This is a genomic window from Pantoea sp. CFSAN033090, from assembly GCF_001264395.1.
Classification (GTDB): Bacteria; Pseudomonadota; Gammaproteobacteria; order Enterobacterales; family Enterobacteriaceae; genus Pantoea; species Pantoea agglomerans.
Genome location: NZ_LGYX01000016.1, coordinates 1 through 57,671, shown reverse-complemented (window position 1 = coordinate 57,671; position 57,671 = coordinate 1). Strand labels below are relative to the sequence as shown.

54 protein-coding genes, 1 other RNA gene and 1 other annotated feature (1 of these 56 running past the window's edge) are annotated in these 57,671 nt (G+C 55.8%); of the genes, 22 read left to right on the top strand and 33 right to left on the bottom strand.

Going from position 1 to position 57,671, the window contains the following annotated elements; all coding sequences use genetic code 11:
* Window positions 1-1,160 carry the start of an FAD-binding and (Fe-S)-binding domain-containing protein gene (locus AFL22_RS15155; RefSeq protein ID WP_052271701.1) on the bottom strand. It extends 1,894 nt beyond the left edge of the window, so only the first 1,160 of its 3,054 coding nucleotides appear in the window; its start codon is at window positions 1,158-1,160; the stop codon falls past the left edge of the window.
* Window positions 1,161-1,368: 208 nt separating this feature from the next.
* Here AFL22_RS15155 and ydiK point away from each other — a divergent pair, with 208 nt between their 5' ends.
* Window positions 1,369-2,484, top strand: a complete 1,116-nt coding sequence (ydiK, locus tag AFL22_RS15150) for an AI-2E family transporter YdiK (protein ID WP_029519031.1) — start codon at window positions 1,369-1,371, stop codon at window positions 2,482-2,484.
* Window positions 2,485-2,776: 292 nt separating this feature from the next.
* An RNA gene (gene rprA, locus AFL22_RS23500) (antisense sRNA RprA) lies at window positions 2,777-2,884 on the top strand.
* Between the two features lie 69 nt (window positions 2,885-2,953).
* Here rprA and ppsA read toward each other — a convergent pair.
* Window positions 2,954-5,338 (bottom strand): phosphoenolpyruvate synthase, encoded by a 2,385-nt coding sequence (gene ppsA / locus AFL22_RS15145; RefSeq protein WP_052271700.1) that lies wholly within the window; start codon window positions 5,336-5,338, stop codon window positions 2,954-2,956.
* 437 nt (window positions 5,339-5,775) lie between these two features.
* Here ppsA and AFL22_RS15140 point away from each other — a divergent pair, with 437 nt between their 5' ends.
* Window positions 5,776-6,603, top strand: coding sequence for a pyruvate, water dikinase regulatory protein (locus AFL22_RS15140; RefSeq protein WP_010245652.1), 828 nt, complete (start codon window positions 5,776-5,778; stop codon window positions 6,601-6,603).
* 151 nt (window positions 6,604-6,754) lie between these two features.
* Window positions 6,755-7,801, top strand: coding sequence for a 3-deoxy-7-phosphoheptulonate synthase (locus tag AFL22_RS15135; protein ID WP_010670032.1), 1,047 nt, complete (start codon window positions 6,755-6,757; stop codon window positions 7,799-7,801).
* Between the two features lie 7 nt (window positions 7,802-7,808).
* Here AFL22_RS15135 and AFL22_RS15130 read toward each other — a convergent pair whose 3' ends face one another.
* From AFL22_RS15130 to AFL22_RS15065, 15 genes are all read right to left on the bottom strand, one after another.
* Window positions 7,809-9,260 (bottom strand): protein adenylyltransferase SelO, encoded by a 1,452-nt coding sequence (locus AFL22_RS15130; protein WP_010245658.1) that lies wholly within the window; start codon window positions 9,258-9,260, stop codon window positions 7,809-7,811.
* A gap of 80 nt (window positions 9,261-9,340) precedes the next feature.
* Complete coding sequence (locus tag AFL22_RS15125; RefSeq protein ID WP_010670031.1) at window positions 9,341-10,087, bottom strand: EAL domain-containing protein; 747 nt, start codon at window positions 10,085-10,087, stop codon at window positions 9,341-9,343.
* A 295-nt stretch (window positions 10,088-10,382) separates the two neighbouring features.
* Window positions 10,383-10,841 (bottom strand): NlpC/P60 family protein, encoded by a 459-nt coding sequence (locus AFL22_RS15120; protein WP_010245666.1) that lies wholly within the window; start codon window positions 10,839-10,841, stop codon window positions 10,383-10,385.
* Window positions 10,842-10,909: 68 nt separating this feature from the next.
* Complete coding sequence (gene btuD, locus AFL22_RS15115; RefSeq protein WP_052271699.1) at window positions 10,910-11,659, bottom strand: vitamin B12 ABC transporter ATP-binding protein BtuD; 750 nt, start codon at window positions 11,657-11,659, stop codon at window positions 10,910-10,912.
* Window positions 11,660-12,205 carry a glutathione peroxidase gene (locus AFL22_RS15110; RefSeq protein ID WP_010670029.1) on the bottom strand — a complete coding sequence of 182 codons (546 nt, stop codon included), beginning with the start codon at window positions 12,203-12,205 and terminating at the stop codon, window positions 11,660-11,662.
* A 50-nt stretch (window positions 12,206-12,255) separates the two neighbouring features.
* Entirely contained in the window at window positions 12,256-13,239 is a 984-nt protein-coding gene (gene btuC / locus AFL22_RS15105; protein WP_033771623.1) for a vitamin B12 ABC transporter permease BtuC, read from the bottom strand.
* A gap of 179 nt (window positions 13,240-13,418) precedes the next feature.
* A complete protein-coding gene (gene ihfA, locus AFL22_RS15100; RefSeq protein WP_003853259.1) occupies window positions 13,419-13,721 on the bottom strand; it encodes an integration host factor subunit alpha in 303 nt (100 codons plus the stop codon).
* 4 nt (window positions 13,722-13,725) lie between these two features.
* Window positions 13,726-16,113, bottom strand: coding sequence for a phenylalanine--tRNA ligase subunit beta (pheT, locus tag AFL22_RS15095; protein ID WP_052271698.1), 2,388 nt, complete (start codon window positions 16,111-16,113; stop codon window positions 13,726-13,728).
* 14 nt (window positions 16,114-16,127) lie between these two features.
* Window positions 16,128-17,111 (bottom strand): phenylalanine--tRNA ligase subunit alpha, encoded by a 984-nt coding sequence (gene pheS / locus AFL22_RS15090; protein ID WP_010245680.1) that lies wholly within the window; start codon window positions 17,109-17,111, stop codon window positions 16,128-16,130.
* A gap of 71 nt (window positions 17,112-17,182) precedes the next feature.
* Window positions 17,183-17,308 (bottom strand) — a sequence feature (Phe leader region).
* Window positions 17,259-17,303: a pheST operon leader peptide PheM gene (gene pheM / locus AFL22_RS24055; RefSeq protein ID WP_106120997.1), complete on the bottom strand. Its 45-nt coding sequence runs from the start codon at window positions 17,301-17,303 to the stop codon at window positions 17,259-17,261. Its footprint overlaps the feature before it by 45 nt.
* 117 nt (window positions 17,309-17,425) lie before the next feature.
* The gene (gene rplT, locus AFL22_RS15085) at window positions 17,426-17,782 is read right to left on the bottom strand and encodes a 50S ribosomal protein L20 (RefSeq protein ID WP_003853267.1); all 357 of its coding nucleotides are present in this window, start codon (window positions 17,780-17,782) and stop codon (window positions 17,426-17,428) included.
* A gap of 42 nt (window positions 17,783-17,824) precedes the next feature.
* Entirely contained in the window at window positions 17,825-18,022 is a 198-nt protein-coding gene (rpmI, locus tag AFL22_RS15080) for a 50S ribosomal protein L35 (RefSeq protein ID WP_010245683.1), read from the bottom strand.
* A 99-nt stretch (window positions 18,023-18,121) separates the two neighbouring features.
* Window positions 18,122-18,673 carry a translation initiation factor IF-3 gene (gene infC, locus AFL22_RS15075; protein ID WP_029519030.1) on the bottom strand — a complete coding sequence of 184 codons (552 nt, stop codon included), beginning with the start codon at window positions 18,671-18,673 and terminating at the stop codon, window positions 18,122-18,124.
* A gap of 3 nt (window positions 18,674-18,676) precedes the next feature.
* Complete coding sequence (gene thrS / locus AFL22_RS15070; protein WP_010245687.1) at window positions 18,677-20,605, bottom strand: threonine--tRNA ligase; 1,929 nt, start codon at window positions 20,603-20,605, stop codon at window positions 18,677-18,679.
* Window positions 20,606-20,851: 246 nt separating this feature from the next.
* Window positions 20,852-21,613 carry a DUF481 domain-containing protein gene (locus AFL22_RS15065; protein ID WP_010245689.1) on the bottom strand — a complete coding sequence of 254 codons (762 nt, stop codon included), beginning with the start codon at window positions 21,611-21,613 and terminating at the stop codon, window positions 20,852-20,854.
* Window positions 21,614-21,963: 350 nt separating this feature from the next.
* Between AFL22_RS15065 and ghoS the strand changes: the two genes are divergently transcribed.
* Both ghoS and AFL22_RS15055 read left to right on the top strand, forming a co-directional pair.
* Window positions 21,964-22,281, top strand: a complete 318-nt coding sequence (gene ghoS / locus AFL22_RS15060) for a type V toxin-antitoxin system endoribonuclease antitoxin GhoS (RefSeq protein ID WP_010245691.1) — start codon at window positions 21,964-21,966, stop codon at window positions 22,279-22,281.
* A 78-nt stretch (window positions 22,282-22,359) separates the two neighbouring features.
* Entirely contained in the window at window positions 22,360-23,253 is an 894-nt protein-coding gene (locus AFL22_RS15055; RefSeq protein ID WP_033757473.1) for a fructosamine kinase family protein, read from the top strand.
* Window positions 23,254-23,265: 12 nt separating this feature from the next.
* Here the strand turns inward: AFL22_RS15055 and AFL22_RS15050 are convergent, their stop codons facing one another.
* Window positions 23,266-23,802, bottom strand: coding sequence for a YniB family protein (locus AFL22_RS15050; protein ID WP_010245694.1), 537 nt, complete (start codon window positions 23,800-23,802; stop codon window positions 23,266-23,268).
* Between the two features lie 146 nt (window positions 23,803-23,948).
* Here AFL22_RS15050 and hxpB point away from each other — a divergent pair, with 146 nt between their 5' ends.
* From hxpB to AFL22_RS15020, 6 genes are all read left to right on the top strand, one after another.
* Window positions 23,949-24,617, top strand: coding sequence for a hexitol phosphatase HxpB (hxpB, locus tag AFL22_RS15045; protein ID WP_010670023.1), 669 nt, complete (start codon window positions 23,949-23,951; stop codon window positions 24,615-24,617).
* 173 nt (window positions 24,618-24,790) lie between these two features.
* Window positions 24,791-25,627 (top strand): 5-dehydro-4-deoxy-D-glucuronate isomerase, encoded by an 837-nt coding sequence (gene kduI, locus AFL22_RS15040; protein ID WP_010670022.1) that lies wholly within the window; start codon window positions 24,791-24,793, stop codon window positions 25,625-25,627.
* A gap of 16 nt (window positions 25,628-25,643) precedes the next feature.
* Entirely contained in the window at window positions 25,644-26,405 is a 762-nt protein-coding gene (kduD, locus tag AFL22_RS15035) for a 2-dehydro-3-deoxy-D-gluconate 5-dehydrogenase KduD (RefSeq protein WP_010245706.1), read from the top strand.
* 140 nt (window positions 26,406-26,545) lie between these two features.
* Window positions 26,546-27,136 carry a metal-dependent hydrolase gene (locus AFL22_RS15030; protein WP_010245708.1) on the top strand — a complete coding sequence of 197 codons (591 nt, stop codon included), beginning with the start codon at window positions 26,546-26,548 and terminating at the stop codon, window positions 27,134-27,136.
* A gap of 151 nt (window positions 27,137-27,287) precedes the next feature.
* Entirely contained in the window at window positions 27,288-28,679 is a 1,392-nt protein-coding gene (locus AFL22_RS15025; protein ID WP_010245712.1) for an L-cystine transporter, read from the top strand.
* 188 nt (window positions 28,680-28,867) lie between these two features.
* Entirely contained in the window at window positions 28,868-29,260 is a 393-nt protein-coding gene (locus AFL22_RS15020; protein ID WP_052271697.1) for a DUF6515 family protein, read from the top strand.
* 66 nt (window positions 29,261-29,326) lie between these two features.
* Here AFL22_RS15020 and osmE read toward each other — a convergent pair whose 3' ends face one another.
* Window positions 29,327-29,662 carry an osmotically-inducible lipoprotein OsmE gene (gene osmE / locus AFL22_RS15015; RefSeq protein WP_010245718.1) on the bottom strand — a complete coding sequence of 112 codons (336 nt, stop codon included), beginning with the start codon at window positions 29,660-29,662 and terminating at the stop codon, window positions 29,327-29,329.
* A 302-nt stretch (window positions 29,663-29,964) separates the two neighbouring features.
* On the opposite strand from osmE, the gene AFL22_RS15010 reads away from it, so the two are divergent.
* The 4 genes from AFL22_RS15010 to cho all read left to right on the top strand — a co-directional run bounded on the left by AFL22_RS15010 (window position 29,965) and on the right by cho (window position 33,989).
* Window positions 29,965-31,167: a multidrug effflux MFS transporter gene (locus AFL22_RS15010; protein WP_033757466.1), complete on the top strand. Its 1,203-nt coding sequence runs from the start codon at window positions 29,965-29,967 to the stop codon at window positions 31,165-31,167.
* Window positions 31,168-31,285: 118 nt separating this feature from the next.
* Window positions 31,286-32,110, top strand: coding sequence for an ammonia-dependent NAD(+) synthetase (gene nadE / locus AFL22_RS15005; protein ID WP_052271696.1), 825 nt, complete (start codon window positions 31,286-31,288; stop codon window positions 32,108-32,110).
* A gap of 60 nt (window positions 32,111-32,170) precedes the next feature.
* On the top strand, window positions 32,171-33,061 hold the full coding sequence (gene yddG, locus AFL22_RS15000) for an aromatic amino acid DMT transporter YddG (protein ID WP_052271695.1): 891 nt from the start codon (window positions 32,171-32,173) through the stop codon (window positions 33,059-33,061).
* A gap of 67 nt (window positions 33,062-33,128) precedes the next feature.
* The gene (gene cho / locus AFL22_RS14995) at window positions 33,129-33,989 is read left to right on the top strand and encodes an excinuclease Cho (protein WP_010245728.1); all 861 of its coding nucleotides are present in this window, start codon (window positions 33,129-33,131) and stop codon (window positions 33,987-33,989) included.
* Window positions 33,990-34,062: 73 nt separating this feature from the next.
* On the opposite strand, the gene spy is transcribed toward cho, so the two are convergent.
* From spy to AFL22_RS14965, 6 genes are all read right to left on the bottom strand, one after another.
* A complete protein-coding gene (spy, locus tag AFL22_RS14990; protein WP_010245731.1) occupies window positions 34,063-34,557 on the bottom strand; it encodes an ATP-independent periplasmic protein-refolding chaperone Spy in 495 nt (164 codons plus the stop codon).
* A gap of 308 nt (window positions 34,558-34,865) precedes the next feature.
* Window positions 34,866-35,861: a succinylglutamate desuccinylase gene (gene astE, locus AFL22_RS14985; protein WP_052271694.1), complete on the bottom strand. Its 996-nt coding sequence runs from the start codon at window positions 35,859-35,861 to the stop codon at window positions 34,866-34,868.
* 50 nt (window positions 35,862-35,911) lie between these two features.
* Window positions 35,912-37,240 carry an N-succinylarginine dihydrolase gene (gene astB / locus AFL22_RS14980; RefSeq protein ID WP_052271693.1) on the bottom strand — a complete coding sequence of 443 codons (1,329 nt, stop codon included), beginning with the start codon at window positions 37,238-37,240 and terminating at the stop codon, window positions 35,912-35,914.
* Complete coding sequence (gene astD / locus AFL22_RS14975) at window positions 37,237-38,706, bottom strand: succinylglutamate-semialdehyde dehydrogenase (protein WP_052271692.1); 1,470 nt, start codon at window positions 38,704-38,706, stop codon at window positions 37,237-37,239. Before astD ends, astB begins: the two co-directional genes overlap by 4 nt.
* Entirely contained in the window at window positions 38,703-39,734 is a 1,032-nt protein-coding gene (gene astA / locus AFL22_RS14970; RefSeq protein ID WP_033757454.1) for an arginine N-succinyltransferase, read from the bottom strand. Before astA ends, astD begins: the two co-directional genes overlap by 4 nt.
* A complete protein-coding gene (locus AFL22_RS14965; protein WP_010245746.1) occupies window positions 39,731-40,951 on the bottom strand; it encodes an aspartate aminotransferase family protein in 1,221 nt (406 codons plus the stop codon). The genes astA and AFL22_RS14965 overlap by 4 nt, the downstream gene beginning before the upstream one ends.
* A 927-nt stretch (window positions 40,952-41,878) precedes the next feature.
* Between AFL22_RS14965 and AFL22_RS14960 the strand changes: the two genes are divergently transcribed.
* On the top strand, window positions 41,879-42,952 hold the full coding sequence (locus tag AFL22_RS14960) for a porin (protein WP_022625766.1): 1,074 nt from the start codon (window positions 41,879-41,881) through the stop codon (window positions 42,950-42,952).
* Window positions 42,953-43,028: 76 nt separating this feature from the next.
* Here AFL22_RS14960 and AFL22_RS14955 read toward each other — a convergent pair whose 3' ends face one another.
* On the bottom strand, window positions 43,029-44,585 hold the full coding sequence (locus AFL22_RS14955) for a bifunctional diguanylate cyclase/phosphodiesterase (RefSeq protein WP_052271691.1): 1,557 nt from the start codon (window positions 44,583-44,585) through the stop codon (window positions 43,029-43,031).
* Window positions 44,586-45,137: 552 nt separating this feature from the next.
* Between AFL22_RS14955 and AFL22_RS14950 the strand changes: the two genes are divergently transcribed.
* From AFL22_RS14950 to AFL22_RS14940, 3 genes are all read left to right on the top strand, one after another.
* Entirely contained in the window at window positions 45,138-46,682 is a 1,545-nt protein-coding gene (locus tag AFL22_RS14950) for a methyl-accepting chemotaxis protein (RefSeq protein WP_010245756.1), read from the top strand.
* A 333-nt stretch (window positions 46,683-47,015) separates the two neighbouring features.
* Window positions 47,016-47,498, top strand: coding sequence for a MarR family transcriptional regulator (locus AFL22_RS14945; protein ID WP_050679955.1), 483 nt, complete (start codon window positions 47,016-47,018; stop codon window positions 47,496-47,498).
* 102 nt (window positions 47,499-47,600) lie between these two features.
* Window positions 47,601-47,801, top strand: a complete 201-nt coding sequence (locus AFL22_RS14940) for a hypothetical protein (RefSeq protein ID WP_194709459.1) — start codon at window positions 47,601-47,603, stop codon at window positions 47,799-47,801.
* Window positions 47,802-48,072: 271 nt separating this feature from the next.
* On the opposite strand, the gene AFL22_RS14935 is transcribed toward AFL22_RS14940, so the two are convergent.
* The 7 genes from AFL22_RS14935 to AFL22_RS14900 form a co-directional block, all read right to left on the bottom strand.
* The gene (locus tag AFL22_RS14935; RefSeq protein WP_171820329.1) at window positions 48,073-49,506 is read right to left on the bottom strand and encodes a YchO/YchP family invasin; all 1,434 of its coding nucleotides are present in this window, start codon (window positions 49,504-49,506) and stop codon (window positions 48,073-48,075) included.
* A 173-nt stretch (window positions 49,507-49,679) separates the two neighbouring features.
* Window positions 49,680-50,477, bottom strand: a complete 798-nt coding sequence (locus tag AFL22_RS14930) for an SDR family oxidoreductase (protein WP_052271690.1) — start codon at window positions 50,475-50,477, stop codon at window positions 49,680-49,682.
* Between the two features lie 11 nt (window positions 50,478-50,488).
* Window positions 50,489-51,556: an ABC transporter permease gene (locus AFL22_RS14925; RefSeq protein WP_033771599.1), complete on the bottom strand. Its 1,068-nt coding sequence runs from the start codon at window positions 51,554-51,556 to the stop codon at window positions 50,489-50,491.
* Window positions 51,557-51,783: 227 nt separating this feature from the next.
* The gene (locus AFL22_RS14915) at window positions 51,784-53,316 is read right to left on the bottom strand and encodes a sugar ABC transporter ATP-binding protein (RefSeq protein WP_052271689.1); all 1,533 of its coding nucleotides are present in this window, start codon (window positions 53,314-53,316) and stop codon (window positions 51,784-51,786) included.
* Window positions 53,317-53,326: 10 nt separating this feature from the next.
* On the bottom strand, window positions 53,327-53,938 hold the full coding sequence (locus tag AFL22_RS14910) for a DUF2291 domain-containing protein (protein ID WP_010245779.1): 612 nt from the start codon (window positions 53,936-53,938) through the stop codon (window positions 53,327-53,329).
* Between the two features lie 45 nt (window positions 53,939-53,983).
* Window positions 53,984-54,919 (bottom strand): D-ribose ABC transporter substrate-binding protein, encoded by a 936-nt coding sequence (locus tag AFL22_RS14905; RefSeq protein ID WP_010670004.1) that lies wholly within the window; start codon window positions 54,917-54,919, stop codon window positions 53,984-53,986.
* A gap of 55 nt (window positions 54,920-54,974) precedes the next feature.
* The gene (locus tag AFL22_RS14900) at window positions 54,975-55,772 is read right to left on the bottom strand and encodes a GolD/DthD family dehydrogenase (protein WP_052271688.1); all 798 of its coding nucleotides are present in this window, start codon (window positions 55,770-55,772) and stop codon (window positions 54,975-54,977) included.
* Window positions 55,773-56,124: 352 nt separating this feature from the next.
* Between AFL22_RS14900 and AFL22_RS14895 the strand changes: the two genes are divergently transcribed.
* Both AFL22_RS14895 and AFL22_RS14890 read left to right on the top strand, forming a co-directional pair.
* Entirely contained in the window at window positions 56,125-56,937 is an 813-nt protein-coding gene (locus AFL22_RS14895) for a DeoR/GlpR family DNA-binding transcription regulator (RefSeq protein WP_010245789.1), read from the top strand.
* 109 nt (window positions 56,938-57,046) lie between these two features.
* Window positions 57,047-57,400, top strand: coding sequence for a DUF6404 family protein (locus AFL22_RS14890; RefSeq protein ID WP_031292988.1), 354 nt, complete (start codon window positions 57,047-57,049; stop codon window positions 57,398-57,400).
* The last annotated feature ends 271 nt before the right edge of the window (window positions 57,401-57,671 follow it).

Sequence of the window (57,671 nt, the reverse complement as noted above, 5' to 3'; positions counted from 1 at the left end):
TGATAGCCAATCACGCCGCCCTGCTGCTGCGCCATCAGTGCGTCAAGGCGGCCACAAAGCTGTTCAATCTGCTGATCGATCAGTGCGGCGTTGTCGCCGGCAAACTCAACAATATTCAGGCCCAGCATCTCTTTGTCGGGTACATCGGCGATCAATTCGCGCACTGAGTGCCAGACAATGTCTTCGCGCGCCAGGTTCAGCACCTTAGAGTCAACGGTCTCTACCGAGAGCGCCTGCGCTTCCACCATAAAAGGCGCATTGCGCAGGGCGGAGTCAAAGGAGTCATATTTGATATTCACCAGTCGGCGCACTTTAGGCAGCGGCGTGATATCAAGCCGCGCTTCCGTGACAAAGGCCAGCGTGCCCTCTGCGCCGCACAGCAGGCGCGTCAGGTCAAAGGTTTGCATATCGTCGCTGAAGACATGGCGCAGGTCATATCCGGTCAGGAACCGATTCAGCTTTGGAAACTTTTCCAGAATCAGCGCACGATGCTCGCGGCAGCGCGTCAGCACCTGCTGATAGAGCCGGCCTTCGGGCGTCGCCGTCTGCGCCAGGGTTTCAGCCAGCGCGGTGGCCATTGGACGCGTATCAAGGATATCGCCGCCCAGCAGCACGGCGCGCAGGCCCAGCACATGGTCCGAGGTTTTGCCATAGACCAGAGAGCCCTGGCCGGACGCATCGGTATTAATCATGCCGCCCAGCGTGGCACGGTTACTGGTGGATAACTCCGGCGAGAAGAAAAAGCCGAATGGCTTCAGCCAGGCGTTAAGCTGATCTTTGATCACCCCCGCTTCAACCCGCACCCAGCCCTCATCGGTATTGATCTCGAGGATGCGGTTCATGTAGCGCGACATATCCACCACAATCCCCTGATTCAGCGACTGACCGTTGGTGCCGGTACCGCCGCCGCGCGGGGTAAATACCAGACTGGCAAAGCGCGCTTCTCCGGCCACGCGGGCGAGCAGCGCAACATCCGCAGTCGAGCGCGGAAAGAGCGCCGCGTCGGGCAGCAATTGATAGATGCTGTTATCGGTGGAGAGTGAGAGACGGTCGGCATAGCTGGTTGCCATGTCACCGGTAAAACCCTGCTCTTTCAACGACTCAAGGAACGTCAGCACCAGTTGAACGAGGCCCGGTGCCTGCGAAATCTGTGGGATCATGATTGTCTGACCGAAGGTGTTGTAAACGTTTGCGTTTATAGATTAGCGATTTCTCGTTTTATCATATTTTTCCTGCGCCTGCCCTTTTTTCAGAAAAGGCAAAAACCTTTCTCCGCAACTCTGTTTAAACCTCAGCAAATAGATCATGATAAAAACCGGCATCCGAATGCCTGAAAATGAAGGATTAAGACGAGGTTATGAGTCAATGATGAAAAGCCAGTACCGGGATATGGATTTACCGCAAATACTCTTCACCCTGATGTTCATTCTGCTGCTGATTGTCGCCTGTTTATGGGTCGTGCAGCCGTTTATTCTGGGCTTTGCCTGGGCCAGCATGGTGGTGATTGCCACCTGGCCATTGATGCTGAAATTCCAGCGACTGTTATGGGGACGCCGTTCCCTGGCGGTGATCGTGATGACACTGCTGCTGCTGCTGCTGTTTATTATCCCTATCGCCCTGCTGGTCAGCAGCCTGATTGATAACAGCGCGCCGGTGATTGCCTGGGTTACCCAGGGGCATATGATGCCGCGACTGTTATGGCTCAACGATGTACCTATGGTCGGCAAGAAGCTTTATGTCAGTTATGACACGCTGGTGGCGAGCGGCGGTGCCGGCGTCATGGCGAAAATACAGCCCTATATCGGCCGTACCACCGGCTTTTTTGTCGCGCAGGCCGGTCATTTCGGACGCTTTATGATCCATCTGGGCGTGATGTTACTGTTCAGCGTGCTGCTTTACTGGCGTGGCGAACAGGCTGCCCAGGGCATTCGTCACTTTGCTTTCCGCATGGCGGGACGGCGCGGTGATGCCGCCGTACTGCTGGCGGCGCAGTCCATTCGTGCCGTGGCGCTTGGCGTAGTAGTGACGGCGCTGGTGCAGGGCGTGCTGGGCGGTATCGGTCTGGCGATCTCCGGCATTCCTTACGCCACGCTGTTGACGGTACTGATGATCCTCTGCTGTCTGGTACAGCTCGGCCCGCTACTGGTGCTGGTTCCCGCCATTATCTACCTCTACTGGAGCGGAGATACGACATGGGGAACGGTGCTGCTGGTCTGGAGCTGTGTGGTCGGCACGATGGATAACGTGCTGCGCCCGATGCTGATCCGTATGGGTGCCGATCTGCCGATGATCCTGATTCTTTCTGGTGTTATTGGTGGACTGTTTGCGTTCGGGATGATTGGTCTGTTTATCGGGCCGGTGGTTCTGGCGGTCTCCTACCGTCTGGTTTCCGTCTGGGTTCATGAAGCGCCTGCCCCGGATAGTGACCAACTGGCCGTGGCTGATGCCCTGGCGGATCACGATGATACCCCGCCTGCTGTATGATGAGATGCAATAACCCGCTGCGCCGCTAGCCCCCATAAGCATTGATTAGTGCGGTTAATGATGATTAACCGCACCCCTTCTCTCAGATCAGATAAATTCTGTTTTCCATTAGCGATTTTTAAGAAAAAAGCCACCTTTGGCCTGAAAGTGACCTTTTCGGGCCAAAAAAGATTACTTTCTGCACTGTTTCTTAAGCCAAATGGCGAAGTAAAGGTCACAAAAGATTATTGGCTTTAAACTAATAAGAGGATTCTTAAAGACGACAGCCAGCCGTATGAATAACATGTTTCCTATGTTCGAAATCAACCTGATGATTTTCAGACAATCTCATTCCCCTGAGTAGAGTAAAGAATTGCTGTGTGTAGTCTTTGCCCATCCCCTGTGATGGGCTTTTTTTTTGCCTGAATCTGACCAGATATAAACAGAAAAGGCCCGCATAGCGGGCCCTGAAGAGTGCTAACAACCCGTATCAGGCTGTTTTATTTAACTGCGCCAGACTCACCCAGGTCTCCACCACCGTGTCCGGGTTCAGTGACAGACTGTCGATGCCCTCTTCCATCAGCCATGCGGCGAAATCCTGATGGTCTGACGGTCCCTGCCCGCAGATTCCGACATATTTCCCCTTCTGCTTCGCGGCCCTTATGGCCATTGAAAGCAGCATCTTCACGGCCTCGTTACGCTCGTCAAACAGCGCGGAGACGACGCCAGAGTCGCGGTCCAGCCCCAGCGTCAGCTGAGTCATGTCGTTTGAGCCAATAGAGAAGCCATCGAAGTGCTCCAGGAACTGATCCGCCAGCAGGGCATTTGACGGGATCTCGCACATCATAATGATCTTCAGCCCGTTCTCGCCGCGCTTCAGTCCCTGACGCCCCAGCTCTTCCACCACAGCCTTCGCCTGCTCAACGGTGCGCACAAACGGAACCATAATCTCGACGTTTGTCAGGCCCATCTCGTTGCGAACACGTTTCACCGCTTCGCACTCCAGTGCAAAGCAGTCCCGGAAGCTGTCAGCGACATAGCGACCCGCACCCCGGAATCCCAGCATCGGGTTTTCCTCTTCCGGCTCGTAGCGTTCTCCACCCACCAGGTTGGCATATTCATTGGTTTTAAAGTCAGAAAGTCGGACAATTACGCGTTTCGGCGCAAAAGCGGCGCCAAGCGTGGCAATTCCTTCAGTCAGGCGAGCGATGTAAAACTCCACCGGATCATCAAATCCTTTCATCATTTTACGGATCTGCTGCTGCAGCTCCGGCGTCTGTTGGTCAAACTCCAGCAGCGCTTTAGGGTGGACGCCGATCATGCGGTTAATGATAAATTCCAGCCGCGCCAGGCCCACGCCTTCGTTAGGCAGACAGGCGAAATCAAAGGCGCGATCGGGGTTGCCCACGTTCATCATGATCTTCAGCGGCAGTTCAGGCAGTGAATCGACCTGCGAACTGGTGACGTCGAAGTCGAGCAGTTGATCGTAGACGTAGCCGGTATCACCTTCGGCACATGAGACAGTGACGTTATGCCCCTCTTTCAGCCGGTCGGTGGCGTCACCACAGCCCACCACTGCCGGAATGCCCAGCTCACGCGCGATGATCGCCGCATGACAGGTCCGTCCGCCACGGTTAGTCACAATCGCTGACGCCTTTTTCATGATCGGTTCCCAGTCCGGGTCGGTCATGTCGGTCACCAGCACATCGCCTTTTTCAATGCGATTCATTTCGCTGATATCGTGGATGACCTTCACCACGCCTGCGCCAATACGATGACCGATAGCACGACCTTCCACGACGACGCTGCCCTGCCCCTGCAGCGTGTAACGCTCCATTACCTGACCATTTGAGCGTACGGTTTCAGGGCGCGCCTGAACAATAAACAGTTTGCCGGTGTGCCCATCTTTGGCCCACTCAATATCCATCGGGCGCTGATAGTGCTGTTCAATCAGCACCGCCTGCTTCGCCAGCGCCTGCACTTCCTCATCGCTCAGGCAGAAACGGTCGCGTTCGGCCTCAGGCACATCTTCGATCCGCACCTGCTCGCCATGCGCCTGGGAACCGGCATAGACCATGCGAACCTTTTTCGAGCCCATATTGCGGCGCACAATCGACGGACGATCGGCTGCCAGGGTTGGCTTGTGCACATAGAACTCATCCGGGTTAACGGCACCCTGCACCACCATTTCCCCCAGCCCCAGTGCGGCGGTGATAAAGACCACCTGATCAAAGCCGGACTCGGTATCAATGGTGAACATCACACCCGAGGCGGCCAGGTCTGAACGCACCATGCGCTGTATTCCCGCTGAGAGCGCAACACCACGATGGTCATAGCCCTGATGCACACGGTAGGAGATAGCGCGGTCATTAAACAGCGAGGCGAAGACATGCTTTACCGCCACCATGACGGCGTCGATGCCCTGTACATTCAGGAAGGTTTCCTGCTGGCCGGCAAAAGAGGCATCAGGCATATCTTCTGCGGTTGCAGAGGAGCGCACGGCAAACGACGCGGCATCATCATCAGCAGAAAGCTGCTTATAGGCGTCCAGAATGGCGGCCTCCAGCTCGGGCAGGAACGGTGTCTCCACGACCCACTGACGAATCTGCTTACCCGCTTTTGCCAGTGCATCAACGTCATCAATATCGGTCTCATCCAGCAGCGCATAAATACGCTGATTCAGCCCGCTTTGATCGAGGAACAGGTTAAAGGCGTAGGATGTGGTCGCGAAACCGTTGGGCACGGAAACGCCCAGCGACGACAGATTAGTAATCATTTCACCCAGAGAGGCATTTTTGCCCCCCACCCGGTCAACATCATGCATGCCAAGCTGGTTATACCAGAGCACGAGTGGCTGTTCGCCTTTACTGGACATTGAGCTTATCCTTTATCAATTATCAATGAATGGACACAGGGAGTAATCTGTCTTCAGCCTGGCATATCACCCTCTCAATAACGATCTGTTGAATCGTTAAAGCAGAATTTCAGCCACAGTTTCGGAATTGTGAGCGCATTATTTTGCTGTTGCGCAAAGTCGCCTTTTTTCTCTAAATGATTGATGCCACAGGAAATGGCAGATTTTCAGCCACTTAAGCATTCAGTTTTGTTGCGCAACAACTGCGTGGCTATTTGCGGCTTAACGACGGATTAAAAAGAATGCTGGCTCAACGAGCCACCCTTTCATTTTTAGTATCGTGATGAAACGACAGACAAATAATCCGGACAGACATTCCAGAAATTAAAATCAGAGATGATTTATTTAATCGCATGGCCCATGCTGAATGCTCACTCTTGTCTGAGGCTGATTTCGTTATGACAACTGACAGAAGCGTTTTTTATATCTCCGATGGTACGGCCATTACGGCTGAGGTGCTGGGTCATGCGGTGCTGTCGCAGTTTCCGGTCAATATCACCAGCCTGACGCTGCCGTTTGTGGAAAATGTTCAGCGGGCGCTGGCGGTAAAAGCCCAGATTAACGCGCTCTATCAGCAGAGCGGTGTCCGGCCGCTGGTCTTTTTCTCCATCGTGACGCCGGAAGTGCGCGACATCATCGTACAGAGTGACGGCTTTTGTCAGGATATCGTCCAGGCGCTGGTCGCCCCGCTTCAGCAGGAGCTGGGTTTATCGCCCGCGCCGGTGGCACACCGTACCCATGGACTGGATGCCAGTAACCTGGGTAAATATGACGCACGTATCGCGGCCATCGATTACACCCTGGCGCATGATGACGGCATCTCGCTGCGCGGGCTGGAAGATGCGCAGGTGATTCTGTTAGGCGTCTCGCGCTGTGGCAAAACCCCCACCAGCCTCTATCTGGCAATGCAGTTTGGTATTCGCGCCGCCAACTATCCATTCATTGCCGACGATATGGATAACCTTAAACTCCCGCCCGCGCTGCGCGCGCATCAGAATAAACTGTTCGGGCTGACCATCGATCCGGAACGGCTGGCTGCGATACGTCAGGAGCGAGCGGAAAATACCCGTTACGCCTCGATGCGTCAGTGCCGGCTGGAGGTGGGCGAAGTGGAAGCGCTGTTTCGCACTCATCAGATCCGCTATCTCAACAGCACCAACTACTCCGTGGAGGAGATTGCGACCAAAATTCTCGACATTATGGGCCTGACTCGCCGCATGTACTGATGGGTAACCGGCGCTGAACTGTAAAGCGGCGCTGCCGTCGCTTTTGATTTCATTATTAAATTCCGGGTTGAATTCGCAGACTAATGGTTTATTGTGACCACCATCACTTCCCGGTATTTCACCGCTGCGAAGAACCGTTTTCGAGAAACCCATGAACAAAACCGACGAACTGCGTACCGCACGCATTGGTAGTCTGATTACCCCCGCCAGCCTGGCGGCTGAGCATCCTGTCTCTCCGGCAATTGCCGACAATGTCACCGCTGCCCGTAAACGTATTGCCCGTATTCTGACTGGTGAAGATCCCCGCCTGCTGGTGGTGATTGGCCCCTGCTCGCTGCACGACCCGAAAGCGGCACTGGAATATGCTGAGCGTCTGAACGCGTTACGCCGCCGCTATGAAGATCGGCTGGAGATTGTGATGCGCGCCTACTTTGAAAAGCCGCGCACCGTAGTGGGCTGGAAAGGCTTAATCTCCGATCCGGATCTGGATGGGAGCTACGATGTGAACCGCGGCATAGGCATCGCCCGCCAGCTGCTGATTGATATCAACGCGCTGGGCCTGCCTACCGCCACGGAATTCCTGGATATGGTGATCGGCCAGTTTATTGCCGATCTGATTAGCTGGGGCGCGATTGGCGCACGCACCACCGAAAGCCAGATCCACCGCGAAATGGCATCGGCCCTCTCCTGCCCGGTCGGCTTTAAAAACGGCACCGATGGTAACGTACAGATTGCCGTGGATGCGATTCGCGCCGCGCGCGCCAGCCACATGTTCCTTTCGCCCGATAAGCTGGGCCAGATGACTATCTATCAGACCAGCGGCAACCCGCATGGTCATGTGATCCTGCGTGGCGGCAAACAGCCTAACTATCATGCCAGTGATGTCGCCGCCGCAGCCGAAAGTCTGTCGGCGTTTAATCTGCCACAGCAGCTGGTGATCGACTTCAGTCACGGTAACTGCCTGAAGCAGCATCGTCGTCAGATGGATGTCGCGGCAGAGGTGGCAGAACAGATTAAAGCGGGATCGCAGGCCGTTGCCGGTGTGATGATTGAAAGCTTCCTGGAAGAGGGCAATCAGAAAGTCGTCAGCGGCGAACCGCTGGTCTACGGCAAGTCGATTACCGATCCCTGCCTCGGCTGGCAGGAGAGCGAAAAGGTACTCGCCCTGCTGGCCGAGGCGGTTTCTCACCGCCTCTGAGTCTGCGTCAGCTGGAGCAGCTCACTTCCAGGGTTTTGCCCCAGTCTGGCGGCCGCTGACGATATTCAGCGGCTGTCTGATCGCTAAAGGGTTGCTGTAACGCCTGATGCAGACGTGCCAGCGCCCCCTGCTCTCCCCGCTCCGCCTCTTCAATCGCCTGCTGCGCCAGATAGTTGCGCAGAATCACCGCCGGATTGGCCGCCTTCATCACGGCCTGACGTTCTGCATCGCTGACCTGCTCATCCATCAGACGGCTGCGGTAGCGCTGATACCAGCTATCAAACGCCTCACGATCAATAAACTCATCCCGCAGCGGTGAACGGCTGTCAGCCTGTTGCGTCTCACTAAGCAGGCGGAACGTCAGGGTGTAATCGCTATGCTCCTGCGTCATCAGTGCCAGCAGATCGGTCAGAATCTCATTATCGCTGCTCTGCTGCGTCAGCAGACCGAGTTTCGCCCGCATCCGTTCGCCCCAGACCCGCATCAGTTCAGGTTCATAGGCGCTCAGTGCCGTCCGCAACTGCTCGGTGGTCAGCAGACCCGACAGCGCATGTGCCAGCCGGTTAAGATTCCACATGCCGATCATTGGCTGATTTTCAAAGCTGTAGCGCCCCTGATAGTCGCTGTGATTACAGATGAAGTCAGGCTGATAATCATCCAGAAAACCAAAGGGGCCATAGTCGATGGTCAGACCCAGAATCGACATGTTGTCCGTGTTCATCACTCCATGAGCAAAGCCCACGCTCTGCCACAGCGCAATCAGACGCGCAGTGCGTAACACAATATCGGTAAACCACTGTTGATAGCGGTCTGCTTCAGCGTCCAGATGCGGCCAGTGATGGCGAATGGCGTAGTCGGCCAGTTGCTGCACTTTCTCCTGCTGCTGGCTGTAAAAGAAATGCTCGAAATGACCGAAACGCAGATGACTCGGTGAAATGCGCATCAGCATCGCGCCACGCTCTGTTGTTTCGCGGTAGACCGGCTCATCACCTATCGACAGGGTCAGCGCACGCGTGGTGGGAATGCCCAGATGATGCAGCGCTTCCGAGGCGAGAAACTCACGCACGCTGGAACGGATCACGGCACGGCCATCGCCCATGCGGGAATAAGGCGTCAGGCCTGCGCCCTTGAGATGCCAGTCCAGCTTGCTGCCATCCTCCAGACGCTGCTCACCCAGCAGAATGCCGCGCCCGTCGCCAAGCTGGCCCGCCCAGACGCCAAACTGATGGCCGCTGTAGACCTGCGCCAGCGGCTGCATGCCGGGCAGCAGTGCGGCACCGTGCCAGACGGCATGCCCCTTATCGGCAAAGAGCGCGCTATCCAGCCCCATTGAGGCTGCAAGCGGTGCGTTATGATACAGCAGGCGTCCGCCTGCAAGTGGCGTGGGGTTCAGCGCGGTGTAACACCCGGTAAGTTCACGGAACCAGGTGTTGTCAAAAGAGGCCTTGCCTGAGGACATTGTTTCTCCCATGCGATGCTCAGCGTTACTTAAGGTTAGTCCTCTAGTGTAACGCTGATAGCGGGGATTAACAGGAAGTATCAGCCGGGATGCTGCGCGGATGGCACACGATCGTCGGCGCAGATCAGCGAACGCAGCGCGTCAGATTTTACCACCGGGAAGAGCGCACCCTGAAACTCAGCACCGCTCAGCTGGCTGACTTTATCCAGCAGCACGTCGTCATCAATGCCACAAATAATGAGCCGGTCACAATGGGCGCGGAAATTATCGATAATGCTCTGAATAAATGGCACGAATGAAGCGCGCTTTGCCAGCGAATGAATAAACTCTTTGTCCAGGCAGATACAGCTGAATAAATTATCGTAGACTGCATTAGAGGGGGTCTTACCCGCGCCGAAATGAGAAATCGCTAAATTAAACTCAGCATGCAGGCTTGCCAGCAGGGGATTATTTTTTCCCAGTTTTAGTTGCGGAAACGTTTCAGTGATATTCAACAGAATGAATGGCAACTGCTTTATTTTGCGCATCACTAATTCGCTGGCCAGCAGCGTCCGGGCCATGCCTTCATCAATACGTATAAATGCTGACACGGAATGCGCTTCAAAAAAGCCGCGATTCTGCTCCAGCAATCCAATCTGACTTTGCAGCAGGCGCAGCTGCTGCGACTCATCGAGCTGCGGCAGCAACAGATCCTGCGGCAGGGTGATGGGGGCACTTTCATGCACAAACTGCGTGACCAGCTCGACAGCGGTCAGTCGCCCATTAACATCACAGACAGGATAAAACCAGATTTCCGACTGATAGTCGGCCGAAAGATGAATTTTCATTTTAATGCCAGAATATGCGGCGATGGGGATATCGTATAGTAATGGTCAGGCGCAGGCAATAGTGCCAAATCATTGAAGAGACGAACTTCTTTACTCTTCCATTGCCGTTTGGCAGCAGGCGATCACCCTTAAGCCAAATAGTAGCGATGAAACAGCGGTTATTAGTGGAATTAAATAAGCGTTTATTATGTTTATTAAAACCCACGCTCAATAACTGTCATTTAAAATAAACCTTTTACTCTCTGTTTTAACTCTATTTAAAATTGGACTTAAGTCTGATTCCCCGGACCTGCGTTTAAATACGACGCGCCTGCCAGAACACTTTTCGCCAGTAAACATTGTCGAGCGAGGAGCGGATGACGCCCTGGCTGGTTGAGGCATGAATAAAGGCGTTATCGGTGTCATAAATGCCCACATGCAGGCCATTCTCCCCGCGACCGGTTTTGAAGAAGACCAGATCGCCTGGCAGCAGCTCGTCTTTGCTGATTCGGGTGCCGATATCGCTTTGAGCTGAGGTGGTGCGCGGCAGTTGCAGCGCAAATTTATCGCGGAAAGTCAGATAGACAAAGCCGGAGCAGTCAACCCCGTTACGACTCATGCCGCCATAGCGATAAGGCGTACCACGCCAGTTACCGAGCTGATCGTTCAGTTCCGCAATCACGGTGATCGAATCGGAAAGACGGCCATTAATCGGCGGAGCGTGATGACTGCATCCCGTCAGCAGCAGAACTAAAATCAGCAAACCCAGGCGCATCGCCAAATGTCCTTATCAGAAGTTGCAACCGGCTTAATGTAGCGGTAAAGCCCGCCGGGTAGCAAGTGTCAGGGCAATACGGTCAGCAGCGTGCGTCCTTCAAGTTCAAGCTGCCGGAAAGCAATCTGGTAGATCGGTGTCAGGCGCTGCGGCGTCAGAACCTCAGCCGGTTCACCCTGCGCAATCAACGCTCCCTGATCCATCAGCCAGACCCGATCCGCCTGTTGCAGGCTGTGGTTGAGGTCGTGACTGCTGGCGATAACGCTGATGCCCGCCGCGCACAGGTCGGCAATCAGATCGTCCACCGCTTTTTGCTGGGCGATATCCAGCGCGGTCATGGGTTCATCAAGGATCAGCAGCCGCCCGTGTGGATTGATGTTGGGATCAACCTGCACACAGACCGCCGCCAGCCTGACGCGCTGCCATTCACCACCGGAGAGCCGGGTCAGTGAACGCGATAACTTATCCTGCAGCTGAAGCCGTTTCAGCAGCGTGCTGAGGCGATCGTCTGTCTGCCCCCCCGCCTGTTTCAGATGCAGACGCAAATAGTGCCAGACCGGCATCTGACTCAGCGGTGCCTGCTGCTGAGGCAGCCAGCCGCGAACCCGGGCCATCGCTGCGCCATTCCAGTCACTCAGCGGCTGTTCGTCCAGCAGCACCGTGCCGGAGGCGGGTTGCAGTCCCGCAATCACACTGAGTAAGGTGCTTTTGCCTGCACCGTTCGGACCTGCCACGTGCAGCAGCTGACCGGCGGCAAGCTCACCGGTCAGTGGCAGCAGCCGTCCGGGGACGGCGGCCTGTTGCAGGCGCAACAGCATCTATTTTGCCAGCGCCTGCTTAATGGTTTCCAGAATGATCGGATCTTCCGGCGTCATGTCAGGTGCAAAACGCTGGATCACGCTGCCGTCACGGCCAATAAGGAATTTTTCGAAGTTCCACAGGATGTCGCCCTGCTCTTTCGGCGCGCGTCCTTTGCTCTCCATACGCTCGTAAAAGCCGCTGCCTTCCGGGCGCACCGCGTCAGGTCGGGCCGCAATCAGCTGGGCATAGAGCGGATGGCGGCCTGCGCCATTCACCTCGGTTTTGGCAAACATCGGGAACGTAACGCCATACGTGGTGCTGCAGAAGGTTTTAATCTCCTCACTGCTGCCCGGCTCCTGCTCCAGAAACTGGTTGCAGGGAAAACCGAGTACGCTGAAGCCCTGATCCTGCCAGGCTTTCTGCAGGTTCTCCAGCTCTTCATATTGCGGCGTCAGACCACATTTCGAGGCAACATTGACCACCAGCAGTACCTTGCCCTGCCATTGTGACAGAGTGGTTTTTTCCCCATCGAGCGTAACCAGTTCAGTTTGATAAATGTTCATGCTGTTTCCTGTTGTGGATGCTGTTGTGGATGCAGAGTCGCCAGCCGAAGCTAGCGTGAAGATTTCACCAGTAAAATAATAAACAGCGGCGCGCCCAGTGTCGCCGTCACGACGCCTATTGGTAATTCTGCCGACGTCAGCGCCAGACGTGCCACAATATCGGCTGCCAGTAAGACACCTGCGCCAGCCAGCGCCGATGCCGGCAGCAGATAACGGTGATCGCTGATGCCGCTCATACGCAGCAGATGCGGGATCACCAGTCCGATAAAGCCAATAGCACCGGCCATCGCGACGCTGATGCCGACCAGCCAGCCCATGGCCAGCACCAGCAGGTTACGCCAGTAGAAGAGAGACAGTCCGAGCTGGCGGGCGGATGTCTCGCCCAGCGCCAGCAGATTAAGAATCTGCCCGGTCGCTCCCAGGGCCAGCATCACCGGCAGCAGCGCCAGCATCATCCAGCCATAGCGCCAGTCAATCCCGCTGAATCCCCCCATCATCCAGTACATCAACTGGCGCAGATCGAGGCTGGTACTGAAGTAGACCGCCCAGGTCATGATGGCACTACAGATAATCCCCAGCGCTACGCCGGTAAGCAATAGCCGGGTGACCGAGAGCTGACGATGGGCAAAATGCAGCAGGATGAGCGTAATTATCAGTGCACCGGCCATCGCCGCCAGCCCAAGGCTCCACAGCGAACCGCTGCCCAGCAGCACGCCGAGCACCAGGCCAATACCGGCACCGTTCGAGACGCCGAGCAGGCCGGGCTCCGCCAGCGGATTTGTAAACAGCGCCTGCATCACGACACCGCATACCGCCAGCGACGCTCCAACCAGCACCACCGCCAGACTGCGGGGCAGCCGCAACTGCCAGACAAAGAGCCTGCCGCTTTCCGTGAACCAGTCTGAGGGCGCGATCCAGCTGTCACCGGCACACAGGCTGAGACAGAGCAGTGCAGAGAGCATAAGTGCTAACACAATAAGCCATTTCTGGCCGCGCTGGTCGGCCTGGCGCGCGAGCTGGTCGAGCAGAGACATAAGCGGGATTAGCTGAGAAAACAGAGATTTGATTGTAGAGGGATTGCAGAAAAAAGAAAGGCAGATGAGGCGGTTTGCTCTTTGCCGTCAGGGAGATTAACGGGCGCGGGAAGCGGGATTTCTGCGTACTGAAACCATGAAAAAAGGCCGCTTGCGCGGCCTTTTTGAAACGCTGAAATTCAGTCAGTCTCTTTGGGTGTAGCGTTCTCTACGCGGCTTTTCAGCTTCTGTCCTGGGCGGAACGTTACTACGCGACGCGCAGTAATCGGAATATCTTCACCCGTTTTCGGGTTTCTGCCAGGACGCTGGTTTTTGTCACGCAGGTCAAAATTACCAAACCCAGACAGTTTTACCTGTTCTCCATTCTCCAAAGCGCGACGTACCTCTTCGAAAAACAGCTCTACTAACTCTTTGGCATCGCGTTTGCTCAGCCCGAGTTTCTCAAACAGGTACTCTGACATCTCAGCTTTTGTAAGCGCCATAGGTTCAATCCCTCAAGGTTGCCTGGAATCGCTCTTTTAATGCCGCAACGCATTTGCCAACGGTCGCGGCAATCTCCTCTTCTTCGAGTGTCCGGCTGGTATCCTGCAAAATCAGGCTGATTGCGAGGCTCTTGTAGCCCTCAGAAACGCCCTTACCGCGGTACACGTCAAACAAGTTTACGCCAACTACCTGATTTACGCCAACTTTCTTACACTCCGCGATGATATCTGCTGCGGGGACGTTTTCAGCCACCACAACGGCAATATCACGACGGTTCGCCGGGAAGCGAGAAATCTCGCGCGCGTCAGGCAGGACGCGGTCTGCGACCTTATTCCAAAGCAGTTCAAAGACTAAGGTGCGGCCATTGAGATCAAGCTTACGTTCCAGCTCAGGATGAACCACGCCGATAAATCCGATATGTTCATCATGCAAATAAATCGCCGCGCTCTGTCCTGGATGCAACGCCGGATTCGCTTCAGCACGGAAGCTGATGTCATCCAGTTTGCCGGTTAAATCGAGCAGCGATTCTAAATCGCCTTTCAAATCATAGAAGTCAACTGTCTGGCGCGCCAGATCCCAGTGCTCTTCAACGCGGTTACCGCTGATGACGCCAGCCAGCATAAGATCCTGACGGATGCCTAAATCTGCCTGGGTATCCGGCACAAAGCGTAAGCCGCTCTCAAACAGGCGCACGCGGCTCTGCTGACGGTTCTGGTTGTAGACTACCGCGCTGAGCAGGCCGGTCCAGAGTGAGAGACGCATGGTCGACATATCGCTGGAGATTGGGCTCGGCAGCAACAGCGCCTCTTCACCCGGGTGCAGCAGCTGCTGAATTTTCGGATCGACGAAACTATAGGTAATCGCTTCCTGATAGCCCTTGTCCACCAGCAGGTTTTTCGCGCGCTTCAGCGACAGATTCGCTTCGCGATGCTGAGTCATCACCAGACCCGCCTGTACCGGCACATCCGGAATGTTGTTGTAGCCGTAAATACGGGCCACTTCTTCAACCAGATCTTCTTCAATCGCCATATCGAAGCGCCAGCTCGGGGCGACGGCCTGCCACTGCCCTTCACCCACGGTCACTTCACAGCCGAGGCGCGTCAGAATGTCAGTCACCTGCACATCTGCGATCACGTGGCCAATCAGACGGTCCAGCTTTTCACGACGCAGCGTGATCGTCGCTGGCACAGGCAGGGCTGCCTGATGAGTCTGATCGATGATCGGGCCCGCTTCACCGCCGCAGATTGACAGCAGCAGCTGGGTAGCACGCTCCAGTGCGGTGTGTTGCAGCGCCGGGTCAACACCACGCTCGTAGCGATGTGACGCGTCGGTATGCAGACCATGACGACGGGCGCGGCCGGTAATAGAGAGCGGATCAAAGTAAGCGCACTCGAACAGGATATTCTGCGTTTCGCCGTTCACGCCCGAATGTTCGCCACCAAAGATACCAGCCATCGCCAGCGCTTTCTGATGATCGGCGATCACTAAGGTATCACTCTGCAGGCTGGCTTCAGTGCCATCCAGCAGCGTCAGCTTTTCGCCCTCTTTCGCCATACGCACCACGATACCACCGTCGATGCGGTCGAGATCGAAGGCGTGCATCGGCTGACCCAGCTCCAGCAGAACGTAGTTAGTGATATCCACCACCGGATCGATAGAACGAATACCACAACGACGCAGCTTCTCTTTCATCCACAATGGCGTTGACGCCTTTACGTTAATCCCTTTTACTACACGGCCCAGATAGCGTGGACAGGCTTCTGTCGCGTCAACCTGAATCGGGAAAGTGTCGTTCAGCGTCGCAGCGACCGGCTGCATCTCCGGCACGTTCAGTGGCAAACCGTTGAGGACGGCGACATCACGGGCGATACCGATCAGACCCAGACAGTCAGCGCGGTTAGGCGTGACGCTGATTTCGATGGTGTTGTCATCAAGCTGCAGGTAGGTGCGGATGTCAGTGCCAATCGGCGCATCGGCTGGCAGTTCGATGATGCCGTTGTGGTCGTCGGAAATCCCCAGCTCGGAGAAAGAGCAGAGCATGCCTTCAGACGGCTCGCCACGCAGTTTAGCCGCTTTGATTTTGAAATCGCCTGGCAGCACGGCACCGACGGTGGCGACCGCGACTTTCAGTCCCTGACGGCAGTTCGGCGCGCCACAGACGATATCCAGCAGGCGATCGCCGCCCACATTGATTTTGGTCACACGCAGCTTGTCTGCATTCGGGTGCTGGCCGCACTCCACCACTTCCCCGACCACGACGCCGTGGAACGCACCGGCAACCGGATCAACGCCGTCAACTTCCAGACCGGCCATAGTGATTTGTTCAGACAGCGCAGCGCTGTCCAGGGCTGGATTTACCCATTCGCGTAACCAGAGTTCACTGAATTTCATTGGATATCCTGCCCTTACTTAAATTGTTTGAGGAAACGTAAATCATTTTCAAAGAAGGCACGCAGATCGGTCACGCCGTAGCGCAACATGGTCAGACGCTCCATGCCCATACCAAAGGCGAAACCGGAGTAGACTTCCGGATCGATGCCGACATTACGCAGCACGTTAGGGTGAACCATGCCGCAACCCAGCACTTCCAGCCACTTGCCGTTTTTACCCATGACGTCTACTTCTGCTGATGGCTCAGTAAACGGGAAATAGGAAGGACGGAAACGAATCTGCAGATCTTCTTCGAAGAAGTTGTTCAGGAAATCGTGCAGCGTGCCTTTCAGGTTGGTAAAGCTGATATTTTTATCCACAATCAGCCCTTCCATCTGATGGAACATCGGGGTATGGGTCTGATCGTAATCGTTACGGTAGACGCGGCCCGGCGCAATAATGCGAATCGGCGGCTGCTGAGCCTTCATGGTACGGATCTGCACGCCGGACGTCTGGGTACGCAGCAGGCGCGTGGCGTCAAACCAGAAGGTGTCGTGATCAGCACGGGCCGGGTGATGGGCAGGAATATTCAGCGCATCGAAGTTATGATAATCATCTTCAATTTCTGGCCCGGTTACGACGCCAAAGCCTAACTCACCAAAGAAGGTCTCAATGCGATCCATGGTGCGGGTCACCGGATGCAGGCCGCCATTCTCAATGCGACGACCTGGCAGAGAGACATCAATAGTCTCTTCAGCCAGACGGGCATTCAGCACCGCAGCTTCCAGGGCATCTTTGCGCGCATTCAGACGCTCGGTGACCTGCTGCTTCGCTTCATTGATTACCGCACCCGCTGCCGGGCGCTCTTCGGCTGGCAGCTCGCGTAACGTAGTCATCTGCAGTGTCAGATGTCCTTTCTTACCCAGGTATTCGACGCGCACCGCGTCAAGGGCGGCGATATCCGTCGCCCCGTCGATGGCCGCCGTGGCGCTGGCCACCAGTTCTGCGAGTTGGGACATAGTTTCCTCTTTTTCCAGTCAGGCTGGTCAGTTCTCGTTGGGACCTGCCGGTCCAATATGCTAGCGCCAGAAACAAAAAAGCCTCCACGAGGGAGGCTTTTAGCGCGATTTTTCGTTTCTTTTCTTATGCGCAAAAGCCCCTGGATGTCAGGCGCTAAAGTAAAAAAAGAAACGGAAAATAGCAGCGTTCATGCTTGCGGTTACCTTGTCATGCGATACAGGGGGTCTATTGAAATGCTCAGCGCCGGAAATGTCAATCTTTTGCGTAAGTTACAGGCAATAAAAAAGGGAGCAAGCTCCCTTTTCAATCTGACTTACGCCAGGGCTGATTTCGCTTTTTCGACCAGTGCAGAGAAGGCCACTTTATCGAATACCGCGATGTCGGCCAGGATCTTACGGTCAATCTCAATGGCTGCTTTTTTCAGACCATTGATGAAACGGCTGTAAGACATGCCGTTCTGACGAGCCGCTGCGTTGATACGCGCGATCCACAGCTGACGGAACTGACGCTTACGTTGACGACGGTCACGGTAAGCATACTGACCAGCTTTGATAACAGCCTGGAAGGCAACGCGGTAAACACGTGAACGTGCACCGTAATAGCCTTTAGCTTGTTTTAAGATTTTTTTGTGACGTGCGCGAGCAACTACACCACGTTTTACACGAGCCATTTAGCTCTCCTGTTTAATATTCTGATTTAATGAAAAAATTACTTATGCGTACGGCAGGCAGGCAATTACCAGACCCAGATCGCCTTTTGACACCATGCCTTTAGGGCGCAGGTGACGTTTACGCTTAGTAGATTTTTTGGTCAGAATATGACGCAGGTTTGCGTGTTTACGCTTGAAGCCGCCAGAAGCGGTCTTGCGGAAGCGCTTAGCCGCACCACGTACAGTTTTAATCTTTGGCATTTTAAAAATATCCACTTCGCATTGTTAATAACATGACCCAGACAGGCGAACAGTTAACCGCACAGCGCGAACGCTGCGCGGTTAGTGTTACTTGAAAGCCTACTGTTTCTTCTTAGGAGCGAGCACCATGATCATCTGGCGGCCTTCGATCTTCGAAGGGAAGGATTCGACAATGGCCAAATCCAGATCTTCACACAGGTCTTTACGGACGCGGTTAAGCACTTCCATACCGATCTGCTGGTGCGCCATCTCACGACCGCGGAAACGCAGCGTGATTTTGGCTTTATCGCCTTCTTCCAGAAAGCGAATCAGGTTGCGTAGTTTGACCTGATAGTCGCCATCATCGGTTCCAGGACGGAATTTGATTTCCTTAACCTGAATAACTTTTTGCTTCTTCTTCTGTTCCTTAGAAGATTTGCTTTTTTCATAGAGGAACTTGCCGTAATCCATGATGCGGCAGACCGGCGGTTCGGCATTCGGGCTGATTTCGACTAAGTCGCCGCCCGCTTCCTCGGCTTTTTCCAAAGCTTCGCGTAATGTGACAATGCCAATCGGCTCGCCATCCATGCCTGTTAAGCGCACTTCAGTTGCGCGGATTTCACTGTTGATTTTGTTCGGACGCGTCGGTAGTACTCGTTTTCCGCCTTTAATACTTTATTCCTCCAATTGTTGAAGATTTCGGCTGCGAATCTCTTGTTGAAGTTTCTCAACAAACACATCGACATCCATCGACCCAAGGTCTTTACCACGGCGGGTGCGAACGGCAACTTTGCCAGATTCCACCTCTTTATCACCGCAGACCAACATATAAGGGACGCGACGTAATGTGTGCTCGCGGATTTTAAAGCCTATCTTCTCATTTCTCAAGTCTGCCTTCACACGAATGCCAGCATTCTGCAGCTTACGCGTCAAAGACTCAACATATTCTGCTTGTCCGTCGGTAATATTCATTACCACGACTTGCAGCGGTGCCAGCCAGGTTGGGAAGAAACCGGCGAATTCTTCGGTCAGAATACCGATGAAACGCTCCATTGACCCCAGAATCGCACGGTGAATCATCACTGGCGTCTGACGATCATTGTTTTCACCCACGTAGGTTGCTTCAAGGCGTTTTGGCAGGGAGAAGTCTAGCTGAACTGTTCCGCACTGCCAGGCGCGATCAAGACAATCGTACAAAGTAAACTCAATTTTAGGACCGTAGAACGCGCCTTCGCCTGGCTGGAACTCAAACTCAATATTGTTTTCGTTCAGCGCCGCAGCCAGATCTTCCTCGGCACGATCCCACATCTCATCCGTACCGATGCGCTTCTCAGGACGGGTGGATAACTTCACCACAATCTTTTCAAAACCGAAGGTGCTGTACATGTCATAAACCATGCGGATACAGCTGTTCACTTCGTCACGCACCTGCTCTTCAGTACAGAAGACGTGTGCATCATCCTGGGTAAAGCCACGAACACGCATCAGGCCGTGCAGTGCGCCTGAGGGTTCATTACGGTGACAGCTGCCGAACTCTGCCATACGCAGCGGCAGGTCACGGTAGGATTTCAGACCCTGATTAAAGATCTGAACATGCCCAGGACAGTTCATCGGTTTGATGCAATATTCACGGTTCTCAGATGAGGTGGTGAACATTGCTTCTTTATAGTTTTCCCAGTGCCCGGTTTTTTCCCACAGGACGCGATCCATCATGAATGGACCTTTAACTTCCTGGTACTGGTACTCTTTTAACTTGCTGCGGACAAACACTTCCAGCTCGCGGAAGATGGTCCAGCCGTCATTATGCCAGAAGACCATGCCTGGTGCTTCTTCCTGCATGTGGTAGAGATCCAGCTGCTTACCAATCTTACGATGGTCACGCTTCGCCGCCTCTTCCAGACGCTGCAGATAGGCTGCCAGCTGCTTTTTGTCTGCCCATGCGGTGCCATAAATACGCTGCAGCATTTTGTTGTTGCTGTCGCCGCGCCAGTAGGCACCGGAGATCTTCTGCAGTTTAAAATGATGGCAGAACCGCATGTTCGGCACGTGCGGACCGCGGCACATGTCGACATATTCTTCGTGATGATACAGGCCAGGCTTATCGTCATGGCTGATGTTTTCATCAAGAATGGTGGTCTTGTAAATTTCGCCGCGCGCCGCAAAGACGTCGCGAGCTTCCTGCCAGCTGACCTTCTTCTTCACCACATCGTAGTTGGTTTCAGCCAACTGATGCATGCGTTTTTCCAGCAGGTCGATATCTTCCTGGGTCAGGGTACGATCGATGTCGACATCATAATAGAAGCCGTTATCAATGACCGGGCCAATCGCCATTTTGGTATCCGGCCACAGCTGTTTAATCGCATGCCCTAACAGGTGCGCACAGGAGTGACGGATGATTTCCAGACCCGCTTCATCTTTAGCGGTAATGATCGCTACGGCGGCATCTTCAGTGATGGGATCAACAGCATCAACCAGTTCACCGTTAACACGGCCAGCGATACAGGCTTTCGCCAGACCAGGACCGATGTCCAGCGCAATATCCATCACACTGACAGGGCGGTCAAACACGCGCTGGCTGCCATCAGGAAGCGTAATTACAGGCATTTCATATCCTTATTTGCAGTGGTAAGCCACACGAAAGCCTACATGCAACGTAATGTAAAATTAGTGACCCGGCGTGATATCAGACCCACATTGTCGGAATGTCGCCAGGATTTCAGTGCGGGGCCGATGATAGCAGTTTTCCCCGGCGAGAAAAACCCATGCCTTTTTCGCTAAGCCCTGGAGAAATCAAAAAAAAGCGGCCTGACACACTGTCAGGCCGCTGTGAATGCTGCTGCAAAAATGCGCTTACATAGCGTAAGAGAGCATGATTGAGGTTTTGGTATCGGTGCGATCAGGCGCAGATTCCGCCGGATTGTTGTTCCAGCTGACGTTGTAAGCCAGCTTCAGCGCGAAGTGGCTGTTGATCGCCACCTGCAGGCCGGTTTCGGAGTTCACCGTGGTGTCTTCTCCGAAGCTGCTCAGCACTGACACGCCCTGAATAAATTTAGTGGTGTCGGTCAGCTGCCACTGATAGCTGACTGCGCCATAGCCCAGCGCTTTGGTCTGATGACCACCCGCGTGATAATCGTCATAACGTACACCCGGACCCAATTCCGCACGCAGCGAGTGCACCGGTCCATTCAGAATCTGACGACCGTAACCGGCTGTCAGCACGTCGCGTGAATCGTAACCATTGAAACGATCGCTTAACCAGCTCGCCTGTCCAAACAGGTAGTCATACGAGTTGAGGTTGTAACGTGAACGACCACCGATGTTGTAAGTTTCAGAAGAGCGCTCATCGTTTGACGAGGTGTTGGCTGCGTTACCCCACAAGCTGTAAGCCATAGATGACTGATACCAGGTCATATTGGTCTGAGCCGTCATTGATGAACTGGTGGTGTTACCGGTTTGCGCCAGATATCCCGCAGCAGCAGAACCTTCAAACGGCTTTTTAGCTGTTGAAGGGTCATCCATTGACGTAAATACGGCGTTATCGGCCATTGCCTGGTGACAAAAAGCTCCGGCGGAGAGCAAAAGAACAGCAGACAGCTTGTTATAGGCTTTCATTAAATGTGATCCGTGCGACTGTTTAAAAAACGGAGAGTCTGAAGCGTTTTGCCGGGCATTCAATGCAATTTACGGTAAGTTTTGTAAAAAATTATTAACTTACACAAAATGCCTGGAATCGCCCTGACAACCCCTGTTAATTGGGACTCATCTTATTAACGTCGCGCATTATAGTGCTGCCCAAACGAAAAGCCAGACGCAACGGCAGAAGATTTTTACGTTATGCTGCTGGCTCCTGACACGAATTTACGCTACGCATCACGTCACACACGCAGCATCTCCTTCATAATTCGCCTGATTTTTCACCATGGTCTACGCTCAGTTCAGTTTCCCTTCCCCGGAGGTGCCTCATGAGCAACACCTTAACCCGCTATATCGTGACCTTTCACTATCAGGAGTCGGGCTTAAGTGACATCCTGGAGCTGACCAGCGCAATGACCGCCGCAGGTTTCACGACCACGATGACAGATGACGACGGCCATCCGCATGAACTCGGTACGAACAGCTATGGCATCGTCAGCACGCTGGAGGCTGAGGATCTGCGGCAGCAGGTCACTGCGGCCGGTGAAAGCGCGCTGGGTCAGGAACCCGAGGTGACCGTCACGACCTTCGAAGAGTATCTGCGCGATGCTGCCGATCATCGCCCTGCCACCTCAGCGCCAGAATAAAGGGTGCAATTGCGCGGTTTTTGGTGAATATTTACGCAATACAATCGAACTTACGCAGCGAATAACGAGGATAGCCCAATGTGGTCAGCCATTAGTCGTCTGTTAAGCGAGCAGTTAGGCAACGCCGAAATCACTCAACGTCACGCCCTCGCGGGGGGTGATATCCATCCCACCTGGCAGATCCGCTACGGTGATCACGACGTCTTCGTCAAAAGTAACAGCCGCGATATGCTGTCGCTCTTTACCTGGGAAGCAGACCAGCTGGATTTGCTGGCGCGCACCGGCACGGTTCGGGTGCCTAAAGTCTATGGTGTGGGTCATCATCGCGAGGAGAGCTTTCTGCTGCTGGAATATATCAGGCCACAGCCGCTTGATGAGCAGAGTGCATATCAGCTCGGTCAGCAACTGGCGCATCTGCATCAGTGGAGCGAGCAGACGCAGTTCGGCCTCGATTTCGACAATAACATCACCACGACGCCCCAACCCAATAGCTGGCTGCGACGCTGGTCGGTTTTTTTTGCTGAACAGCGCATTGGCTGGCAGCTGCAGCTGGCGGCAGAAAAGGGAATTCAGTACGGGGATACAGAGCTGATCGTTGCCTGCGTGCAGCGGGTGCTCGCGTCACATCATCCGCAGCCGTCGCTGCTGCATGGCGATCTCTGGCCGGCTAACTGCGCCAGCAGTGAGAGTGGCCCCTGGCTGTTCGACCCTGCCTGCTACTGGGGCGACCGTGAGTGCGATTTAGCCATGCTGAGCTGGTACCCTGACCTGCCTCGCCAGATTTACGACGGTTATCAGGCGGTGTGGCCGCTACCGGATGGTTTTTCGCAGCGTCTGCCGGTCTACCAGCTCTACTATCTGCTCAACCGGGCTAACGTCTTTGGCGGGCACTGGCCAGGCGATGCACAGTTCGCCATTGGCCAGTTGCTGGATGAGGATGCGCTGGGCGCCAGTCAGGCCAGACCGGCCTGACAAAGATCGCGGTCAGATAAAGCCCAGCAGCGACAGCGCAAAATAACCGGCTATCGCAATCACCACCGGCAGGACATAGAGCGGGAAGATCTGCAGGAAGATGGTGTGGCGAGGTACGCGCACCTTCTCTTCCAGTTGCTGACGGCTACGCCCTTCACTGCCTTTTGCCTGCTCCAGAATCATCTGATCCTCAATGCCTTCTTTGACATGACGCGCCTGACGTCCCATCCGCGCGCCTGACGACTCCAGCGCCAGCCCGACAAAAATCAGAATGTAGATCAGCCAGAAACCCAGGTTCATCTGACCATTAAATTCCGGTACCGGCGAGTTATGCCAGAAGACATTCAGGAATGGCGTGTTAAAGCGCAGCATGTCGACGATGACGTGGACGAAATCGAGCATGACGGCATCAATGCCTGGCTGCTTTTCGCTGTGCTTAAACATAAAGCTCAATACAGAAATAATGGTCGACAGCAGCGCCACTAAAAAGAGCACCCAGCCTGCCACTCGCTTGAGGATGGCGATACGGCCAGCCTGTTGATAGGTCATAATATCTCCTGAACCCGGAATCCAATTTGCCGTCAGTTTACCTGCCAACGGTGAAATTTCCCAAATAAAGCGTGGCCTGTCAGGCAGAGCGTGCGCCAGTAAAGAATGATGTTAAGGTAATGCTGACTTTAAAAGGAGACCCCCTGATGCCTTATCACCGCCCTGTCCTTGCCGCCCTGTTTGATATGGATGGCTTACTGATCGATTCTGAGCCTCTGTGGGATCAGGCTGAGCTGGATATCTTTTCAACGCTGGATGTTGACCTGTCACGTCGCAGTGAAATGCCCGATACCCTGGGTCTGCGCATCGATCAGACTGTACGGATGTGGTACGAAACGCTGCCCTGGCATGGCCCCTCTCAGCAGGAGGTCACTGAGCGGATTATTACGCGCGCCATGACGCTGGTGGATCAGACGCGGCCACTGCTGCCGGGCGTGGAAACGGCGCTGCAACTGTGCCGGGAACAGGGGCTGAAAATCGGCCTTGCCTCCGCATCACCGCTAAAGATGCTGGAACAGGTGCTGGAGATCTTCAATCTGCGCCCTTATTTCGATGTGCTGGCTTCAGCAGAAGCGCTGCCCTACAGCAAGCCCCATCCGCAGGTCTATCTCAACGCCGCCGCCAGCCTTGCGATCGATCCGCTCAACTGCGTCACGCTTGAAGATTCGTTTAACGGCATGATCGCCACCAAAGCAGCGCGTATGCGATCGATTGTGGTGCCCGCCGCTGAACACCGTGACGATCCCCGCTGGACGCTGGCGGATGTCCGGCTGGACAATCTGACCCAGCTTAGCCTGCAGCATCTGCAGGGATAATAACAGCCCGCTTATGGCGGGCTTTTTATTGCCTGTTGCACCTGTCACTTGATCTGACCCGCAAAAAATAAAACAACGTTTCATTTTTATTGAATTCCCATCCCGCTCTGCCTAAGATGCCAAAAGCGTCCCCGTTTGGGGCATGAATAACCTGACCTGCAGAGAGGCCTGAGATGGACGTTCGTCAAAGCATTCACAGCGATCACGCTAAGCAACTCGACACTGAAGCACTGCGCCGCGAGTTCCTGATTGAGAAGATATTTACTGCCGATGATTACACCCTGACCTACAGCCATATCGACCGCATCATTATTGGCGGCGTCATGCCGGTGAATAATCCGGTCACTATCGGTGATGAAATGGGAAAACAGCTGGGCGTCGCTTATTTTCTTGAACGCCGCGAGCTGGGTATGATCAATATTGGCGGCCCGGGTCTGGTAGAAGTTGACGGTAAAGCGTGGGAAATCGGTCACGAAGAGGCACTTTACATCGGCAAAGGTGCGCGCAACCTGCAGTTCCGCAGCCTGAACCCGGCACAGCCGGCCAAATTCTATTACAACAGTGCGCCAGCACACAGCACCTTCCCGGACAAGAAGATCACGCTGCAGGAAGCGGCCACCGCGACGCTGGGTGATGCCGCGACCTCCAATCGCCGCACCATTAACAAATTTATCGTGCCGGATGTGTTGCCCACCTGCCAGCTCACCATGGGCTTAACCAAACTGGATGAAGGCAGCCTGTGGAACACCATGCCCTGCCACACCCACGAACGCCGCATGGAAGTCTATTTCTACTTCGATATGAGCGAAGAGTGCGCCGTCTTCCACATGATGGGGCAACCGCAGCAAACCCGCCATCTGCTGGTACACAACGAGCAGGCGGTGATCTCACCCAGCTGGTCAATTCACGCCGGTGTCGGCACCCAGCGTTACACCTTTATCTGGGGCATGGTGGGTGAGAATCAGGTCTTTGATGACATGGACCACGTCAAAATCAGTGAACTGCGCTGAGCAGAGGAGAAATACCATGGTACTGAGTACGTTTAACCTGGAAGGTAAAGTCGCGCTGGTGACCGGCTGTAACACCGGTTTAGGGCAAGGTATGGCGCTGGGTCTGGCCCAGGCGGGTTGTGATATCGTCGGCGTTAACCGTGATGGCCCGGATGATACCCAAAGTAAAGTGGAGGCGCTGGGTCGCCGGTTCTGGCCGGTGCAGGCCGATCTGATGCAGACCAGCGTGGTGGCCTCAGTGGTTGAACAGGCGCTGGCCGCTGCCGGTAAAATTGACATTCTGGTCAACAATGCCGGCATTATCCGCCGTGAGGACGCACTGAATTTCAGCGAGCAGGACTGGGATGACGTGATGAACCTTAACAGCAAGAGCCTGTTTTTCCTGTCGCAGCAGGTTGCCCGTCAGTTTATCGCGCAGGGTAATGGCGGCAAGATAATCAATATCGCCTCCATGCTCTCCTTCCAGGGCGGTATCCGGGTGCCCTCTTATACAGCGTCGAAAAGTGCCGTGATGGGGCTGACCCGTCTGATGGCGAACGAGTGGGCAAAACATGGCATTAACGTCAATGCCATCGCTCCCGGTTACATGGCCACCAACAATACGGAACAGCTTCGTAATGATGAGTCGCGCAGTGAAGAGATTCTGGGACGTATTCCGGCAGGCCGCTGGGGCGTGCCGGATGACATGATGGGCCCGGTAGTCTTCCTGGCCTCTTCCGCGTCTGACTACGTGAATGGCTACACCCTGGCGGTGGATGGCGGCTGGCTGGCGCGTTAATCTTACTGGCGGACAGTGTTTCATCGCTGTCCGCCTTGTTAATAATATTCATGCTTCGTTACAGCGTCACATGTTCTCATTTACTGGATAAATCCCTATACTGGATGCATCGACAGTTTTCTTTGCAACCAGGTTCTATCATGACGGGCGAAGGCCACATCATTTTTGCCATTGCCAGCGCTATCTTTGCGAAGCGTGCTGAGCTGACACCGGTGCTGGCGCAGGCCGACTGGTGGCATCTTGTTCCCTCAGCGCTGCTGACATGTCTGTTGCCCGATATCGATCACCCTAAATCTCTGCTGGGACAGCGACTGCGCTGGCTCTCTCATCCTATTGCGCGCGCGTTCGGCCATCGCGGCTTTACCCACAGTTTGCTGGCGATAGCCGCCGGTTTATGGCTTTTTCAGATAAACCTGCCCCAGTCGTCGCCGATACCGCCTGATGTCCTGCAGGGTCTGACGCTGGGCTACCTTAGCCATATTGTGGCCGATATGCTGACGCCTGCCGGGGTTCCGCTGCTGTGGCCCTGCCGCTGGCGCTTCCGGTTGCCGATTCTGCGCAGTCAGAAAGGCAACCAGCTTGAACGGGCGTTGTGCCTGGGACTGGTGGGATATGCGCTCTGGTTTCCGGTGGGCATGCCATCTTTTGGTGCAAACGGCTGGCCGTCACAGCTGTTCGATACGCTACAAAATGGCGTCGGACGGTTGATTTCCAGTCATACTGCGCAATAAATCAGCACAAAACGCCTTTAAGTTATAAGCCATGCCATTTGGATATAAGGCACCCTCTTCGCCTGCTGTTACCATTCCTGCTGTCTTAATTCGTGATTAACATTATGCGGCCTTTCCAGAGCGAAAGGCCGCATTACTCTGGAGTTTCAGTATGGACCTTCCTCTTACGCTTAATATCGTAGCCTTTGTGGTGCTGCTGGTATTGCTCTCTCGCTTCAGCCGTCAGAACTGGAGCCTGTCGAAAAAAGTGCTGACCGGTCTGGTAATCGGCGTACTGTTCGGCCTGGTTTTGCAGTTGATCTACGGCGAAAACAGCGCAGTGGTCAAAGAGTCTATCAGCTGGTTTAACATCGTCGGTAATGGCTATGTCCAGTTGCTGCAGATGGTCGTAATGCCGCTGGTGTTCGTTTCCATTCTGAGTGCGGTTGCCCGTCTGCATAACGCCTCGTCGCTGGGAAAAATCAGCGTACTGACGATTGGCGTACTGCTGTTTACCACCGCGATCTCGGCGCTGGTCGGCGTCTTCGTGACCGGCCTGTTTGGCCTGAGCGCTGAAGGTCTGGTTCAGGGCGTGCAGGAGACTGCGCGTCTCAGTGCGATTCAGAGCAACTATGTCGGCAAAGTGGCTGACCTGACCGTGCCGCAACTGGTGCTCTCCTTTATCCCGAAAAACCCGTTTGCCGATTTGACCGGAGCCAGTCCGACCTCGATTATCAGTGTCGTTATCTTCGCCGCCTTCCTGGGTGTGGCTGCACTGCAGTTGCTGAAAGATGATGAAGTTAAAGGTCAGCGCGTGCTGGTCGCGATCGATACGCTGCAGTCCTGGGTCATGAAGCTGGTGCGTTTAGTGATGAAGCTGACGCCTTATGGTGTGCTGGCGCTGATGACCAAAGTGGTTGCCGGTTCTAACCTGCAGGACATCATCAAGCTGGGCAGCTTTGTGGTCGCCTCTTACCTCGGTCTGGCCATCATGTTTGGTGTCCACGCCCTGCTGCTGTCGGTAAATGGTATCAACCCGATGCGCTTCTTCCGTAAAGTGTGGCCGGTTATTACCTTCGCCTTTACCAGCCGCTCCAGCGCAGCCAGCATTCCGCTGAGCGTGGAAACCCAGACCCGTCGTCTTGGCGTGCCTGAGTCGATTGCCAGCTTCGCGGCCTCTTTTGGTGCCACTATCGGCCAGAACGGCTGTGCCGGTCTCTATCCAACTATGCTGGCAGTGATGGTTGCGCCAACCGTCGGGATCAACCCGTTTGACCCACTGTGGATTGCGACACTGGTCGGGATCGTAACGCTGAGCTCAGCAGGCGTTGCCGGTGTCGGCGGTGGTGCAACCTTCGCGGCACTGATTGTCCTGCCTGCGATGGGCCTGCCGGTCACCCTGGTGGCGCTGCTGATCTCCATTGAGCCGCTGATCGATATGGGTCGTACAGCCCTGAACGTCAACGGTTCCATGACCGCCGGTTCTCTCACCAGTCGCTGGTTAGGTATGACCGATAAGCGCGTCCTGGAAAGCGACGACAACGCCGAACTGGCGCACCGCTAATCTGCTTTGAACCTGGCGCGCCCGCGCCAGGTTATTCCCGCCCTTCTTCTCCATAATCTCCCCCATTAATGGCAACGCCGTTAAGAAAGCGTTAAGCATGGTAAACAGGCGAAAAATCGCCGCTTTAGTGCTTGTCTTTGCCGGGTAAAAAGCGAATTCTGCATCCAGTCTTATGAGGAGAACACCTGATGAAAAAGATAATCGCCTCGCTTCTGACGCTGACGCTTTTGACACCCGCTCTGGCTTTCGCTCATCCTGGCGACTGGGGCCCGCCGGGTGGATGGGGTCGACATGGCGGCCACGGGCCACACTGGGGCGGGCCCGGGCCGGTGCGCTTTTTGCCTGAAGCCGCAACCGCGGTGCTGATAGGCGGACTGACCTATTATCTGCTCAACGGCAATTATTATCAGCGTCACGGCGATGAGTATGTGGTGACAGAGCCGCCTGCAGAGTCGCGGGTCAGCAGTGAAATGCGGGTACTCGACTTTAACGGCAAACGCTTCTATGTGCAGGCTGGCCACTTCTACCAGCGACAAATAGATGGCGATTATGTTGAGGTGCCGCGCCCGGCAGGTTTGTAGTCAGCGCCACAACGAAAAACGGCCCGTCATAATGACGGGCCGTTTGCTATTCAGGGGTGCTATGAGTTACTGCTGAACCTGCGGATCGGTGTCATATTCCGCACAGCTCTGGAAGCCGTAGTTCATGACACGGCCAGTGTCGTTATAGCTCACGAAGTAAGTCTGAGCTTTACCGTCGCGCTGACCCAGTACATAAGTCTGGCAGGTGCCGCGCGCGTGAACCATGGTGATTTCAGTAGAAGGCGTACCGGCGATCTGACGAACCTGATCACGGGTCATACCCTTTTTAACATCCTTTACCACTGGCTTAGTCACGTAGCTTTCCGCACGATCGTAAGTCGTACAACCAGACAGTGCAGCCAGCGTCAGCGCCGCAGCGATACATCCCATCACTTTATTCATCTTGTTGTTCCTCATTTATTGTCCATGTGGAAACAAGCCTGGAACATAAATGCTGATTTATCAAGTTTATGACGAACAATTAGTGGCCTGTCAAATGTCAGAATTTCGTAAAGAAGGCTGTTTTGCTGTCAACGCAGACGTATACTGCCCGGCAAAACAGGCACCCGATAGCGCCCCGTTTTCAGAGACCGCACCGTCATCCGCGCAGACGCAGATCGGCGTGAATGTCGCGTTACCGGACGCTGTTTTTCGCAGCCTTACCCGCTTTCTGTTTACCCCATCGCTGACAATCCCGAGGATAAATGACCCCTGTACACTCCAATCGCCTGGTTTATGCCATTACGCTGGGCCTGCTGGCCGCACTGGGCCCGCTCTGCATCGACCTCTATCTCCCTGCACTGCCACAAATGGCCCAGGACCTGCACACTGAAACCGCTACCGCGCAGCTGAGTCTGACCGCTGGCCTGTTAGGTCTCGGCTTTGGCCAGCTGCTCTTTGGTCCGATGAGCGATAAGTTCGGCCGCCTGCGCCCGCTGACCCTGTCACTGGTGTTGCTGTTTATCGCCTCGATGGGCTGTGCGCTGGCGCAGGATATTAACCAGCTGCTGCTGGCGCGGCTGTTCGAAGGGTTAGCAGGTGCGGGCGGCGCGGTGCTGTCACGGGCGATTGCACGCGATATGTACAGTGGCCATGAGCTGACGCGATTCTTCGCTCTGCTGATGCTGGTCAACGGTCTGGCACCGATCGGCGCACCGGTATTAGGCGGCGTGCTGATGACGATTTTAAACTGGCGCGGCATCTTCATGGTGCTGGGCGGCATTGCCATTCTGCTGATCCTGCTGGCGCGCTGGAAGCTGCATGAAACCCTGCCTGAGGCACGCCGCAGTAAAGGATCAATATTCTCCGCCTACGCGGCATTGGGTCAGGTGATTACCCATCGCCCCTTCATGGGCTTCTGCCTGACCCAGGGATTTATGATGTCCGGCATGTTCGCCTACATCGGTGCCTCGCCGTTCGTGCTGCAGCAACTCTATGGTCTTTCGCCCCAGGCCTTTAGCTTCTGCTTTGCGGCCAACGGGTTTGGCCTGGTGATTGCTTCACAGACCAGCGCCCGCCTCTGTCCATTGTGGGGCGAATATCGGGTGCTGAAAGGCGGACTGACGCTGGCCTTTGTCGCCTCCAGCCTGCTGCTGCTGGCCGCGCTGCTGCATGCTCCCTTAGCGCTGCTGCTGGTGGCACTGTTCTTTACCATTGCCAGCAACGGCGTTATCGCTACCACCGCCTCGTCCCTGGCGATGCAGAGTCAGGGCCATCGCGCTGGCAGCGCCTCCGCGGTGATTGGCGTCACGATGTTCACGCTGGGTGCGATTACCGTGCCGATTACCGGCATCGGCGGCACCTCGGTGCTGAGCATGTGCGCCACCATTTTTGGCTGCTTTATGACGGCGATTCTGATGTTTACCGTGCTGGCGAAAAAACCGCTGCCGCAGGTAAAAACTCACTGATTTCGCAACGTTTCACGGCAATCAGTTACCGCTTTGGCTTGTTGTTTTCGCTAAGGCACGTTAGCTTTAATAAAACGTTCGCATCGAGCCGACAGGCCACTGACCTGAGGAGAAGTTCATGTCACTGCAGCAGGAAATTATTGAAGCCCTGGGTGTGAAGCCCATTATCGACGCCGACCAGGAAGTACGCGTCAGCATCGATTTTCTCAAAGCCTACCTGAAACGTCACAGCGGCCTGAAAACGCTGGTGCTGGGGATCAGCGGCGGTCAGGATTCAACCCTGGCGGGCGCGCTGGCGCAGCGGGCGATCACCGAACTGCGTCAGGAGAGCGGTGATAACGACTACACCTTTATTGCCGTGCGTCTGCCCTATGGTGTGCAGGCGGATGAGCAGGATTGTCAGGACGCGCTGGCCTTTATCAAACCCGACCGTTCGCTGGTGGTAAACATCAAAGAGTCGGTGCTGGCCAGTGAGCGCGCGCTGAAAGAGGCGGGTATTACGCTTTCCGATTTTGTCCGCGGCAATGAAAAAGCCCGTGAGCGGATGAAAGCGCAATACAGCATCGCCGGCATGACCAAAGGCGTAGTGGTCGGCACCGATCACGCGGCTGAAGCCGTGACCGGTTTCTTCACCAAGTATGGCGATGGCGGCACGGACATCAATCCCCTGTTCCGCCTGAACAAGCGTCAGGGCAAGCAGTTGCTGAAACACCTTGGCTGCCCGGAGCATCTCTATCTGAAAAAACCGACTGCCGATCTGGAAGATGATCGTCCAGGCCTGCAGGATGAAGTGGCGCTGGGCGTCACCTATGAGATGATTGATGACTACCTGGAAGGCAAAAGCATCAATCCTGACAGCGCCCGTATCATCGAAGGCTGGTATCAGAAAACCGAGCACAAACGTCGTCCGCCGATCACGGTATTCGACGACTTCTGGAAGTAATCCTGCCCCTCCCTTGCCGCGGCAAGGGAGGCTTCTCTCACTGACTTTGTTGATCGCTGCATGCCTGCCACCGTTTCGCGCGCGACCCTCATCGGGCTTGTCGCCATTCTGCTCTGGAGTACGACCGTTGGCCTGCTGCGCAGCGTCAGTGAAGCCTTTGGCGCCACCGGTGGTGCGGCGCTGATCTACACCACCACGGCGTGTCTCCTTTGCCTGACCCGGGGCCTGCCCAGACCCGGCGCGATGCCAGCCATCTACCTGTGGCTGGGGGGCGTACTCTTTGTCGGCTATGAAATCTGTCTGGCGCTGGCCATCGGGCTGGCCAGCGATCGCAGCCAGTCGCTGGAACTGGGGATGATTAACTATCTCTGGCCCTGTCTGACCATCGTGCTGGCGATCCCGTTTAATCAGCAGCGTTTCCGTGTCTGGCTGTGGCCAGGACTGCTGCTGTCGCTGCTGGGGATCGTCTGGGTAATGAAAGGCAGCGGCAACGGATCGCCGGCGCTGTTGTGGCAGAATATGCTGCGCAACCCGGTCGCCTATGCACTGGCCTTTATCGCCGCCCTGACCTGGGCGCTCTACAATAATCTCACCCGCCGCTTTGCCCGTGGTTCCAATGGCGTCACGCTGTTTTTTATCCTGACCGCCCTGGCGCTGTGGCTGAAATATGCCTTCAGCGATCACACTGCACCGATGACCTTTACGCTGGTGCCGCTGCTGGAGGTGCTGTTTGTCGGGCTGTCCACCGCCATCGCCTATTCCGCCTGGAATCACGGAATTCAGCAGGGCAATCTGACGCTGCTGGCCACCGCCTCCTATTTTACGCCGGTGCTGTCGGCCCTGCTGGGATCGCTGTGGCTGGGCCTGACGCCGCCGCTGGCCTTCTGGCAGGGCGTGGCGATGATCACGCTCGGCTCGCTAATCTGCTGGCGGGCAACACGGTCTCTGTAACCAGACGGCTGGCGATCATTTCACCTGCCTGTTATGCTGTATGGACAACCAGTAAATGGAGTCCATCTTGGTCAGACGTTCTGCCATACTTCGCCCCGAACCCGACGCGAATGCAATTTATCAATATCCCGAACACCTGCGTGAATGGCTGGAAGGCCTGCCAAATCATCCTGGCGTCTATACCTTTCATGGCGAAAGTGAGTCGCTGCCGCTCTATATCGGTAAAAGTGTGAATCTGCGTTCGCGGGTGATGTCCCATTTCCGCACCCCGGATGAGGCGAAAATGCTGCGCCAGTCGCGGCGTGTAAGCTGGATCCCTACCGCGGGCGACCTCGGCGCGCTGCTGCTGGAAGCGCAGATGATCAAAACCCAGCAGCCGCTGTTCAATAAGCGACTGCGCAAAAACCGGCAGCTCTGTTCATTGCAGATTACCGACGGCAAACCGAATGTGGTCTATGCAAAAGACCTCGATTTCAGCCAGTCCCCCAACCTGTTTGGGCTCTATCGCAGTCGCTTCGCCGCGCTGGAACGGCTCAAGCAGCTCGCGGATGAGTATCAGCTCTGTCATGGCCTGCTGGGTCTGGAAGCGCTGAGTGCGGGGCGAGGCTGCTTCCGCTCGGCACTGCGCCGTTGCGCCGGGGCCTGCTGTGGAAAAGAGCCGGTCAGCGATCATCAGGATCGACTGCTGGAGGCGCTGGAAAACGTGCGGGTGTTCTGCTGGCCATGGCAGGGTGCCGTGGGGCTGGTGGAGGAAGGCAAAGAGATGACGCAGATCCACGTTATCGACCACTGGTTCTATCTCGGTTCGGTCAGCAGCATGGATGAGGCCAGAAAACTGCAGCGGCCCAAAGGCGGTTTTGATCATGACGGCTACAAAATCCTCTGCCGCCCGATTCTGTCAGGTGCCTACCCTATTCTGCCGCTATAAAAAAACCGCCGACGCTGCCCACTCACCTTCAGTGGACAGCGCCGGCGGTCTCAGACCGTTCGCTTAACGAGTGTTATTCAGCCGGTTCTGCTGGCGGTGCCATTTTGCCCTCGTGCGGGCCTTTCTCAGTCAGACGCTTTTCAAAGTTAGCGTTGTACTGTTTCTTCTGCTCCGGCGTCAGCACGTTATAGAGCTTGTTCTGGGTTTCCAGCATCTTCAGCGCATGCTCTTTGGCATTGGCGGACATCTTCTCTGCCTGTGCTTCTGCTTTGCTCTGGTCGAAGCTGTCAGAGGCAATAATGCTGTGGGCCGCACGACGCTCGTCCAGTGACGGGCGTTTCATATCTTTGTGGCTCTCTTTCATGATGTCGCGCATCTGAGTTTTCTGCGCGTCGGTCAGGTTCAGACCTTTAAACATCATCTCCATGCCGTGGCGCATTGGCGGCTTGTGCATCGCTTTTTCGCTGCCTGCTGGCGGTGGAGTCAGGTTGTCAGCGGCTGCATGGACGGCGCTGGCTGCACCAAACGCCAGCGAAGAAGCCAGTAAAAGGGAAGTCAGTTTGCGCATAATAGTGTCCTTATAATTCATGATAATGACGACAGCACTCTGTCGCGTCTTCGGAAACAAGCATACGACGCTGAACGTCAACTACTCAGAGCCTGAGTAAAGCCGTGAAAGCATAAAAGATAAAAATCGGGCAATCATGAAGAGAATAAGAAGAAAGGCGTGAGGAATAGAAAATGTTTATGAATTTAAAGCGAATTTGGCAGAAATCATGGAGGAGTGTAAGGGTTACGACAGGAAAGCGGAAGCCGATCTTCCACTTTTCCTGTCGGTTTTTTAGCGCCGAGGGTCTGCGCTGTTAACAACCGCTATCAGACCGGCAGCGCCTGAGTCTGTTCGCTCTCTTCAATCAGCATCAGTCCGGCACGCAGCCCGGCGGCCACGTTGGGGTTAGGGAACAGCACATATTCCCGCGCCTGCTGCACGTAATAGCGGGTGCTACCATCTTCCGCCAGCAACGTCCCCTGTGGAAACGCGGTAAAGTTCAGCGTTTCCGGCGACATATGCAGCGTAAAGTGCTCACTCAGTCGGGTGATCTGCTGCGCGACCCGATAGTGACGGGGTTTAACCGTCGCCGCAGGCAGCGCTTCGCCATAGAGTAAAGACGCCAGCGCCTGCTGTGCCGCACTGAACTGACTGAGATCGTTTTCGCCAAACGGCAGCGCTTTGCCCAGCTCCAGGGTACAACTGGCCGCACCGAAGTGCTCGCAGCTGAAGTGGGTAAAGGTGCCGCCCGGCGAGCGATGGAACACCAGCGCTTCCAGCCCGGCAGCGGCCAGCCAGTCAAGAAACGCGGGCGGCCAGGGGCGTTCATTGTGCGGCATCACGCCAAACTGAGGATGATAAGAGCCACGAATAGCCGTGTGCATGTCGAGATGCCAGCGCGTCTCATCGCACTCGCCCAGCTGCCAGAAGGTCTCCAGCGCCTGCTCCAGCCGCAGCACGCGGCGGGCCTCATCACCATCATCAATCTGCTGCCAGCGTCCGCCAAACAGCCGGTTAATGTCATAACGCACATAGCGCTTACCGGCGCGTAGCGCTGAGGGATTACCCAGAATCACCAGCATGCGCTGCTGTAATGGCTTTTCGCCCCGCAGCAGCGGATTAACCAGCTGGTTCACCATTTCTACCGGGGCTGTTTCATTGCCGTGGATCCCGGCAGAGAGCACCAGCGCCTGTTTAACCGGCACCGTCGGCTCCATCAACAGTATGCCGTGATACAACCATTGCCAGCGAAGATGCGCCGTTTCACCACTACGCTTACGCGGCACCTCGCCGGAGAGCGTTTGCTGTAAAAAGTCCTGCATCGTTCCTCCTTTTCGCCCTGAGCAGGCGGCAGCCTGTGCTGCCCCCTCCTTCACTGCTGAAATGCATATACATTTCCTAAGTCTAGCAGCTTCGTCAGTTCATCCAGCGCGTCGCGTCCCTCACGCAGCAATTGTGGGTCGACCAGATCGGCCTGGGTCAGGCGATCGCGGTAATGACGGTCAACCCAGTTATTCAGCGTGCTGAAGAGCCGATCGTTCATCAGCACCGCCGGATTCACTGCCTGCTGCTCCTGTGATGTCAGCACCACCCGCAAACGCAGGCAGGCTGGACCACCCCCGTTATACATGCTTTCGCGCAGATCAAACACCTTCAGGGCTTTGAGTGGCGTGTCAGCCTCAACCTGTTCACACAGGTAGCGCCAGACACCCGGATGCTGACGTGACTCCTCCGGCAGCACCAGCATCATGGTGCCGTCGGGACGGCTCAGCAACTGACTGTTAAACAGATAGGTCTCTACCGCATCTTTCACTGACACCCGATTTTCCGGCACTACCAGCGCAACAAAACCGGGGACGCGCGACCGAAGCTGCGCCAGCAGTTCAGGCTGATTAACAAAGGCGTGCTGGTGACAGAAGAGCATCTGCTGGTTACTTACCGCAATCACATCGTTATGGAACACGCCCTGATCGATCACCGCAGGATTCTGCTGCGCATACAGCACGCTTTCCGGTGAGAGCTGATGCAGACGGGCGACCGCCTCGCTGGCTTCCCGGGTCTGACGTGCCGGATAGCGCTGCGGGGTTTTGCCCTCATGGCTGCTGTCGCGGCCATAGACAAACAGCTGCACGCCGCGCTCACCATAAGCGCCACCCAGCCGGTTATGGTTCGCCGCTCCCTCATCGCCAAACATCGCCACCTGCGGCAAGGCATCATGCACCGCAAAATGGCGATCGTCGCAGAAGATGGAACGCAGCAGCCAGGCCGTTTCCGGCGCTTCTATCGCACGGTGGAATTTGTTGTTAAGGTTCGCCACAGTCAGGTGAACCCGGCCATCAAGGCTGTCCGCTGACGGCGAGACCGTGGCAGCATTGGCGACCCACATCGCCGAGGCTGAACTGACGGCGGAGAGTAATCCCGGCGCAGTTTTGCCGGCCGCAGCCAGCACCTGCTCATCGCTGCCACCAAAGCCGAGCTGGCGCAGCGCCGCAATATTGGGCCGCTCATGCGGCGGAATCACCCCCTGCACGTAGCCCATATCGGCCAGCGCTTTCATCTTGAGCAACCCCTGCTTTGCCGCCAGACGGGGATTCGACGGCTGCAGCTGATTGCGGGTCGAGGCTTCGTTGCCAAACGACAGCCCGGCATAGTGGTGTGTTAACCCCACCAGCCCATCAAAGTTGGCCTCGGTTGCCTTCATGACGTCGTCTCCTGGGTGGAGAAATCGAGGCCCGGCGACAGCGTGGCGGGCAGCGTCAGGTCAGGCGTCTCCAGCGAGGCCATTGGCCAGGCGCAGTAATCCGCCGCATACCAGGCGCTGGCGCGATGGTTGCCCGAGGCACCAATGCCGCCAAACGGTGCGGTACTGGCTGCGCCGGTCAGCGGTTTGTTCCAGTTGACGATACCGGCACGCGCTTCAAGCAGCAACTGATCAAACTGCTGGCGTGAAGGCGAGATCAATCCGCACGACAGGCCATAACGGGTCTGGTTCGCCAGCGCTATCGCCTCTTCAAATGTCTCATAGCGGACTATGCCTAACAGCGGACCAAAGACCTCTTCATCCGGAATGCCCTGCACGCCGGTTAAATCGATAATACCTGGCGTCAGGATGGCACTGTGGCGATCCGGCCAGCGCATTTCCAGCAGCACCTCGCCGCCCGCCTCAACCCGCCGTTGCCACTCACCCATAATCTTCTCTGCTGCGCCGGTGGAGATCACGCTGCCCATAAACGGCTGCGGTTCAGCATTCCAGGCGGCGGGTTGCAGTCGCCCCGCCACCTCCACCAGTCGCCGCAGAAACGCATCCCCTGCATCGCCGCGTCTGACCAGCAGACGCCGCGCGCAGGTGCAGCGCTGACCGGCGGTAATAAAGGCTGACTGCAACGTGATGTTGACAGCCGCATCAGTGTCCGCCGGATCTTCAACAATCAGGGCATTGTTACCGCCCATCTCCAGCGCCAGCATCTTTTCAGGCTGACCGGCAAACTGGCGATGCAGCTGATAGCCGGTATGGGCGCTGCCGGTAAACAGCAGGCCATCAATCTGCTGACAGTTGGCCAGCGCCTGACCAGTCTCACGTCCGCCCTGTAACAGTGCCAGCACGCCGGCAGGCAGGCCCGCAGCCAGCCAGAGCTCAACGGTTTTTTCGGCGGTCAGCGGCGTCAGTTCGCTGGGTTTAAATACCACGCAGTTGCCCGCCAGCAGCGCCGGAACGATATGGCCGTTTGGCAGATGTCCCGGGAAGTTATAGGGACCAAACACCGCCAGTACCCCATGCGGGCGGTGGCGCAGCGAGCTTTCGCCTTCATGCTGTTCACCGGTGCGGCTATGGTATGCCTTCACGGAAAAGCCGATTTTGTTGATCATCGCGCCCACTTCGGTCAGCGCTTCCCAGCGCGGCTTGCCGGTTTCACGGGCGATAGTTTCCGCCAGCGCCGTTTTATGCGCCTCAAGCCCGGCGGCAAATTTCTCAACGATCGCCTGCCGTTCCGCCAGCGGGCGTCTGGCCCAGGCTGGAAATGCGTCGCGCGCCGCCTCACAGGCTGCGGTGACCTGAGCGGCTGAGGCCGCTTGGCCCTGCCATAACATCTCGCCGCTGACCGGATCCGCTTTCGTCAGAATCTCAGCTTCACCGTCCAGCCATTGTCCATTTATCAGATGTGTCATGCTGTTTTCTCCTCTTTGCAGAGCGTCACCACGCGCAGGCTGTCGCCCGGCTGGCAATGGAGCGCCTGCATCTGTTCATCCGTGAGTTGCACGCTGTCGCTGTCAGCCTTTGCCGGAATCAGCGCTACACGGAACTGGCGATAATCGCTATTGGCAACCAGACAGAGCGGGCCATCAGCCGGGTTTTCGCCCCGTTCTGCGCTGCGCAGACGGCTTTTACGCACGGCACGGATATGATCGATATCGCACTCCAGCGTCGGGCCGCCATCAAAAATGTCGACATAATTGAGGTAGCGGAAGCCCTCTGCTTCAAGCACCGCCCGCGCAGGCGCGGTTTGCGGATGGACCTGTCCAATCACCGCCTGCGCTTCCGGTGTCAGGTAGTCGATGTAGAGCGGATGTTTCGGCATCAGTTCAGCGATAAACGATTTCTGTCCGGTGCCACTAAGGAAGTCCGCTTTGCTGAATTCCATAGAGAAGAAGCGGCTGCCGACGCTCTCCCAGAACGGCGAATGGCCCTGCTCATCGCTGACGCCACGCATCTCGGCCACCACCCGGTTGGTGAAACGTTCACGGAAACTGGCCATAAACAGGAAGCGTGACTTCGACAGCAGATAGCCGTTTTTGCCATCACGGTAATCGGGATCGAGAAACAGCGTGCAGAGCTCACTGCTGCCGGTATGGTCATTACTCAGCGACAGAGTGGGCAGCGCGGCATAAACATTCAGCTCTTTTGAGGCGTGCACCTGGGTACCGACGCGAAAGTTGTACCAGGGATCCTGCAGCCCCACCGCCACCTCAATGGCGCAGATGCCGACGGCGCGGTTATCTTCGCTATCGGCCAGCACAAAGACATAGCCCTGTTCGGCACGTGGCAGAGAATCCTCCCAGGTCTGCAGCGATCGATCGATACGCGCCTGAAGCGTCGCGCTATCAACCGGCAACGAGGTCAGCCCGCCACCGGTTTTGCCCGCCAGCGCCATCAGCTGGCTTAAGTCATCGCGTTCAACCGGACGGATTACCATCATGATGTTGACCCTCGCACCAGGCTTTCACACACTTCGGCAAAGCGGGCCATGCCCAGCTTCACTTCCTGCTCACTGATATTCAGCGCCGGGGCAAAACGCACCACATTGGCACCCGCAATCAGCACCATGACGCCCATTTCCGCGGCGGCAAGGTTGATCGCTTTGGCTTTACCGGCAAAATCGTCGCTGAGCACCGCGCCAATCAGCAGGCCAAGACCACGCACTTCTTTAAACAGATGCAGACGCTGGTTGATCTCATCCAGTGCCGCAACAATCCACTGGTGACGTTCTGTTACACCCGCCATCAGTTCAGGCTGGTTGATCAGCTCCATGACTTTACCTGCCACTGCGCCCGCCAGCGGATTGCCGCCATAGGTGGTGCCGTGGGTGCCAACGCCCATCACCAGCGCCAGATCTTCGCGCGTCAGCATCGCACCAATCGGGAAGCCGCCGCCCAGCGCTTTGGCGCTGGTGAGCACATCCGGCGTGACGCCATAATGCATGTAGGCATAAAGCGAACCGGTACGGCCAACGCCACTCTGCACTTCATCAAAAATCAGCAAAGCCTGATGCTTATCACAGAGCTCACGCAATCCACGCAGAAACGCCGGATCGGCAGGCAGCACGCCACCTTCACCCTGAATCGGTTCAACAATGACTGCGCAGGTATGGTCATTAATCAGTTCAGCCGCCGCCGCCAGATCGTTAAACGGGGCATGCTGGATCTCTGGCGGCAGCGGCGCAAAATCTTTTGAGTAAGCGGGCTGACCCCCGGCTGTTACCGTAAACAGGGTGCGGCCATGAAATGCATTCTTAAACGCCACGATGCCACTTTTATGCGGACCCACACGATCATGTGCCACCTTGCGCGCCAGTTTCAGCGCCGCTTCGTTCGCCTCCGCCCCGGAGTTACAGAAGAACACCCGGTCAGCGAAGGTGGCATCGATCAACTGCTTCGCCAGCCGCAGGATCGGTTCGTTGGTGTAGCCATTACCGGTATGCCATAAACGTGCGGCCTGTTCCTGCAGCGCCTGTTGTAATGCCGGATGCGCATGCCCTAACGCATTGACGGCGATGCCACCGGCGAAGTCGATATAATCTTTGCCGTTTTGATCCCAGACGGTGGAGCCTTCCGCGCGAACCGGTATAAAAGTCGCAGGCGCATAAACCGGCATCATCCATTGATCGAAATCGTGACGTGAAACGTGCAGTGCCATAACCCACTCTCCTGCTTTACTTTACCGGCCGGGTAAAGCTTATGTTTTAAAATTGTTAAAAGATGTTGTAGTGCAGCCCTACTGTAGAGTGCAGTTAACGTGCCAGCCAGAGAATTAATGCATAAAATGGTCTTCACGACGTAATATCAATGAGTTACATGCTGACAATATTCACTTAATTTGCATATATAGTGAATAGTTGTCTGATTGCAGCGCCAGAACCGGGTTTTAAACAGCAGAATTATGCATTCACGGGATGAAATATCGCTTTTGTGATCGCTGATAAATTATCTCTCCAGAAAAGCCCCTCCACTGCCCTGTTTTAGCGCAGTTTGCCTCGCGCTGGTGCAGCCATTACGCGGGGAACTCGCCCGGAAATGTCAGAACACCCTGGTTTTATTTAACAAAAGTTTTTCATTTCCCCCTGCAGACACATTAATCTGCGTATCTTTTTCAGGCTATTTTATAAACAGGCTGATCAACATTTAATCAGCAACTCTGACTATTATTCCGGAGGTGATTATCGGGCCAGAAAGAATATTCCAGAAAGATGAACAAATATTAATACGCAGACTAATGGTTAGGATAAAAGCCTTATAAGGCTATTCTTAGCGGATAATCACCCATAATTAAATCAGGGGTTATATTGATTTAAAAATGTACAAAAAAAGCCCATTTAAGACCACTACACACAAATACAATCCATTGATAAATATATATAAAATCAGATAACTCATGATTACTTATTAGAAGAAAATCTTATTACTTTACAATTTAATCTTCTGTTCCTGGCTGTTATTCATCAGCTGAATATAGACATCACATTTTGTTACTTTTATTGCACTTTGTAGTTTTACCTTTTTGTGTCATTTTCTTTTCACCCCATACCAGGGGAATAATAATTAATGAATACAGGGTAATAATTAAATGATGAAGCGCACTTTACTGGCGGCTGTCATGCCGTTACTGATCGGTCTCTCCTCCGCGCAGGCCGCAGAAGTTTATAACAAGGATGGCAATAAGCTGGATCTGGTCGGCAAGATTAACGTGTCACACCTCTTTTCTGACGATAACAACAACGATGGTGATACCTCCTCTTATGCCCGCTTTGGCTTTAAAGGCGAGACAAAGATTACTGACCAGCTTACCGGCTACGGTTTCTGGCAGTATCAGTATAGTCTGCATAACTCCGAGGGCAGTGACGCCCAGGCCACCAACCGTACCCGTCTGGGCTATGCTGGCCTGAAGTTTGGCGAGGCGGGTTCGCTGGATTACGGACGTAACTACGGCCTGGTCTATGACGTGCTGAGTTATACCGATATGCTGCCGTTCTTCGGCGGCGACTCCGGTTATACCGACGCCTTTCTCTCTGGCCGCTCAACCGGTGTGCTGACCTGGCGTAACAGCAATTTCTTTGGTCTGGTCGACGGCTTAAACCTTGCCGCGCAGTATCAGGGCAAAAACGATCGCAGCAGTAACATTGACGGCGTGCGTCGTTCCAACGGCGACGGCTTCGCCCTCTCCGCTTCCTATGACTTCGATTTCGGCCTGAGTTTTGCCGGCGCGTTTGCCAGCCTGGATCGCACCACGGCGCAGAACGCTGCCGCACGCGGAGAAGGCGAAAAAGCCCAGCACTGGGCGACCTCGGTGAAATATGATGCGAACCAGGTCTATCTGGCTGCCATGTACGGTGAAACGCTGAACGCCACGCCAATTACTGGCGGTTTCGCTAACAAAGCGCAGAACTTTGAAGCCGTGGCGCAGTATCAGTTCCTGAACGGCTTCCGTCCGTCCGTGGGTTACGTCTCATCCAAAGGCAAGGAAATTGAGAATATCGGCGATGCCGACATCATTAAATACACCGCCGTGGGTGCCACTTACTACTTCAACAAGAACATGTCGGTCTATGGTGAATACCGCATCAACCTGTTGAAAGATAACAATCCGCTTCGCCTGGCGACCGACGACATCACAGCCCTGGGTCTGATTTACCAGTTCTGATGTGACAGCGGGCCCGGCTCTGACCGCCGGGCCCGTTTTTTGTTTTAAACACGACCACAGAGAGTGTTACGCGCTTTCAGCCCAGCGACCTGACTAAGCTAACGGCCATCGCCTCTTCCTGCATCAATTCCTCCACGTTAGCGGACGCCAGCAACGTGGTGGCCTGCCCGGCAGGAACCGGACGGCTGAAGAGATATCCCTGACCATAATCACAGCCGCGCTTTCTCAGCCACCTCAGCGTGGCAACATCCTCAATGCCCTCAGCAGTAATGATCACATTAAGCCCCTGACAGAGTGCCAGCAGCGTTTCCACCACTTTTCGCTGCTCAGATCCGGTCACGATTCCGGCGATAAACGTCTGGTCAATTTTGATTTTGGTAATACCCAGCCCCAGCAAAACCGACAGGTTGGAGTAGCCGGTGCCAAAATCATCCAGCACCACTCCGATACCGGCCTCTTTCAGCAGACGGATCGCCTGGCGGGCATCGTCAGAAATGGCCATGACATTCTGTTCGGTGATTTCAAGTTCCAGCATTACCGGCCCGGCATGCTGCATAATGCTGGACAAACAGCTGGTCAGCGACGGTCTCAGCAACTGCTCCGGGGTAATGTTCAGCGACAGGCAGAGCCCGGCTGGCCATGCCCGGGTTGCACTGACAGCATCCTGCAGCAGCGCCACGGTCATGCTGTCCATCAACCCCAGCCGCTCCACCACTGGCAGAAACTCTGCAGGTGAAACCGTCTGACCGGACGCAGTGATCCAGCGCGCCAGTATCTCAAAGCCGGTAATGTTACCAGTGCGCAGTGAAACCAGCGGCTGCAGAAAGGGAACGATGGCATGTCCGCTAACGGCGGCAACAACCTCCTGCTCCAGCCTTTCCCGCTGGCGAAAGCGCAGCTCCATGTCCGGGGAGAATCGTGCCAGACAGGCGCACTTATCCTGCTTCGCCTCGTACAGCGCCAGATCCGCCGCCCGCACGACATCGGCCTGACCCGTGCAGGCTGAGCTGGCGATGCCTGCTGAAAGGCTCAGGAAGGTGTGCGGACCGGTCCGGATGGATACCGCATGCTGGCAGAAGCTTTCGGCGGCGGCCAGCGCCTGATCTGCCTGTGAAGCCTGGGCAACAATGGCAAATTCATCCCCACCGATGCGAAACACCTGACTCCCGGTATCCGCCGAAGCGATCAGCAGATTGGCCAGCGCGACCAGCGTGGCGTCGCCCTGACGATGACCGTTCAGGTCATTGATATTCTTAAAGTCATTGATGTCGAGCAGCGTCAGGGTGTAGGGCGTCCCGTCGGCATCAAGCGCAGCAATGTGTGCAGTGAACGATCGGCGGTTCATGACTCCCGTCAGCGCATCAGTTCCGGCCAGCCTGAGCGCGTTTTTTTCCGCACGCAGCGTGTTGTGGATCAGACCCGCGATAAGCAGCGCCGGAATAATCATTGCCAGTCCGGCAAACGAGGTGGAGGTCAGGATAAACCGCAGCCGCTCGCTGGTTTCAAAATCGGGATCATAGCTCAGGCCCAGCAGGCTGGAGATCCACGCCTCGAGCCCGAATTCCCACAGCGTGGAGAGTAAAATGATGGTCGCAATATTCAGCATTGCGAGCCAGAAAAGTTTCAGGCGCATGCGTTAGTTCCCGGTGATGGAAAGTGTCAGAGTTTTGTTTTAATTTTCAGTAAAAAACCGGGGCGTACTTCTCATACAATGTCTGCTAAGCTGCCGACAATTATCACCCCTCCGCTATTTTTACTCATCGCATTCGCACGTTCTCACCCGCCTTACGGCAGTGAGGCAGACGTTCTGCGAAGCCCGATGCGTGTCGGTTACGTCATCAATGTCGAATAGTGTTCTATCGGCAGCAGCAGCCAGATTAACAGGCCCGTCCGGTTAAATTTGTGCATTCCGGTGTTTTTAACGGGTTATGACGCTGGCGTATCGCGCGGCTACAAAGCGCGAAAAGGCGCACATTCGTCAGGCGATAAAAAGCGATTTATCAGGATATTGGCCGGAATTTCGTTATCACTCCCGTTACGATTTTTGTGGCATAACGGGGTGGGTATACGTGCAGTTTTTAATTTCGTTAAATTAAATAGCGAACAATTTAGTTAAACGTAACTCTCCAGAAGTTCTCTCGCCTGCCGATACCGGTTTACCCAATGAACTCTTTCGGAACGAGAGATGAAAATTTCAACGCGCCTTAGCGCAGGTTTTGGCTTGCTTATTCTGCTGTTTATTATCTGTACCGGCACCGCGATTCACGCGCTGGATAGCGCTCGCGATGGTATGGACGAGGTGGTTAATGTCCGTTTGAAAAAGTACCAGACGGTGCTGGATATGCGCGGTGGCGTGCGGGATATGGCAATCGCGGTGCGTAACCTTGCTCTGCTGACCGATCCCGTTGCCATGAAGCCAGAATGGGAACGTCTGCAAAAACAGCGCGCGCTTTATATCAGCAACCGCGAAGCACTCTCAGGCATGATGCAGACCGACCCCGGACAGGCAGGACGGGAGGCGATGAGCAGAATCGAGTCCACTGAAGAGGCCGCTCTCTCCACGCTGATGACCGCCGGGAAACTGGGGATGGAAAATCGTCAGCAGGAGGTCACCGACTATCTGTTAAAGGTGGCGCGTCCGGCTCAGCAGAGCCTGCTGAAGGCGATAAACGATCTGACCGAGCTTGAGATGCGCAGCAGCCGGGATGCGGTAGTGGATAACGGCATCGCTATCGCCCGCACCACCTGGATACTGATCATCCTGGCGGTGCTCTCCGTGCTGGCTGCCGTCGTCACCTGCGCGTTTATTGTGCGGATACTGATGCGCCAGCTGGGCGGCGAACCGGTGCAGGCTCAGACGCTGGCTGCTGCGATTGCCGCCGGTGATCTCACCTCGCCGGTCACGCTGCGCCGTGGCGACAGCACCAGCCTGCTTGCGTCGCTCAGCGGCATGCAGACCAACCTGCGCGAACTGGTTACGCAGATCAAAGGGGCATCCGCCTCGGTGGCGCTGGCGGCCGATGAGATTTCGCAGGGCAATACCGAGCTTTCATCCCGTACCGAGCAGCAGGCTGCTGCGCTGCAGGAAACGGCCGCCAGCATGGAGCAGCTCACCGCCACGGTAAAAAGCAACGCCGCGGGCGCGCAGCAGACTGCCGGTTCAGCGCGCGAGGCCGCCACCCTGGCCCAGGCGGGCGAAGCAGATGTCCAGCGCCTGTCAGAAACCATGCATGACATTTCGCTGAGTGCCGTTCGGGTACGCGATATTACGTCGGTGATTGAAGGCATCGCTTTCCAGACCAATATTCTGGCGCTCAACGCCGCCGTAGAAGCCGCGCGCGCTGGTGAAGAGGGCCGCGGATTTGCCGTGGTTGCGGGTGAAGTCCGCTCACTGGCCCAGCGCAGCGCCACCGCAGCACGCGACATTAAGCAGCTGATTGAGCAGGCCGTGACGCAGGTCGAGGATGGCGTGACCGTAGCGGCCGGAACGGGTGAGCGCATCCTGAAGATTGTCAGCCGCGTCGGTGAACTGGCCGATGCTATGGACAACCTCTCCCTCTCCTCCGGTGAACAGATGCAGGGCATCTCCCAGGTCAGTATTGCGGTGAGTCAGATGGATGGCGTCACGCAGAATAACGCCGCGCTGGTGGAAGAGTCCTCTTCTGCATCGCAGTCACTGCTGGCCCAGGCGCGCGACCTGCGCGGCATGGTAGAGACCTTCACCGTATAAGCCGTATCGGCGGGCGGCTTCAGCCTGGGTTAAATGCTGAAATTGTCCTGCCGATCTTAGCTGCGTTGCACCCGGCGCACGTTGTGCGCAAGGGTTGCGACCGGTTATGTTGACTTCAATTTAATTTGACTCAATACTGTGCCGACTTTCAATCGGCGGCGCAGCTAAAGGCTTTTTCTCCCGCTGCGATAGCGCTTAAAAGTCTGGTGTCTTACACCAGAAAGAGATGCTGCCGAAATCAACATCTCCCCGAGATACTATTCGCGAGATTTCACGGCTGACCAACAGCCTGGGGTCTGGCTGTCCCACCCCGGACTCAGAATGAGTAAAGATATGAATGACGAACCCGCGGGGATCTCCGATACGCCTCCCGCCAGTGCAGCGCCTGAAACCATCGACCAGTTTCTCTGCTTTGCGCTCTATTCCGCCTCACTTGCCATGACAAAGCTCTATCAGTCGCGGTTAAAACCGCTGGGAGTGACCTATCCGCAATATCTGGTGCTGCTGGTGCTGTGGGAGAAAGATCGCCTGACCGTCTCTGATATTGGTGCACGCGTCCGGCTTGATTCCGGCACGCTCAGCCAGCTTCTGAAGCGGCTTGAAAGCGCGGGCATTATCTGCCGCCAGCGTGACACGGGAAATGATGAGCGCCGGGTACTGATCTCCCTGACAGAACAGGGCCACCAGCTTAAAGTCGCCGCGGCTGGCGTCCCGGCTGATATGATCTCGGTGATGGATACCGCCTGTAGTGAACTCGGTGAGCTGACGACCCAGGTGGCAACGCTGCGTGAAAAGCTGCTTAAGGCCCTGCCATGATGCTGGCTTATAAAAAACCTGTGACCAGGCTGATAAAGCTGAATCGCCTGAGTGTTACCTCTTCAGGTGCTATTCAACAGAACGGTTGCGCTGGAGTTTCTATTGAGTACCGATAAACCGGCAGATATGGCTGACGTCCATGCCGTTGTAGGGCAGGCGGTGTCGAGCCTGCTGAAGTCAGGCAAGACGGCAGGCTTACAGGACATAATCGCATTCCTGCAGCATCAGCAGGCACGGTCGGTAAACGGTCAGCGAGAAGTCTACGCCAGAGCGGTGCGTATTGTGATGAGCATGGTTAACTGATAACCGGGCCGCTGTGCTAAACGGCGGCGCTGCCCGCGCCTTCTTAATATCAATACCCTGCCCGCAGCGCAGCGTCGTTCCTGCTTTCACCCGGCGATTCCCGCTCTCATTTCAGGATCAATAGTGATGTCACTCTGCCGCGCCTTCGTCAACCCGACAACTTATCTCTGCCAGTAACCGCTGTCGGGCCTGCAGACGTTAACAACAGCGTCTGCACACCACCGCCGCTATTAACTCCCCCCTATCCTTTCTGTGCAGTAAAGCATTCCTGCTAAAGTGTGGTGCCACCGGGTGCCATCAAATCATAACGATCGTTCTGCGGGGCCTCGTCCACGGTCATCGGTGGCTGAATTTTCAGGGTGATCCAGTTAGAGGTCACACGCTGCTGCTTGCTATCCTCCAGCGTTACCGACAGGCGATATTCGTTGCTGGCGTCTGGCGACGGATCCCACTGCGGTAAGATCACACTCCAGCCCTGCGGATCGGCGTTATTGGCCGGAGGTGTCAGGCTCAGCGCCTGCGTATCACCCTGCCAGCTTACCGCCTTGATAGCATTGCTGGCGCGCACCTGCAGCTTCAGCGGCAGACTCTCGCCACTGCTTAACTGCCAGGGCGGGGTTGCCAGAAACACGGACAGCGTTTTGCGCTGACGGAAGGCGAGCACCGGCGTATCGCTGCGGGTGACGGTATCGTAACGGCTGCCGCGCAGGGAGTGCGCCTCCGCGACGTTTCCGGCATCGAGCTGACGTCGCAGCGCCACGCCAAAGCGATAGTTGAGTTTCAGCCCCAGCTGATCCTGACTCTCACCAGCGCTGCTGGTTTTATGGGTGGCAGACAGCGTCACCAGCGGCACGGGAGTGTAAGAGAGGCCAAACGACATGGCGGAGGGATTGTGATAGCGGTTGCCGCTGTTAAACAGATCGACATTCTCACCCAGATATTGCTGATAGCTCACCGAAACGCCCAGCTGACGATAAAAGGGCAGATAGCTCTGGCTGGTAATATCGTAGCCGCGCGCCATGCGCTGCTGCTGCGAATCGCCCAGATTTTTCCAGCCGGAAAGCGGCTGATAGTAGTTGGCCGAGAAGCGCATTGAATCGCTCCACGCTTCCGTGCCCACAGAGGCGCGCTGCAGGCCGCTGCTGAACACGCGGTCAACAAAGCCGTTGTAACCCAGCAGCCAGTCACCGGCATCCCAGCGTTGCCCCAGTCCCGCATTGCCAACCAGGCCATCGCCGGTATCGTGCAGACCAAGCTGGCTGAAGGTGAGCCGGCTGTTTTCGTCGGCCAGTGCGCTGAAGAGATCGCCGCCGGTGCCGGTAAAGTTTCCGTTCATGTCGACTTTCAGATCCAGCTGCGCGGTGCCGTAAGGGGAAAGCAGTGACTGCCCTTCGCTCTCAACCCGATCGGCCACTTCATCGCGCAGATGATTGAACGCCCAGACGCCCGCCTGCTGACCAAACGTGACATTGCTGTCGCTGTTGTTACTCGCTTCACCGATACTTTTGGCCACGGCCGCCAGCTTTTTGCTCCACTCTTCATCCTGATCGCTGGCACCGCCGAGCGTCGGCAGCGACTGACTGTAGCGCGCAGGATTGTCGAATGGCGTCTCTGACACCGCTGTTTCAGTCTGGAAGGCGCGGGCGCTCTGCGTGGCAGTCAGCGACAGCGCAATCAAAGAGAGAACCCCTGTTTTCCGTATCATGTCACCCGGCACATTGATTAGTTCGTAGCTGCAATTAAACAAAAATCATCAGCTATTACCTTAACATATTGTGACGGCGATGCAGGACAGCAGCGGCGAATTGTGCATATAACAGAAAAGTCCGGGTCAGAAAAAGGCCTGCGTTTACAGCAGGCCTGCGATCTCTCACCGCATCAGGAGAAGATCAACCCGCCATCCACATTGATGGTCTGCCCGGTGATGTAGCGCGCATCCTCTGATGCCAGAAAGGCCACCAGTCCGGCGACATCTTCCGGCTGACCGGCACGCTTCAGCGGAATGTTTTTCACCCACTCCGCCATCAGCTCCCCTTTACCGTAGGTTTTCTCCTCGCTGCTGAGGATCTCGCCCCAGACGCGATCGTTGTAATCCCACATCTCACTCTCAATGATGCCAGGGCAAAAAGCGTTGACCGTAATGTTCCACGGCGCCAGCTCCAGCGCCAGACTCTGGGTAATGCCTATCACCCCCATTTTGCTGGCGGCGTAGTGCGGCGTGTAGATAAAGCCCTGTCGTCCCTGCCCCGATGAGGTGTTGATCAGGCTGCCACTGCGCTGCTGCACCATATATTTCGCCGCTTCACGGCAGCAAAGCCAGACGCCGGTGGTGTTAACCGCCAGAATCCGCTCAAAGTCGCTTTTCGGCATGGTGTCGAAGCGGTCGATGGTGATCACACCCGCATTCTGTATCGAGACGTCGATCTGACCAAAGCGTTCAAAGGCCTGCTGATAGAGCTGCTGAACCGCAGCTTCATCCGTGATATCGACCTGCAGCGCCAGAATCTCACTGCCATACTGCTGCTGAAGCTGGTCGGCTGTAGCGAACACCCGGTCAGCATTCGACACCATCACCAGCCTGGCCCCGTCGCGGGCGAAACGCGCCGCGATCCCGGCCCCGATGCCACGACAGGCACCGGTTATCATCACTGTTTTTCCACGTTGTTCGCGGCTCATAATCGCTCCTGTTAACTGTGACGAATATCAGTAAGGGGGGCTGCCTGCTGCTTTTTTTCATGGCGACGCAGCAGCACCACTTTGCTTTGCAGACGTTGCTGGAACTGGTCGATGACTACCGCAGTCACAATCACCAGACCTTTGATCACCATCTGCCAGAAATCGCTGACGCCCATCATCACCATGCCATCCGCCAGGAAGACGATAACGAAAGCGCCAATAATCGAGCCGGAAACCCGGCCACGTCCACCTGCCAGCGCCGTGCCGCCCAGCACGGTGGCACCAATGGCATCCATCTCAAACATGTTGCCGGTCATCGGGTGCGCAGTCTGCAACTGAGAGGCCACCACCAGCCCGACGAGTCCCGCGCAGAGGCCGGAAAAGGCGTAGACAAAGACTTTCACCTTGATAATCGGCACACCCGCCAGTCGCGCGGCGGACTCATTGCCGCCAATGGCGTAGATGTAACGACCCAGCGGGGTTTTGCGCGTCAGGTAGAGGCCGAGCAGTAAAAAGCCGAGCATCAGCCAGATTGGCAGATAAACGCCCAGTACGGTGCCGGAGCCGAGCAGCGAAAAGCCGGTGTTGCCCAGCGCGGGCACTCCCACCAGGTTAGCGTAGGTGCCGCCGTCGTTGAACAGCAACGCCGCACCGCGCGCCACATACATCATGCCCAGGGTGCAGATAAAGGGTGCGACGCCCAGTCGGGTGATCACCGTGCCGTTAATCAGCCCCACCAGCACGCCAAAGATGGCCACCACCAGAATCACTTCAGGCACATTGAGAAACAGCGTATTGCCGCCCCACAACGGGATGCCATTGGTGAGCAGTGCGCCCGCCACCATGCCGCAGATCCCGGCGACCGCACCCACCGAGAGATCGATACCGCCGGTCAGGATCACCAGCGTCATACCAATGGCCAGCAGGCCGGTAATCGCCACGTGTTGCGTCATGATCAGCAGGTTAGAGGGGGTGAGAAAGTTCGGCACCATCACGCTGAAAAAGCCGACCACAATCAGCAACGCAATAAAGGTGCGGGCCTTGAGCAGGTACATATAGAGCAGATATTTTTGGTTCATGAAATTCTCCGGCCAGCTTAGAGCCTGGCCCGCCAGGCGTAATGGTTTCAGGCAGTCTGGACACGGACAGCGCGGAACAACCGGCACGTACACGCAGTACGTGAGGATTACTCGCTGTGCTCGCCCCTTCAGGGCCGCCCTGACGGGCGTTCAGGTTGCTAAAGCAGCCTGTGTGACCACTGCCCAGGTTCAGACGGACAAATAAAATAGCCTGATGGGTCAGGCTCTTAATCCTGCGGGGTTGATGCCGCAATCAGATGTTCTCGCGTCGCCGCTGCGCGCGGCAGATCGGCAGTAATCCGGCCATCGGCCATCACTAAAATGCGGTCCGCCAGCGCCATCACCTCATCCAGTTCAGACGAGGAGAACATCACTGCCAGCCCCTGCTGTGCCAGACTGCCAATCAGGTGATAGACGTCGGTTTTGGCACCCACGTCGATACCGCGCGTTGGCTCATCCAGCAGCACCACCTGCGGCCCGGTCATCAGCGCTTTACCCAGCACCACCTTCTGCTGATTACCGCCGCTCAGCGCCGTAACCGGCAGGTCGGGATCGCTGACTTTAATCGCCAGATGGCCGATCATCTCACTGACCCGCTGCTGCTCCCTGGCAGGATTCAACAGCCCCAGCGCACGTCGAAAACCGCGCAGGCTGAAGTCAGAGAGCGTCATGTTGGCGGTGACCGACATCAGTTCAATCACCCCTTCGCCTTTGCGATCTTCGGGCACCAGCGCTATGCCACTTTTCAGCCGCTGCTGGAAGCTGCGTTTCGCCAGATCCCTGCCCGCTAAACGTACCCGGCCCGACTGACAGGGCATCAGGCCAATAAGCCCCTTAAACAGCTCGGTACGTCCGGCACCCAGCAGACCATAAATGCCGATCACCTCGCCTTTGCGCAGCGTAAAACTGACGTCATTCAGCTTGTAACCGCCGTTCTGATGCAGCGCAGTCAGGCCCTCTACCTCCAGCACCGTTTCCCCCTGTGGCGCAGGCTGATAGTCGAACTGCTTTTTCTTGTCACCCACCATCTGGGCGATAATCCACGGCACGCTGGCGTCCCGTACCTCGCGCTCACTGATAAAACGGCCATCGCGGAAAATGGTGATGTGATCGCCAATCTCCATCAGCTCTTCCAGCCGGTGAGAAATGTAGATAATGGTGACCCCACGCCGCTTAAGCTGATCGATGACGTTAAACAGCACTTTCACTTCAGACTGGCTCAGGGCGCTGGTCGGTTCATCCATGATCAGCACCCGGGTATCCTTCGACAGCGCCCGGGCGATCTCCACCAGCTGCTGATGACCAATACCCAGCTCACCCAGCGGCGCGTAAGGATCGACATCCAGCTGCAGCCGCTCCAGCAGCGACTTTGCCAGCGCGTACTGATACTTTTCATTGATCACCCCGCGCTGGAAATACTCATTGGCGATAAAGATGTTGTCCATCACGTTCATGTTGGGAAACAGATTCAGCTCCTGAAAAATGATGCTGATCCCCTGCTTCTCCGCCTGATGCGTGGAGTTCAGCGACACCACCTTGCCATCCAGCAGAATCTCGCCCGACGACGGCGTCTCTACACCCGCCAGCATCTTCATCATGGTGGACTTTCCGGCGCCGTTCTCACCGATCAGCACGTTAACTTTATTGCGGTAGACCCGATAACTGACCTGATCGAGCGCGGTCACGCCGGGATAAAGACGCGACACGATGCGCGTTTCGATAATCACGTCGCCGGACTGTTGCGGTTGAGGATTTTGCATCTGCCGCTCCTTATTGCCGGGTGATCGCAGCCGGAGTGATATCCGGCAGCTGCTGCGGAATGTCCCAGCTGCTGAACACGCCGGAAACCCTCACTTTATCGCCCACCTTCGGCGCAAACTGCTGCATCAGAGTGGAGGCGTGCTGGTTAATCGCCTTGCCGTAATCACCAAACAGCACTTGGTCATTGAAGTCCTGATAGCTCACGCCTTTGTAGACATCCCGCAAAGCGGTGCCACGAATGATTGGCCCTACCTGGATTGTGACACTGTCACCTGATTCATCTTTCACGGTCATCTTCCCGCTGCGTGACGTGGTATTTACGGCGGTCACCTCGCCGCTAACCGAGACGCTGAACACACAGGGATTCTCAGCCTGACTGCGATAGCCGTAGCTCTGACAGGCACTGTCAAAGTCTTTGGCAGACTGCAGCGACTTCATCAGCGTCGCCAGCGGTTTAGCCTCTGCCTGAACCTGTGGCACCAGTTTCTGCTGCCAGAGCTGGTCGATGTTCGCCATTTTCGGATTGGGGGGATTTTTCAGGGCAGCCAGCTCCTGCTGCGACACAATTTTGCAGCCGCTTAACAGCAAGACCACCAGCGTCAGCCAGACTCTTCGGGACATCATCTTCTCCCTGGCGCCCGCTTTCGCAGGCGCGACAGCGTTTAATTACGACTTGTAGTTAAAGTCCTGTACACCTTTAGCATTTTCCGGGGTAATCAGAATGCCGCGGAACATCACCCGCTGTTTTTCCGGCTTCACGCCCTTCTGAATGAAGTTATCGAGATCGGTCACCCCTTCAGCGGCAATCGCCTGCGCCTGCAACATGACCGTGGCTTTCAGCGTGCCCGCCTTCACCGCATCGCGTTCGTCGTTGCTGCCATCAATCCCCACCACGATGACATCGTTGCGACCGGCCGCCTTCAGCGCGGCAATGGCACCCAGCGCCACCGGGCCGTTACCGCAGATCACCCCTTTCACATCCGGATGCGCCTGCAGGATGCTGTCCATAATGCGCTTGCCGTCGATCAGCGTGCCTTTGGCATCCTGACGTGCCACGCTCTGCATATCAGGATACTGATCCAGCACCTGATGGAACGATTTCGAGCGTGTCACGCAGTTGTTATCCGCCAGGTTACAGGCGAGCTCGGCGTATTTGCCCTTTTCGCCCATCTTTTCAACAAAGACGTTGGCAACGTCTGAACCCGCCTGGAAGTTGTTGTGGGTGATCTGTGCCAGCGCCACATCATCCACCGGGATTTCGCGGTTGATCAGCACCACCGGGATCCCGGCATCTTTGGCTTTTTTAATCGCCGCCACGCTGGCGGTGGAGTCGGCGTTATCCAGCACGATGCCCTGTACTTTTTTACCGATAGCGGCGTCGATTAGTTCGCTCTGTTTCTTCACATCTTCGCCGTGCGACAGCACCGTCGTTTTGTAACCCAGCTCCTGCGCTTTGAGATTGGCGCCTTTGGCTTCGGAGGCGTAGTAGGGATTATCGAGTGAGTTAACCAGAATCATAATGGTGCCCTTTTCGGCGGCAAACGCCGCCTGCGAAACCAGACAGGCAGCCACGGCAGTGCACAGCAAGGTACGGTTTTTCATGATGTTCTCTCTTATCGTTATGGCAGGGTATGAATTCCCGGGTGCAGGATTGGCCTTACCAGATGGTAAAGCCCCCATCGATCATCAAGTCGGCGCCGGTGATCATGTCGCTGCCGTTGCTGGCGAAAAACAGCACCGCAGCGGCGATCTCATCGGTATAGGCAAAGCGTCCGAGCGGAATCAGCTTCTTCATCTGCTCGCCCTTCTCGCCGCGCCAGGCCTTTTCGCCCATCGGCGTCAGCACTACGGTGGGCGACAGGGTGTTAACGTTAATCCGATGCGGGGCAAACTCTTTGGCCATCACTTTGGTCATGCCCAGCAGGCCCGCTTTGGCTGAGGTGTAGGCGACATGGTTGTCGATAGCGATGGATGCCGCCTGGGAGGCGATATTAATAATTTTGCCGCCCGCACCGGCACGGATCATCAGCCGTGCGGCGGCCTGTGAGCAGAGAAAAGGCCCGGTGAGATTCACCGCAATCTGCTTCTGCCACTCGTCAAAATCGGTTTCGATCACCGGCTGCAGCATCACGTAGCCTGCGCAGTTCACCAGGATATCGATCCGGCCATAGTGGGAAACCACATCGTCAAAAGCCTGTTCAACCGACGCAGGATCGGTAACGTCACAGCAGACAAACTGCACCCGCTCGACGGGGAAATCTGTCCTCAGGCTGGCCACCTTCTCTGCTTCAAACGGCGGATAGAGTAGTGCCAGACTCGCGCCCTTCTCCAGCAACATGCCATTGGTCGCCATCGCGATACCGCCAAGCCCGCCGGTCACGACGGCCACTTTGCCAGCCAGATTCATTGCGGTATCCACGCCGTAGCGCAGGTTTACGTCATATTCACCACTCATCCCACTCTTCCCCTCAGATTTTTGCCGATGCCGTTGACTCACTCATTTTCGAACAAAAATATAAGCTATCGAAAAGAAATGTTGTGTGGAGCAGATCAAATTTCGACCATCTGCCCTGCAAAGCAGCTTATCTGATTGAAAAGACGTGATCTGGCTTCCAGTCCCGAAATAAAGGCAGCTGGCTGCAATCCGGAAAGCATGAGAGATTCAATAACCTGCACATTTTATATTTTCGTTCGAAAACCAAAGACAGATCAGGCTATCTCGCATTCATAAAAATGGCGCGTTAAACTCAGCCACAAAGACCTTGTTCGCCCGACTTCTCAGGTTATTGGAAAAGGGAGCATTTCGATTGAAAAGCAAAAGTGAGCAGTTCGCTGACATGCAGCAACGCCGCGAGAAAATTCTGGAGATGATCCGTGAGGATGGCACGGTCACGGTGAAAGCTTTGACGGAGACCTTTGGACTGACCGAAGCCACCTTACGCAGCGACCTTCGCATGCTGCAAAAACAGGGCTTTGTGCAGCGCTACCATGGTGGCGCGACGCTGATGACGGGCAAACAGAATACCGGGGCGATGCTGCTGGAGCGGCAGACACATCTGGAAGAGAAAGAGGCGATTGGCCGGCTGGCGGCGCAGCATATCGAAAATGGCGACACGGTGATTTTCGATTCCGGCACCACGACCACCGCGATCACCGATGCCATCAGCCACATCCGCCGCCTGTCGGTCGTGACAACCGCGGTGAATATCGCCCTGAAACTGGGCGGCGAGCCGGGGATCAACATCCTGCTGACCGGCGGTACCTTTAAATTTCCGACGCTCTCTACCTCCGGCGAAAAGGCGGCCAGCTTCTTCGAAAACGTGCTGGCCGGTAAACTCTTCCTGGCGACCGCCTGCATCTCACCGCGTCTGGGCCTGAGCTTCCCCAGTGAAACCGACATCAAGGTAAAGCTGGCGATGATCAAATCCGCCAGCACGGTTTACGTGGTCGCTGACTCCAGCAAAATCGACAAGGTTTCGATGTTCGCGCTGCCCTGTGACTGGAGCAATATCCACTACCTGATCACCGACAGCGGCATCAGCACTGCGCAGGTCAAAGCGTTTGAAGCACTAGGCGTGAAAGTGCTGGTGGCCCCGCTGCCGCTGAAGCGGGCGATGTAATGCTTGTTGAAACAACATCGATTCAGCCACTCGCTGTCATCAGACAGCCACAGGATTAAGTTACGCTCCAGAGCGAATGCTAAGCAGGGATGTAACGGATGATAAAACGATGAAAAACGAGATTTTCGAGCGCAGGAAAGCGCGGGCTTTAGCCCTGATGGCAGCGAAGAAAATATGGCCGAGTAACTCTGCTCCGCCATTACATCGTTTGTTATGGAAAATGAATATCCATCTTCCACCCCCGAGTTTCACTCCTTTCTGGCTCAATCTTGTGGTGTTTGCCAGCATGTACACGCTTATGATGCCACTGCTGCTCTTATTGCCTTCTCTTCCGGGCGTGTCTGACGACAACTATTCGCTGATACCCAATCTGATCGCAGGTCTGTTCTTCGGTACGACAATGGCACTGTTTCACGCATATCGAAAAAAGGTTCACAACCTGCCTGTGTGGGAGGAGCTTTAAAGCCAGCTAAAGCTCCATCGTCTTTTATACAGTGCACCTGCACGACGCACCGTCTTACCAACCCTCACCTGCCTTCCCACACTGGACTGCTCTTTTCGTCCTGCTCGGGCACTTCCACTCTCATCAACCGCACTCAATCCAGATCTGATCCCAAAAAAAACCGCACCGCCGCCAGCCGGGCAGGAAGGGCCTGCCTGAAGAGCAAAGTGTGCGAGCCAGGGATGGCGAGCCCAGTCTGCAGGGATGCGTGATCCCTTTGCGATCAGGCAGG

Coding starts and splice junctions, on each gene's coding strand:
- spy (WP_010245731.1), bottom strand. CDS start 34,557: ATGCGCAAACTGACTTCCCTTTTACTGGCTTCTTCGCTGGCGTTTGGT.
- AFL22_RS15065 (WP_010245689.1), bottom strand. CDS start 21,613: ATGAAAGCCTATAACAAGCTGTCTGCTGTTCTTTTGCTCTCCGCCGGA.
- AFL22_RS14955 (WP_052271691.1), bottom strand. CDS start 44,585: ATGCGCCTGAAACTTTTCTGGCTCGCAATGCTGAATATTGCGACCATC.
- AFL22_RS15020 (WP_052271697.1), top strand. CDS start 28,868: ATGAAAAAGATAATCGCCTCGCTTCTGACGCTGACGCTTTTGACACCC.
- AFL22_RS15055 (WP_033757473.1), top strand. CDS start 22,360: ATGTGGTCAGCCATTAGTCGTCTGTTAAGCGAGCAGTTAGGCAACGCC.
- AFL22_RS14950 (WP_010245756.1), top strand. CDS start 45,138: ATGAAAATTTCAACGCGCCTTAGCGCAGGTTTTGGCTTGCTTATTCTG.
- AFL22_RS15120 (WP_010245666.1), bottom strand. CDS start 10,841: ATGCGCCTGGGTTTGCTGATTTTAGTTCTGCTGCTGACGGGATGCAGT.
- AFL22_RS15030 (WP_010245708.1), top strand. CDS start 26,546: ATGACGGGCGAAGGCCACATCATTTTTGCCATTGCCAGCGCTATCTTT.
- AFL22_RS14890 (WP_031292988.1), top strand. CDS start 57,047: ATGAAAAACGAGATTTTCGAGCGCAGGAAAGCGCGGGCTTTAGCCCTG.
- btuD (WP_052271699.1), bottom strand. CDS start 11,659: ATGCTGTTGCGCCTGCAACAGGCCGCCGTCCCCGGACGGCTGCTGCCA.
- rpmI (WP_010245683.1), bottom strand. CDS start 18,022: ATGCCAAAGATTAAAACTGTACGTGGTGCGGCTAAGCGCTTCCGCAAG.
- thrS (WP_010245687.1), bottom strand. CDS start 20,605: ATGCCTGTAATTACGCTTCCTGATGGCAGCCAGCGCGTGTTTGACCGC.
- AFL22_RS14915 (WP_052271689.1), bottom strand. CDS start 53,316: ATGCAAAATCCTCAACCGCAACAGTCCGGCGACGTGATTATCGAAACG.
- AFL22_RS15050 (WP_010245694.1), bottom strand. CDS start 23,802: ATGACCTATCAACAGGCTGGCCGTATCGCCATCCTCAAGCGAGTGGCA.
- AFL22_RS15135 (WP_010670032.1), top strand. CDS start 6,755: ATGAACAAAACCGACGAACTGCGTACCGCACGCATTGGTAGTCTGATT.
- AFL22_RS15025 (WP_010245712.1), top strand. CDS start 27,288: ATGGACCTTCCTCTTACGCTTAATATCGTAGCCTTTGTGGTGCTGCTG.
- AFL22_RS14935 (WP_171820329.1), bottom strand. CDS start 49,506: ATGATACGGAAAACAGGGGTTCTCTCTTTGATTGCGCTGTCGCTGACT.
- AFL22_RS14925 (WP_033771599.1), bottom strand. CDS start 51,556: ATGAACCAAAAATATCTGCTCTATATGTACCTGCTCAAGGCCCGCACC.
- pheT (WP_052271698.1), bottom strand. CDS start 16,113: ATGAAATTCAGTGAACTCTGGTTACGCGAATGGGTAAATCCAGCCCTG.
- AFL22_RS15140 (WP_010245652.1), top strand. CDS start 5,776: ATGACAACTGACAGAAGCGTTTTTTATATCTCCGATGGTACGGCCATT.
- ghoS (WP_010245691.1), top strand. CDS start 21,964: ATGAGCAACACCTTAACCCGCTATATCGTGACCTTTCACTATCAGGAG.
- pheS (WP_010245680.1), bottom strand. CDS start 17,111: ATGTCCCAACTCGCAGAACTGGTGGCCAGCGCCACGGCGGCCATCGAC.
- kduI (WP_010670022.1), top strand. CDS start 24,791: ATGGACGTTCGTCAAAGCATTCACAGCGATCACGCTAAGCAACTCGAC.
- AFL22_RS14960 (WP_022625766.1), top strand. CDS start 41,879: ATGATGAAGCGCACTTTACTGGCGGCTGTCATGCCGTTACTGATCGGT.
- AFL22_RS14900 (WP_052271688.1), bottom strand. CDS start 55,772: ATGAGTGGTGAATATGACGTAAACCTGCGCTACGGCGTGGATACCGCA.
- AFL22_RS15010 (WP_033757466.1), top strand. CDS start 29,965: ATGACCCCTGTACACTCCAATCGCCTGGTTTATGCCATTACGCTGGGC.
- AFL22_RS15130 (WP_010245658.1), bottom strand. CDS start 9,260: ATGTCCTCAGGCAAGGCCTCTTTTGACAACACCTGGTTCCGTGAACTT.
- rplT (WP_003853267.1), bottom strand. CDS start 17,782: ATGGCTCGTGTAAAACGTGGTGTAGTTGCTCGCGCACGTCACAAAAAA.
- AFL22_RS15110 (WP_010670029.1), bottom strand. CDS start 12,205: ATGAACATTTATCAAACTGAACTGGTTACGCTCGATGGGGAAAAAACC.
- osmE (WP_010245718.1), bottom strand. CDS start 29,662: ATGAATAAAGTGATGGGATGTATCGCTGCGGCGCTGACGCTGGCTGCA.
- AFL22_RS15125 (WP_010670031.1), bottom strand. CDS start 10,087: ATGAAAATTCATCTTTCGGCCGACTATCAGTCGGAAATCTGGTTTTAT.
- AFL22_RS14965 (WP_010245746.1), bottom strand. CDS start 40,951: ATGGCACTGCACGTTTCACGTCACGATTTCGATCAATGGATGATGCCG.
- astA (WP_033757454.1), bottom strand. CDS start 39,734: ATGATGGTAATCCGTCCGGTTGAACGCGATGACTTAAGCCAGCTGATG.
- ydiK (WP_029519031.1), top strand. CDS start 1,369: ATGAAAAGCCAGTACCGGGATATGGATTTACCGCAAATACTCTTCACC.
- astE (WP_052271694.1), bottom strand. CDS start 35,861: ATGCAGGACTTTTTACAGCAAACGCTCTCCGGCGAGGTGCCGCGTAAG.
- AFL22_RS14945 (WP_050679955.1), top strand. CDS start 47,016: ATGAATGACGAACCCGCGGGGATCTCCGATACGCCTCCCGCCAGTGCA.
- yddG (WP_052271695.1), top strand. CDS start 32,171: ATGCCTGCCACCGTTTCGCGCGCGACCCTCATCGGGCTTGTCGCCATT.
- AFL22_RS14905 (WP_010670004.1), bottom strand. CDS start 54,919: ATGAAAAACCGTACCTTGCTGTGCACTGCCGTGGCTGCCTGTCTGGTT.
- nadE (WP_052271696.1), top strand. CDS start 31,286: ATGTCACTGCAGCAGGAAATTATTGAAGCCCTGGGTGTGAAGCCCATT.
- ihfA (WP_003853259.1), bottom strand. CDS start 13,721: ATGGCGCTTACAAAAGCTGAGATGTCAGAGTACCTGTTTGAGAAACTC.
- hxpB (WP_010670023.1), top strand. CDS start 23,949: ATGCCTTATCACCGCCCTGTCCTTGCCGCCCTGTTTGATATGGATGGC.
- AFL22_RS14910 (WP_010245779.1), bottom strand. CDS start 53,938: ATGTCCCGAAGAGTCTGGCTGACGCTGGTGGTCTTGCTGTTAAGCGGC.
- kduD (WP_010245706.1), top strand. CDS start 25,644: ATGGTACTGAGTACGTTTAACCTGGAAGGTAAAGTCGCGCTGGTGACC.
- astB (WP_052271693.1), bottom strand. CDS start 37,240: ATGAAGGCAACCGAGGCCAACTTTGATGGGCTGGTGGGGTTAACACAC.
- btuC (WP_033771623.1), bottom strand. CDS start 13,239: ATGTCTCTGCTCGACCAGCTCGCGCGCCAGGCCGACCAGCGCGGCCAG.
- AFL22_RS14930 (WP_052271690.1), bottom strand. CDS start 50,477: ATGAGCCGCGAACAACGTGGAAAAACAGTGATGATAACCGGTGCCTGT.
- astD (WP_052271692.1), bottom strand. CDS start 38,706: ATGACACATCTGATAAATGGACAATGGCTGGACGGTGAAGCTGAGATT.
- ppsA (WP_052271700.1), bottom strand. CDS start 5,338: ATGTCCAGTAAAGGCGAACAGCCACTCGTGCTCTGGTATAACCAGCTT.